We start from the raw sequence: 57,671 nt of genomic DNA on the forward strand, positions 1-57,671 counted from the left end.
CTAATTACCCCGAGGACAGGAAAGCCATTGAGGCATTAAACACACAGCAGGATAACTCACAGTATTTAAACGATGACTATATCGCAGTAGGACCTGAAGGCAAAGTATCCTATGGTTTCGAAGAATGGAAAAAAGGGTTTAATGATAATAATTTCACTTTTAAATCTGTAAAGCTTGTACCCGGCACCTATATTCTGCGCATATATAACGGCGATGCGGCGGTAAAGAGCCTGGTAGCCGATGTTGTATTCTCTACTCCCAAAGGCGATGTCGCAATCACCGTAATCCGCACAGAAACCTATATTAAGGAAAATGGGAAGTGGTATTTTGTAAGCGGCCAGGGAACTAAAAAAGCCACCGACGAAGAAAAGGAAAAATTGGGGACAAAAGTTTTAGAGAAAAACTAAAACATCAACCCCATGAGATACGGCAAAACGTTAGCAATTACTGGTTTGTACAGCAACCTGTTTTTCCTGTTCATTTTTACTTTAATGCATTTTATCCGCCCGGATAAAAGCATTGCTGGCAGCTTTGTGAGCGAATACGCGGTAGGTAACTATGGCTGGCTCATGACGCTTGGCTTCTTTTGTCTCGCAACAGGCTCGCTATGCCTGCTCATCGGTTTATTAAAAAGCATTAAAGCATCTAAAACCGCCATTGTTACTTTATGTATTTGGTGTACCGGCGCTTTCCTTTTTTCAATATTCACTACCGACCTGCCGGGCACGCCACCAACACCCCAGGGCTTAATTCATGGTTTTTCGGCACTAATTGCCTTAGTGAACCTGGGTATCTCTATGCTTGCCTGGGGTTTTATTTTTACCAGGAATGCTAACTGGTGTGCTGTGGCAAAAACATCATGGGTGTTCGGCGGGCTGGGCATTGCTATGTTCATTGTCTTCCTCTTCAGCCCGCCCTCATTAAGGGGGCTTACCGAAAGGATACTGATAGTTTGGGATGTAAGCTGGCTTGTGCTGGTTAACAGGCAACTTTATATTAATTCAATTTACAATCAAATATGATAACCCCAAAAAATTTCAGATTCAGAATCAGGCTTTTTGTTTTGGTGTTGCTACTCTCCATAACCGGCGGCAACGTATTCAGCCAAAGTCCCAATTATCAAATTTACGCTTTAAAATTCGCTTCACTTAATTTCAAAATGCCGCTTACCGCCGCCGCTGTTGGATCAACTAGTAAGGACAGCACCGATATATGCTATATCGTTTATTTACTTAAAGGGAATAATGGTAAAACAATATTGGTTGACGCCGGGTTTACCGAACCAATTAAACCCTATCCACGGCAGGCATTTACTTACACCCGGCCCGATTCCATGTTAAAGAAAATAAATGTCAACCCTGCTGACATCACCGACATCATTATAACCCACCCGCACTGGGACCATATTGGCGGTATCGATCTTTTTCCAAATGCTATGGTGTGGATGCAAAAAGGAGACTTTAACTATTTTGTAGGTACGGCCTGGCAAAAAGGCGAAAATCCTGATAATGGATTTAATACAATAGACGTCGCTAAAATAGTCCAGCGGAATTTGAACGGGAAACTCTCTTTGGTAAAAGGAGACAGTGTAGAAATTATACCGGGAATACGCGTATTTATAGGTTCAAAACACACTTTTGAATGTCAATATGTATTGGTAGGCACCGGGGCAGATAAAGTAATTATCGCATCTGATAATAGCTGGCTTTACTATAACCTTACCAATTTGTTGTCGATTCCGATAACGTTGGACCAAAAGGCGTATCTACAAAATCTAAAAAGAATGAGGGGCATGGTAAAAAATATCGACCTAATTCTTCCCGGTCACGACCCGCTGGTATTTTCAAAGTTTCCGAAAGTAACGGAAGGTGTGGTGAAAATAAAATAAAATATGCCGATTTTCTACCACCATAACTACCTGTTTTTAAGTCATTTTTGAAATAAAACACCAAACCAGTCATGGAAAAAACCTATCAAAATGTGAGCTACTTTGTAGTCGTAATTTTAGCCTTTGTTATCTGGGGCTTTTACCGAACTTATTTCGGCCTGTTTCCTTCTTTTAATGGTATAACCACCGTGCAGCACTTTCATGGGTTCATGATGTTAACCTGGTTTGCCATGCTCATTGTTCAGCCATTTTTAATCCGCTACAAAAAGTATCAACTGCACCGCAATTTGGGCAAGGTATCCTATGTGCTGGTGCCGTTGCTGTTACTCTCTATTTTTTTAGTTACCAAAGGCCAGTTTCAGCGTTTGGCGCCCACCATCCCGAAAGAACAGAACATTGCCGGCCTGGCATTGAACCTGCCCGATATTTTCGCTTTCGCCGCTTTGTACATATTGGCCCTGGTTTATAAAAAAAACAGCGCTTACCATATGCGCTATATGATAGCTACTGCATTTTTAATGCTTGGGCCCGGCGTAGGCAGGGCAATGATCATTTACGGCGGGGTACCGTTTCCGCTGGCGATTGAATACTCGCTGCTGTTAACAGATGCGTTGGCAATAGGATTTATTATTTATGACGCTATCAATAAAAGGCCATATAAACCTTATGTAATTACACTAGGCATTTTGGTTGCTATGCATTTGATCTGGCAGTTTCAGCTATCTGCACCATGGCAGGCATTTGCCGGCAAATTTTCGCAATTGTTTTTTTGACCAATTATTATCAGGGCCATGGCACAACCAGTTTTAAAGCACAAATCTTTTATATTAATGGGTATTGGAACGTTAATACTTTTTTACCTGCTTGGCTCTTACTATTTGCGCACCCGTATTGATGAGTATGCTATCAATAGTCCATTATTTATTAAAATACACGAACTGTATGGAATAGATATTACGGCAGTTATTACTACAGCAAGAGCTTTAATGATCTACCCGGCGGCAGCGCTTTTGCTGCTATCTGTTTTGCTGCTTTGTTTTCCTGCTTCATTTCCTCAACATATCAGATGGGGTACCATTGCATTGTGCACTGTTTCTGTTTGCGCAATCTTGTTTTTTATGCTGGGGCAATATTTTACCGGTCAAAATTCATAATAACCAAATCATTATAAAACCAATAATATGACACAATCAGACCCAAAACACAGCCCCCTTAGCCTGAAAATAATTGGTGTGATGACCGCTTATTACCTGGTTAGCCTTTACTACTTCAGCACCATTACGTCAAACTATTTTATCATCTATCCATCGTTCCCTAAAATTAGTGAACATTATGATGCTTATATGGGTGTGTTTAATGCCTCGGCAAGAATTTTGATGATTTATTCTTCTGTCGCGTTGGTGTTCATATCCGTTTTGATGCTTTGGTTTCGGCCCGGCGCATTTCCGCGGCAGGCCGTTTGGGTTACCATCGTGCTGGGTGCTGTTTCTGTTTGTGCAACCTTGTTTGTTATACTTCCAATTCAATTATCGTTATGGATAAAGGGTTTTGATGCAACGCTTTACCAGCACTTGCTGAGCGTTAGTTTAAACTTCCAGATCATACCTTCTTTAATGCAGGTTTTAATAGGGTTTTGGTTGCTGAACAGGTATTTAAGCGATATAAAATTACTGAGCCGCTGGGTGTTTATCTTGTTTTTTAATCTCACATTTTGGACGATAAATTATGATGCCTTAGTAAGTTTCTCATTGTACACTCCGGTTGGCGCCAAAGACTGGCTTGCTTTCAGGGAGGCTATCGTGCCAACAAAATTTATCTGGATGCTCATCCTGGCCTTCGTTCCTATGCTGTTAACAATTCCTATGCTTTGGTTGCGGCCAAAAAGCATCCCTAAATGGCTGGTCGGCATTTACGGGCTTACTATTTTTTGGATCTTCTTTATCAGCTTTATTTATATTGCAAAAAATTTGCAGGGCTATCTGACACACAATTATTCGCGCGCCAAAATTGAAGAACTCATTAACAGCGATTTTCAATACCGGGGATTGCCGGCAATGGTATTAACCTTAATTACCGTGTGGATGTTTATAAAAGTGGGGCAACAGAAAATTGCCGATAGTTTAAATTGATGAGAATGGCTTGTCGCTAATAATGAAATGTGTTAAATATCAATTATTTATATTGTACTTTTACTATTGAATTTGGTGTGGAATGACTTGCGGTTTTATTCTTTTCTAATTTGCCTCATGAAGTTTATCCTGATTCATTAATTAATAGTACATAAAATCAATGTCAAAAAAAGTGGTTTTGTTACCGGTTCATCTATGATAGCATTATTTCAGATACTTAATTTGGCTTGAACTAAGATGATCTATAGATTTTTTCAACCACAACCGGCGCTGAAAGCTTATGTGAAGGAATACCTTTTGCTGCATTTTAGGTTTGACGGACTTTCAATAGATCCAACGCGACTTTATATCCCGCAGCCTGAGCAATGCCTCACTTTTAATCCTAAAGGGCATCTTACCGCAATCAATCAGCATACCGGAAAAGTACAACGAAGGAATTATAGTTACATATCCGGGCAGCAAACCTCCTGTTTGGAATTGCATTTTGACCAAGATTATCTAATGCTGAAAGTTATTTTTCAACCCGGGGCGTTATACCGGTTATTAGGAATTCCGCTAAGCGAATTTGCCGACCTTTATGTAGATGCCGAAACGGTGCTTCATAGGGAAATGAGACAGGTTAATGAAATGTTAGCCAACGCTGTTGGGTACCAGGATATTATCGGAATCGTCGAAGGTTATCTACTGCAAAAAACGTCGGGAATAAAGGTTAACACTCAGCCAATAGATAAAATAAGCGATATTTTAAACAGGCAACCAACGCAATTTTCATTGAACTGGTTTGCGGAACAGGCCTGCTTAAGCCCACGGCAATTTGAACGCAAATTTTTGGAGCGCATGGGCATCAGCCCTAAATTATATTGCCGGATCGCCCGCTTTTACAAAGCCTTTCAGTTAAAGGATAAAACAAGTGATGTTAACTGGCTGGCTGTTGCGCTTGACTGTGGGTATGCAGATTTTCAACATTTGAGCAAAGATTTTAAGCAATTTGCCAATACTACCCCAACGGCCTTGCTTAAAGCAGAATCGGTAGCGGTAGAACGACAACTAAAACTACGGTAAAATGTCGTTTTCTTACACCTTAGTAACTGTAATACAGCCTTAGTTTTGTTGCAGACTAAAATCAGCAATTATGTTAACACAAATCATTATTTTCATTTCCTTATTCCTTACCGGCCTTGCGGCAGGTATCTATTTTTATCAATTTACAGGCGGCACACCGGCATACCGCGCGGTATCGGCCCGAACTTTTATTGAATATCATAAAAAGCTGGATAGCTTTATGACCGTTCGTATGCCGCCATTTTTTCTGGCAGGCCAGGCATCTATTCTTGTTTGGCTTTTTTTAGAAAAAAGCAACTACGCCGGTTTTACCTTTATGATGGTGGCAACCGCATTTATATCAACCCTTGTTGAGTTGATAGCTCTTTTCAGGGGCAACAGGCCTATCAATTTTAAAATACAAACCTGGGATTTGGAAAACTATCCGGAAGATTGGGCAACTTACAGAGATAAATGGCTCTCTTATTTTAACATCAGGATAGTTACGGGGATATTGACCTTTACTTGTTTATTAATAGCTGCCGTGTTTAAAAAATAATGACGTTATATAAGAGTTAAAGTGGCTGTATTATACTGATTCGGAGGGTAATACAACCAGCGGTGGGTGTAGTACTTCTGCAAGTTTGCAAGGGAATACGATGGTTTATACTTGTTATTGTGACACTCCTTCGCATTCAGGCCCCACGGATTTAGGTTCAAACCACGGCGTTAGTCGTTGCTCAAACACAACACCGTTCTAAAATTAAGAGGTTATCTGAGGGTCGCCCGTTCAACTTTTATAAGTTGTGCCCAAAAATTAGAATTTGTCTTGTTAATTCTTGCTGATAAAGGGACGTTAAAAAAAAACGGCAAATTGAATACTATTTTTTCGCCCTTTGAGAACCTATCCTTGAGATAACCTCTTTTATTAACTTAATATATTACAAACGAAAATAATCGTAATAACTGTATCATTACTTTGGGCGCTAACTGCAGCATCTCAAAATCGACTAGGAATCATTAGTGGTAACGTTAAAAATATTCCGGCAAAAAAACTATATTTAACAGATGCGTATCGTTGGAAAACACGTCTTGATTCAACTGATTATAAAGATGGTACATTCAAATTTGGAAATGATAAAATAAAAATACCGTTCATAGCAAGCATTTGTTTTATCAACGGGGATGGGAAAATTGAAAAACTGATTTTGAAAAACGATGTCCTTTCTACTTCCGCACAACCGCGCTCCCTGGATGCGTTCTTTTATTCGACTGAACCTGTAAATATCAGCGGTGACTACGATTCACCTAAGCACCATTTAACAGTAAAGGGGGGCGATGACAACATCCTTTTCAATCGGTTTGTTCTCGACGATATCGGTTTTATAGGTAACTCGTCGAATAAATCTACGCGGATGAAGGCATTTACCGATGTTATTGAAAAACAGCCGTCTTCGATATATTTATTATATAAATTGATAGATAACAGGAATGAATACACTAAAGAAGATTTAAAAAAGATACTCTCTTTATTTACAAAAAATATCCAAAATTCTGAACTTGCAAAAAAGCTTAAACAATATATTGCGAACAGACCTGATGCTAATACTACTATAACCAATTTTACTTTACGAAACAGCGAAGGGTCAAAGGGTACGATACTAGACCATAAATCTAAGTTGACTATGATTGTATTTTGGGCTGGATGGTGTAAACCATGTATAGATGAGATTCCCAATATTAGGAAACTTGATTCCTTATATCGAAATAAAGGATTGAGCATAGTAAGTATTTTTATTGATCAATCTGAAACAAATTGGAAAAGACTTATCAAAGAGAAAAGAATGACCTGGACACAACTTATCGTCGAAAAGTCAAAAATAGAAGAGATTCAGAACAAGTTTTTTTTCAATGCCATCCCCACCACAATATTTGTAGATCAAACAGGAAAAGAAATTGAACGCTTTACCGGGTTCGATGTTGAAGAGAATAAATCTTACGAAAGCTTAATTTCTTCACTACTAAAATAGAATCCCTTTTTACTAATAAATATGTCATACCTGCCCGTTAAACTATTCCGCTTAACTTTTGTGTGCCCAGACCACAACCTGGCGCTAGTATCCGGGCAGGCCAAAAAGGAGGGCTACTAGTGCCCCGCCAGCTAAGTAGCCAATGTGCATGTGGCGCTTTCGTCCCCAACAACATCCCCCAACCCGGCGCTAGTATCCGGGCAGGCCAAAGAGATGGGCTACTAGTGCCCCGCTGCTAAGTAGCCGATTTTTAAATTATATTCGATAGCTTTATTTAATAAATAGACACTTAAATATGCTTAGCAAATGGTTTCCTGACGATTTCAGCCAAAAATTAATTGAAATACTTTTTGAAAAAGGCTTACTTGCTATTGTATTAGTGATTTTTACTTATCAGGTTGGTAAATTATTAGAGAAATACAAGGCTAAATTAACCTATGGACAAGTTATTGCTCAAATTAAAATCAAGGTATATACCGATATTCGAACGGCTATTTTACAGTATTTGGACTTAAAAACAGACTATCGTAATTTATTGATTGAGATAAAACACGGCGTTTCTTTAGCCCCTCAGGAGATTGAAAATCGCAAGGCGAAATATTTTACTGCAAGGGATAAAATTACATTGATCACGAATGAAAATATGCCTTATATATCCAAGGATCTGAAAGATAAAATTCAGGATTATTTTTTAAATCCTGTTATGACTTTGGACGATATTGAATTAAAAATCGATTTGGTATCATTAGATAAATTACTTTATGATGAGTTGGCGATTATGAAGAACGAAATAATTGATGGGGGTATAATTTAGCGTTTGATTTCGCGCGCGACCGGCAGACCAAAAGAGGTGGTATGCTCTCGGACAAAGCTTAGTTATAACCCAAACACGGCGCTGAGTATCCGGGTAGGCTAAAGAGGTGGGCTAGCGCCCGCTTGCTAAGTAGCCAATATACACGCGGAGCTTTCGTCCCCAACAATATCCCACTCCATTGATTTGCACGCGTAGAGATTGCTTCGTTCCTCGCAACGACGCGGGAAGAGAGGCTCCGCCGTCCCAAGGTAACTTCGTAGTATTATTCCTGTAACCTCCGACTACATATACATGCTACATCTATCTAAACTTGCATTAATTTGAAAATCACATAAAATTAAAACACCTTATAATGAGCGTGTTTCACAGCGTTCCGGGTGTTCCGCGTGTAAAAACGGAACGCTTTGGGGGCAGCGGTATCACCTCATCTAATCAGAAACCGGTTAATACATTCCTCCATCCATTTCACCTGTTTTCGTCTGCACTATTGTACATAGCCAGACCCATGGCAAGCACTGCAGGTTTCAGGGACGCGGCGGCTGTTTGCAACCCTGTTATTGCCATAGTAGGTGTACTCTGTTACGTTATGATATGTTTTGCCGGTGCCACCGCAAGCACCGCACATACGCCTGATTGGCGATGCCTGGGTTTGCCCGCCCGATCTTCTTCCGGGGGTTGGTGACGGGTTGTTTGTATATTCCTGTTGGTTTGTACTTGCTTTCATTTTGTCGTACGCAGCCATATATTCCTTTGAAAGGTAAAACACAGCCGGGCCCAAATCAACATCTTTTGAATATATTTCATTATTCCATTTCGATGCGCTCTTGTTTTTGCCATCATAAGCCGGCCTAAATTCACAAACCACAAATTTTTGATAAGTTGGCAGTGCTTTGCCTATGCCACCATCTAAATAGCCGTTAAAGATACCTTCAACTTTTTCGTTAAAATCTTTCGGATAAAAAACGGCACTTGATTCCAGCGTATTATGCGTATAGCTTACCTTGAACTTTCCAAGCTCATAGGTGCCGTCAACAACCGGCCCCTCGCCATCTATCAGCATATCACCATCGCCCAAAAACACCTTGTTTTTAAACTTGCCTTCCATAATGCGTATGTGAGGAATGTTGTTGCTGATGGATGCCAAAACCTTACGGCCGTGCCCATCGGAACAGTTGCCGGATACGCAACTGTCTGTTGCCAGTTTGGTTACATCATAATCACCATCAAATTTTGGCCCCCAATTTTTCACCGTGATCATATTATTCGAAACTGTTAAATGCTGCGATTGCAGATAGGTATGCAATGGATGGGTAATTGGATCGTATGCCGGTTTTATGACGCTTGTTTTGTCGAACAGCCCTATTGAAAGCAGGAAGAAATATTCAGTTGGATCACCCCGTTCGCATTTGCGTAGTTGAGTAATTTTAACGCCGTCGTAATACAAATATACCAGGTTTACAAACATACTTACATCATCATATTTATCCTCCTTTTTTACCTGTTCAAATTTCCATTTACTGCCATAGTCGGGCATGTTTATAAATGCCGATAAAACAACATCTATCTCTTCCTTTGGCATCATATAATAGGCCACAAAATAGCTCCTGCCATTTGCTTTACAATAATTTATATAATTGGCCTGTGCGTTTAGTTTTGGTGCTGCAGGCACGTTGTACATGACTGAATAAAGGCTGCTTTCGTTTTCAGAACCTTTAATGGTTTCAAAATTGGAGGTTGCTTTTGATACGAGGTCGGCAATAGCACTCTGTATCTCTTTGATTTTCGTGGCTTCGGGACTTGTTGTTTTTACTGGTTCCGTTGCCGCAACGGTAGCTTTTGCCGGGGCATTCACCGTATTGTCAAATAAGCCAATTGAAAACGCAAAAGATTTTGCCGTCAAATCATCCCGAAGTTGACCTACCCTTGCCCCGTTATAATATAGATAGGAGATATTTACAGCGCTGTTGTTACTTTTCACCGCTTCTATTTTCCATTTATCTCCTAATTTTGGAATATCCGTTATTGCCGCTTTCGCGACAGCTATATCTTTAGGATCGGTGTAATAAGCCATGTAAAAACTCCGCTTGTTGTTATTTACATAAGTTATATAATAATTTTGGGCATACATTTTTGGTTGAGCTGTTGCCGCGTACATAACAAAAGATTCCTCTTTGGTGACCTCGGCGCCGCGCATTCCCTCAAAATTATTTTCTGCTTTTGTTAAAAGATAAACTACAGCGTTTTGTATTTCTTTTGCCTTTGCCGCATCGGCCACCGGAGCGTTCTGTGCAAAACCGGCGACGGGCAATATTGCCGCCAATAGTTGTAACAACATTTTTTTCATAGCTCTAAATTTATTAGGGTAAAAAATTTAAGCGGTTTTTAACCTGCGCACCTATATTAAACGGGAATAAAAATTTGAATGATCTTTATGTTAAAGATACCCGAACATTTTAAGGCTATCAATACCGGCGATTGGGTAGATATTTATAAGTAGTAGCCCGGCGGTTCAGCGGTACATTTATCCAAACTTACATTGATTTGGAAATCGCTTAAAATTAAAACACCTGAAAATAAGCATGTTTCACAGTGTTCCGGGTGTTCCGCGTGTAAAAATGGAACGCTTTGCGGGCAGATTATTTGGTAATGTCAGCGGGACGCTGACAGGTTGTTTAGGTTCAAGCGGAACGCGTGAACCGGCGTAGGGGGTGCCACAAGACGTGAGTCTTGCGGCAGCGAAAAAGCAGCCGCAGCGGGAAGCGTCGGCGAAAAAGACAATACTCCCGGACGGCGTAAAGCAGAAAAAAACCGATATACTATTTCTTGCTTTTGTTAATGATCTTATAAATGTCCAGTCTCCGGTCTTTCAGGTTTCTGACCGCTCCGAAGTTATGGAGCTCCTTTAGTAAATCCACATCAACATCGGCAATCAGTGTAGTTTCCGTATTAGGTGTAGCTTCGGCCTTTATACCATTAGTTGGGAAGGAAAAATCGGAAGGCGTAAAAACTGCCGACTGTGCATATTGTATATCCATGTTATGGACTTTGGGCAGGTTGCCTACGCTACCGGCTATGGCCACATAGCACTCATTTTCAATAGCCCTGGCCTGCGCGCAACTCCTAACCCGGGTATAGCCGTTTTGAGTGTCGGTCATGAAAGGCACAAACAGGATTTGCATACCTTGTTCTGCCAAAAGACGGGGCAGCTCCGGAAACTCCACATCGTAACAAATCAATATCCCAATTTTACCGCAGTCTGTGTCATAGGTGGCAATTTGATCGCCGCCAACCATTCCCCATGCGCTTTGTTCGGCCGGCGTTAAATGAATTTTCCGGTACATTTCGTACGAACCGTCCCTGCGGCAAAGGTAGCCCACATTTTGCAGCACCCCGTTTTCAAGGTACGGCATGCTGCCTGTTATAATATTAATATTATAACTAATGGCATACTCCATAAACTTGTCGCGCAATGGGATGGTAAAATTTGCTATTTCGCGCATTGCCCCGGCTCCGCTTAAGTGGTTATAGGCCGTCATCAGCGGCGCATTAAACAGCTCCGGGAATAACACAAAATCGCTTTGGTAGTCGCTGATTACATCAACGAAAAATTCGATCTGTTCGCATAACGACTCCATGTTCTCGAAAGGCCGCATTTGCCATTGAACCAGGCCCAACCGTACAATAGATTTTTTAGAGTTGATATGCGCAGCTTCTTCGTTATAATAAATATTGTTCCATTCGAGCAATGACGCATATTCAAGCGACTGCGTATCTCCCGGCAAATAGCCCTTTAATATCTTTCGTACGTGAAAATCATTGGCCAGTTGAAATGATAAGGTAGGATCGTGGATTTCTTTACCCTTTACTTTTTCGAGGTAGGCTTTAGGTGTAAGCTTATCAGCATAGTCCTTATATTTTGGGATACGGCCCCCTGCGATTATCGCCCGCAGGTTATGCCGTTCGCAAATTTCTTTACGGGCATCATATAACCTCCGCCCTATACGCATGCCCCGGTGGTCGGGATGCACAAAAAAATCAATGCCATATAATACGTCTCCATCTTCGTCATGCGTTGAAAAGGTATAGTTGCCCGTTATTTGAGCATAAGTATGGTTATCGCCAAACTTGTCGTAATCCACTATCAGTGAGAGGGCGCAGCCGGCAATTGCGCCGTTCACTAAAATACATATCTGGCCTTCAGGAAATATGCTGACAAGTTGGGTAATATGTTCTTCGCCCCAATAGGATGCGCCCTCCCATTCTGAGTAGGCTTGTATCATTGAAGCTTTCAGGCCCAAATAATCATCCTTGGTAAGGGTCCGTAATTCTATTTTAAGATCCTCGTTCTTAAGTTCTTTTTCCATTTTCATGATCAGTCCTTTCTGCAACAACAAAACATAAAATGTGCAGATTGGAATTTAAAAGTAAAAAAAAAGCATCTTCCCGTTAAGGAAGATGCCCACAATAATTTTTATAGGTATTAAGCTATTTGTACGTTTACTGCGTTAGGTCCCTTACGGCCCTCTTCAACATCAAAGTTAACAACGTTGTTCTCGCGAATGTTGTCAACCAGGCCGCTGGAATGAACAAAAATTTCGCTTCCGCCATTGCTGGGTGTAATAAATCCGAAACCTTTTGTCTCATTAAAAAATTTTACTGTTCCTTGTTGCATTATATAATATATTAATAAGCGTGCAAGGTACGAATAATATATGGGCTATTTTCTTTTTGGTGAAAGTATTTAACGGATATTTAATATACCTGACTGACTGTAATTGCAACTCCGGAATTTAAAACAAATAGTCGACATCAAAAATCTGATCCGATAATCAGAATGTTCCATAGTGTTCGGGGTGTTCCGCGTGTAAAAATGGAACGCTTTGCGGGTGTGTAAAAATCAGACCGGGCAGCAGGACTCACCCCTTTCCACATTTTCCATACCTTTTTCCCTATCTTTAATCAACACACGCGTACATCCCCAAACAACACGCCTATGCCAACAGATTCATTCAAAATAACTATCCATATGGTTTCAAGTCTTGACGGTTATATAGCCAAAAAAGACAATAGCATTTCGTGGTTTGAAACCACAGACAGCTACGAGCAGGGAGTTAGCGTTACTGAACAGGATGTGGCGGAATTTCTAAAAGCGATTGACTGCTACATAATGGGTTCCCGCACCTACGAACTTGCTTTGGAACTTTCAAAATCGTACGGCTGGGCCTACGGAGACACCCCTACTATTGTTTTAACTCACCGGACGCTGCCCGTTGAACGGCCGAACGTAGAAATTTATTCGGGCGACCTGGACAAACTGGTGAATGAACGGTTAAAACCAAACTACAAAAATGTTTGGGTTGTTGGAGGTGCTGCGCTTGTTAGGGATTTCGTCCGTTTAAATTTAGCCGACGAAATCAGGCAGTCAATACTGCCCATTATTTTAGGTGACGGAACGCCGTTTTTTGATCATTTAGGACAGGAACAAGCACTACACCTAAGAGACCTGAAGGCGTACAAGAACGGGATGGTGGAACTGTGCTACGAGGTAAGAAAATAATAGCACTGAACTGCATTGATCCTGCCCAATCCACAAATACCGGCGACAAGACTACAACCACGCTCTTGCTGCAGCAATTAAAAATAGTTGGATAGCTATTGCTTGTTTCGATTTTTTTTTGCGTAATTTTAGTATAGTCTATATCAACGGTTTAAATAACGGGATAAAGGCAAACTATTAACCCATTTGCAACGTTAGTTGTTATTATAATCCTAATTAAGATCAGTTTTTAACTTAAATAATTAGTCATGAGCCAAGTCAGTGAAATAAAATGTCCCGTTTGCGAAAAGTGGAGCAACTCGACAGGTAAAATGGATGAAAGATGCCCGAATTGCAACACACAATACAATGCGGGACGCCTGCAATATGAGGAAGAAAACAGAGTGAACGCAATCAGGATGAAAGAAAACAGTTACTTCGTTATAAAGGACACTGATGACCCTATTATGCAAATGTTTAAGCAGTTTGTAAACTGGCTGCGGTGGGCCACATTTTATGGAATATCAGTAATTTATGTTGCTATCGCCCTTATGATAATTGTGTTTGGCTTGGCTATGGTTTAAGATTATTTTTTCAACAGCCTTTGTGAGCGCTGTCGCGTGCAAGTATTAATAAACTAGATAATAAAACCCCTTAGCGATAAACTAAGGGGTTTCCTATTACACCTGCCTTTCCTCTTCTTAAAGCCTTGTTTTTTTGATTGCCTGCTATTCTTTAACGCTGATTGGAGGAACCTGTTTATCCAATATCATTTTATTAAGGGCAGGGATGTCGCTATTTATCACCTGGTTTAGTTTGGCAAATTGCACGTCGCACAAACCGGCCAGTTCGGTAAACGTTTCTTTTGCCTGCTTGCTTGGCGGGTTTTCTCCGCTGTTTGCCACACCGTACAACCCGGCAAGCTTATCGTTTAAGCGGATAGGATAATTGAGTACATCCTGGCCACTTTTGGCTTTTGTTTGATAAAGCGCTTCTTCAATAGCTGTTAGTTTTTTGTTGATCGTATCAGCTAAAGTTTTTATCTCTTTTGTAGCCGGCTTGTCTATCCTCGCTGCAAAATCACCTATCTGAGTTCTTAAAGTGCGAATATTTTTAATAGCCTTTTGCACTTCGTTGTACTTGTCCCTTACCTGTAATAAAAACCCAACCTTGTCATCGTAATCAGCAGTTGTAAGGTCGTATTGCGGGTTTGACTTAATAACAAACGGAACATCTACCGAATCTTTCTCCAGCCGGAAACGGGCTGAATAGGTGCCCGGTGCCGCCTTAACCTGCCCGACACCACCATTCCATAAAATCATCCCGTCTATCTTTTCGCCTGCCGGGTAAAGCATATCCCAAACAAACCGGTTTAGCCCCGGATTAAAGTCAAGTTTGTCTTTCTCTTCCTTCGCTTTGCGGCTAAAGGTTTTGATCGGCTTATTCTGTTTATCAAATATCGTCACTGATACATTTGACGAGTCGGTTACATGTTTTAAATAGTAATTAAATACTACGCCTTTTATAGGGTTTGCTCCAGCGTTATGTAACACTGTTTTACCGCGCACATACCCGTAATCATCCCCTCTTTGCCTGTAACTGTCATTAACCGCAAATACTTTTAAATCTGTGGCGGGCAATTCATCAGCCTTTTGCTGGATTAAGCTTAAGTCATCAATTACCCAAAAAGCCCGTCCTTGCGTAGCAACAATCAGGTCGTTGTTTTTTATAGTCAGGTCAGTTACAGGTACCTCAGGAAGGTTTAGCTGAAATTTCTTCCAGTTGTCGCCACCGTCATAGCTAATATACATCCCATATTCTGTGCCTGCATACAATAAGCCGGGCCGTTTCTTATCTGCTCGCAGTGCTCTTGTAAAATGCATACTGTTTATACCTTTTGTAATTAGTTTCCAGCTGCTGCCGTAGTCTTCGGTTTTAAAAATGTAAGGTGTAAAATCATCCAGTTTATATTTGGTGCCTACAAAATAAGCTGTTCCTTTATTAAACGGATCGGTTTCCACGGAATTCCACATCATCCATTTGCCGGCCGCCGGGGGGGTTACATTTTTCCAGTTTTTGCCACCATCCCGGCTAACGTTAATGAGGCCGTCATCGCTGCCCGTCCATAACAGGTCCTTTTCAAGAGCCGACTCGGCAGCAGTAAAAATGGTACAATAATATTCAACCGAAGTATTGTCTTTGGTAATTGGGCCACCGCTTGGTCCTTGCTTTGATTTGTCGTTGGTAGTTAAATCCGGGCTGATCATTTCCCAGCTTTGGCCCTGGTTTTCTGTTACGAACAGGTGATTTCCGGCCGTATACAACCTTTTAGGATTGTTGGGAGAAAAGAAGATTGGAAAATTCCATTGAAAACGATATTTCAGCACATCAGCGCCCGCACCCATTGGATTATCAGGCCAAACATTAATAGCCCGGTTCTCGCCGGTTTTATGATCAAGCCTCGAAATGTAGCCCCCATAGTTACCGCCATACACTATATCAGGATTCAAGGGATCGGCCACAACATAACCGCTCTCGGCGCCGGCAGTTGCCTCCCAGTCGTTGTCGGTAATACCGGCAGGACTTCCCGAGCTGCTCCTTATCCTTATGGTAGAGTTATCCTGTTGCGCACCAAGTATGCGGTAAGGAAAAGAATTGTCTGTTGTTACCCGGTAAATTTGCGCTGTAGGCTGGTTGTTGAGTGTGCTCCATGAGCTGGCTGCATCAAAACTCACCTGCGCACCACCATCATCTGCAACAATCATTCTCCGGCCGTCTTCGGGGTCTATCCATAAATCATGGTGGTCGCCATGCGGGGTGTCCATGCTTTTAAAAGTTTTACCGCCATCAGTACTGCGCATAAACTCCACATTGGGGCAATAAACAAGGTTTTCATTTGCAGGGTCAACAATAACTTTATTGTAATACCAGGCCCGCTGCCTTATGTTATTGTCGCTGCTGGTTAAAACCCAGCTTTCGCCGCCATCCTCACTCATAAACAAACCGCCTTTGGCGTTTTCTATAAGCGTATACAATTTATCGGTATTACTGGGTGCAACAGCAATGCTTACTATGCCCCAAACGCCTTTCGGCAATCCTTTTTTTGTCGATATATTTTTCCATGTCTCCCCGCCGTCGGTGCTTTTATACAAGCCGCTGCCCTCGCCCCCGCTTTCCATGCTATAGGGCGTGCGCCGAACCGTCCACGTACCGGCATATAAAATGGAGGGGTTACCGGGATCAAGTGTTAAGTCGGAACAGCCGGTATTATTGTTTACAAACAAAGTCCGCCGCCAGCTTTTTCCACCATCGGTTGTTTTGTAAACACCGCGTTCGTCGCTCGGCCCAAACAAGTGCCCCATTGATGCCACCCATACTTTATCTGGGTCGAGCGGATCGATTACAATTCTCACAATATGGCGGGCATCTTTAAGACCCAAATTGAACCAACTGCGGCCTCCATCATTACTTCGCCATAAACCGTGTAAGCCTTCCGATACGTTTCCTCTAAGCGTATTTTCTCCTTCACCCACATATACAATAGCCTCATTGCTTGGAGCTACGGCAACCGAACCGATTGTGCCGCCGAAATACTTATCCGAAATATTTTTCCAGTTAGCGCCGCCGTCTGTGGTTTTCCAGACTCCTCCCCCTGTTGCACCAAAGTAAAAAATATTTTTACTCTTATAACTCCCGGCTGCGGCACCGCTGCGCCCGCCACGGAAAGGGCCTATTTCACGATATTTGGTAGTTGAGTAATAAATAGAATCAGCGTTTTTTTGTTGCGAAGCTGCTTTGCTTTTTTGCTGCCCAAAAGACGCAATTACAACCAGAAGAACCGAGGCCGTAATTAGTATTGCTTTTTTAAACATAGTTGTTATGATTATTTTTTTGCTGATTAAAGGGTTAGTACCGAAAACGATAAATTAAAATTCAAGTCTGTAGTAAATCTGGATAAATGGCATTTGTATAAGTGCCAATAAAATCACCCTCAAATTAGGGTTATTTTTTAAAAATACCAGCTAAGTAATTTAAAAATCTCAAATCATAATCATCAATAAAAAAATTGCCCAACCGTTGGACGAAATGGCCAAACAGCTATTTAAAATGCTGCTTGATAAACTTGAAAACAGGGTGCGCCTTAAAGATTTAAGTAAGGTTATTATACAGCCTGAGTTAATTTTGAGAGGATCAACCAAATCTATATAATTCAAATTCGCTTAGCTTCAAATGGCACTAAAGGCCGCATTTTCAATTTGCTTAATATTATTATGGAACCTGTCCTCAGCTTCAAAATATCTTTTTAACAGCGTTAATTGATTTTGCGTCCTTACCAGGTTGTGGCCTTCGTATTGGGTATGGTAATAAATATCGCCATTCAAAAAATCGGCTAAAAAGCGGATGGCTTGCATATATATCATGAATTTACCTGAGTAAATGAACAGGTCTTTTTCCGCTGCAGTTAAAGTCCCTCCCATTTCTGCCATGTACCCTTTGTAAACAGCTATAAAGTAATCGTCGTTTATCTTCACTTTGCTCAAATCCCGCTCCTCTTCATTTGCAGGTGAAAGATAGGTGCGCATCATATCACCAACATCGCTAATAAAATAGCCGGGCATTACGGTGTCAAGGTCAATTACGCAAAGGCCGCAATTATTATCGTCAAATAGTATGTTATTGATTTTTGTATCGTGATGAATAACCCGCTTAGGTATCTTTTTTCCATCCACCAATTGCTTATACACGCCGGCAATATCAATATTAGCCTCAATCTGCAAAATTTCGGCAGCCGCGCTCTTCAGTCTTTCTTCACCCGCATTTGCCAATGCTGTTTTAAATTGTTCGACCCGTAGTGTCAGGTTATGGAAATCGGTTAGTGTATATTTTAATTTTTCCGGGTCAAAATCCTTCAGCAACCTGGTGAATTTTCCAAATTGCCTGGCGGCCTCATACGCTTGTTTATCCTCCTCAATAAAATCAACCGTATGCGAATTTTTAATAAACGGCGACAACCGGTAATAGTTACTCCCATCTTCGGTTAAATACGTACCACTTACGGTTGGCAACGGGGCTGCAAAAAGATATTCGGGGGCTGTTTGCCTCAGATAGTTTTCTAAGCTCACCAAATTATTGGCAATATCCTGCGGCGTCTTAAATACATTTTTATTTATCCGCTGCAATATGTATTGATGGCCATTGCCCGACACCTTCCAGGTATAATTAATTAAACCGGAACCAAAAGGTGTTGTATTGTAATTTGCGGGTGTTAAGCCGAAAGCGTTTAGGATATTATCCATCATAAGGGGTTACAAAAACTCAAATTTAGTCAATAGCTAATTTATAATGGTGCGCAAACGTTTGACCGTTTTTTATTTGCCTTTAAATCCGGTCATACTACTGTTTTCAACCAACTGCGATTCGATGATAATTTTATAATATGCTGTCTGCTCAGTAACCCCCTGGTGCTTTTGTGCTAGCAGGTCAAGTAATATATCGGCAGCTTTTTGGCCTTGCAGGTATGGAAATTGCTCAACAGACGCCGCAGGGATACTTTCCATATAATTAATAAGCGGCAAATTAGCATAACTCACAAATTCAAGATCCTCGTTTATTTTCAATTTCAAATTCGTTGCGTGTTTAATAGCAAAAAGTGCCACATAGTCGTTAAACGTAACAATTGCAGTGGGTTTCCTCTTACTGGCCAGTAGTTCATCCAGCGCGGCTTGCGTACTCGGCTCTGTCAGGTCGCACGATACAATCAGCGATGGGTCGAACTTCAGGCGGTTCTTGATCATAGCCTTAATATAGCCTTCTTTTCTTTCCCCGCTGGCAGAAAGCGTAGCCGGACCGTTTATCATCCCGATGGAACGATGCCCCTTTTTTAACAGGTAACTTACCGCGTCAATTGTGCCTATTTCCATATTGCATGCCACATAATGAATGTTTTGCATTGCAGGGATACGGTCAAAGAATACAATAGGGATATCGTATTGCCTTAGGTTATCGAAATGCTGGTACGACGATGTATTTTTACTAACTGAAACCAGGAGCCCATCGACCCGGTGATTTTTCATTTTTTCCACCAGTTGTTTTTCTTTTTGCTCATCGTCGTGCGACTGGGCCAGCAAAACGGTATAGTTTCGTTTATAGGCACAATCCTCTATAGCGCTAATAGCCGATGAAAAAAAAGCTTCGGAAAGCTCGGGTAATATAACACCAATAGTAAGGGTACGGCCCTGCTGTAAAAAAATCGCCGTCTGATTTGGTTCGTAATTCAGCTCACTGGCCAGTTTTTTTACCTTTTGGCGCGTGGTTAGCCCAATGCTCGGATGATCGTGCAGCGCCCTGGAAACCGTTGATATGGATATTTTTAATAACTGGGCAATTTCCTTTATGGTAGCTGGCTTTGATCGCATTGACTGAAGGGTTTAATAATTACCGGAAATAAATTTAAAATTACCGTTTTTTAATAACGACGGTAAATAAACGACATTTTTTTCAAACGTTTGCGCCAGTTAGTTTCTGTAAATCAATTAGCAGGTAAAAAAAAATAATCAAACGTTTGCGTGATAAAAAGTAAATTTCACCCAGTGATAATGCTTAATTTCAAAAATTAAATAGCGCTATTAACCATAAGCAACTAACTGATAATATTAAATATGAGTACCTTAAAACCCACTGCGGAACAGTGGGGAGTTCTAAATGGCCAGGATGTTTTCCTGTATCGTTTGCAAAATTCAAACGGTCTTAAGGTTGATATTACCAATTTCGGCGCAACCGTAACCGCAATTTCCACACCCGACAGGAAAGGCAATTTCGCTGATATTGCTTTTGGATTTGATGATTTAGATGGCTACGTAAATGATAGCCATTACGTTGGCGCTATTGTCGGCCGTTATGCAAACCGGATAAACGGAGGCCTGGTTGAGCTTGATGGAAAGTTTCACCAGCTAACCGTTAAACCGGGTGGCTACCACCATCACGGCGGCACCGTTGGGTTCAATAAAAAGGTGTGGAGATCGACCCCGATTATAAATGATGGTTGCCCGGCGGTCGAGATGGAATACATGAGCCCGGATGGCGAAGAGGGATTCCCAGGAAATTTACTCGCGAAAGTAACCTATACTTTAAATAACGAAAACCAGCTTATTGTTGATTTTTCAGCAAAAACCGATAGCACAACCCTGCTTAATTTAACGCAGCATACCTATTTCAACCTGGCGGGACATGCAAGCGGCAGCATACTTGGGCACGAGTTGATGATGCCCTTAAACAATTATTTACCTGTAAATAAAAACCAGGTGCCACACGGTGAAATAGCGCCTGTTGACGGCACCCCTTTTGATTTTAAAAGCCCCAAAACCATTGGTAAAGATATCAGCGCCGATGATGAGCAGCTAAATTTAAGCGACGGGTACGATCACAGCTGGGTAATTAAAACAAAAAACTCGGGCGAGCTGAAGCTGGCGGCACAGGCAACAGAACCAGTAAGCGGCCGTGTTTTGACAGTTTATACAACTGAACCGGCAGTTCACCTTTATCCGGGTAATGCTTTGGATGGCGCGGTTGGTAAAGGTGGTGCTGTATATACCCGTCGAAGCGGCTTTTGCCTCGAAACGCAGCAATATCCCGATTCGCCTAATCATCCTCATTTTCCAAACACCGTTTTACGGGAAGGTGAAGTATTTAAAAGCAAAACCATTTTTGAATTTGGAATAACCAGCAATTAAAAAACAACTAAAACTAATAACTTAACATATGGAAAGAAGAGAGTTTATAAGAGCGGGAGCAATAGCCGCCGCAGGATTTACAATTTTACCATCAGGCAGCCTCTTTGCAAATTCGGCCAGCGGCAAAGTACGTTTAGGCTACATAGGTGTGGGAGCACGCGGCATGAGCCACATAGCCGAAGGCCTATTACGCGATGATGTTGAAATTGTAGCCATTTGCGATATCCAGGAACGTTCGTTAAAAAGATGCCGCGAGTATATCGCAAAAAAAGGCAAACCTGCTGCAGTTGAATATACAGGTGGCCTGGATGCATATAAAAAATTGCTCGACCGGAAAGACATTGATGCCGTAATTATTGCCACGCCATGGCAGTTTCATCACCCGCAATCTATCGATGCTATGAAAGCAGGTAAATATGTTGGTTGTGAAGTAATAGCCGGCTTAACCGTTGAAGAGCACTGGGACATTGTACACACCTCGGAAAAAACAGGCATCCCTTACATGACGCTTGAAAACGTATGTTATCGCCGCGATGTGATGGCGGCTCTAAACATGTCGAGACAGGGTTTGTTTGGCGAACTGGTGCACGTTGAAGGCGGTTACCAGCATAACCTGCGCGACGTACTTTTTAACGGCCCGGACGGCGTTACGTTCGGCCCGGATGCTACCAGCGAAGCACAGTGGCGCACACAGTTCAATATCGACCTCGACGGCGACCTTTACCCAACCCACGGCGCCGGGCCATGCATGCATTACATTGATATTAACGCAGGCAACCGCTTTACCAGCCTGTCGTCATTCAGCTCAAAAGCAAGAGGATTGGCCGCATATGTGGAAGAAAAAGCGCCGGGAAATAAAAATGCAAAAATCAAATACAAAGAAGGCGATGTGGTGCAAACCATGATCAATTGCGCCAATGGCGAAACAGTATTATTAACGCATGACACCCATTTGCCCCGCCCCTATTCATTAGGTTTCAGGGTACAGGGAACAAAAGGCTTGTGGATGGATGTAAATCAAAGTATTTATATCGATCATAAATCGAAAGAGGACGATAGCTGGGATCCTGCGCAGCAATGGTTTGAAAAATATGACCACCCGCTTTGGAAAAAGTATGAAACGTTTGCCGCAGGCGCAGGTCATGGCGGTATGGATTGGTTTGTTTTTAACGCCTTTGTTGAATCGGTGAAACAAAAGAAACAAACACCTATTGATGTTTATGATTCCGTGACCATGAGTGTGATATCGCCGCTGTCCACAAAATCAATAAAAGAAGGAAATGCCGTACAGGAATTCCCTGATTTTACAAAAGGCAAATGGAAGGATCGCAAAAACACATTCGCGATTGATGACAGCGGTTTTTAATAGGCTACAGTAAAGAATTGAGTTCAGTTGATTGATAGTTTCCTTGCGTAACAACACCCGGAGGGGAAGCCCTCCGGGATTTTTTTTGCTTTAGATTTAAAAAAGTCCGTCTCATAGCATCTATGGGGCGGCTTTTTATGTAAGGATTTGATAGTGCAATTGCTTTTTTTTCTATAGAGATAGTGGCCACAATACACTAAGTGATTTTATATCACCTGCAACTCTTCTCCGGAATGCCCTAGCATCCACGAACAAACGTTTGCGTGAAATTTATTCCTTAGCCAGCTATCCAACTCCGGCTACTTGTCTGCAAACGTCCAACGACACACTCATTTATGCCATTTATAGCGTAAAAACGCAACTTTAATAATAACTGTCAAACAAACGTTTGCGCTTAGTTAGCGGGCGCATTTATTAGGCATTCACTTCACACCTTCCTACCTTGACATCGAATTAGCCCCCAGCTAGTTTATGTTAGTCAACAATTTTATAAACCAAATTAATACACTATGAACAAATTTTACAAGAGACAAGCTTTTTTAACCGGCTTGTTGTTAATGTTCTCAATAATGGCTTTTGCCCAGGCAAGGGTTACAGGCATTGTTAAGGACACCGAGGGGCAACTAATGCCCGGGGTTACGGTTGCCGTAACCGGTACAACAAATGCAGTAAGCACCACAGTCGACGGCAAATTCTCCATCGACGCACCGGCAAATGGCAACTTAAAGTTCTCATTTATAGGCTACGAAACTAAAAATGTGAATATTGACGGTAAAACCAACCTTGAAGTTGTTTTATCAGCATCGTCAAAAACGTTAAACGAAGTTGTTGTAGTAGGCTACGGCACACAGAAAAAAGTAAACCTTACAGGTGCCGTGTCAGTAGTTAACGCTGCCCAGTTAGAGAACAGGCCGGTTACAGGTGTTACCAATGCCCTGCAGGGTACTGTGCCGGGCGTTACTATCACTTCCAATAATGGCCAGCCGGGCTTTGATGCAGGCAGCATCAATATTAGGGGGCAATCGTTAAACAGTACCGCAGTGCTGATAGTTATTGACGGCGTTATCTCAAGCACAGGAGATATGAACGCTATAAATGCAGATGATATTGATAATATCTCTGTGTTAAAGGATGCAGCATCAGCATCAATTTACGGAAACCGGGCCGCCGGTGGTGTTATTGTAATTACCACCAAAAAAGGCAAGAAAAACACAGCGCAAATAACTTACAGTAATTATTTTGGCAAGAATAAGGCTGTAGCGTTGCCTGATTATCTTCCATCATGGCAAGCAGCGACTATGTATGACGAAGCGAGGATTAATGAAGGAAAGACCGCTGTTTATACTAATGCCCAGATCCAAAAGTTTAAAGATGCCTCAGACCCTTTTAACTATCCAAACACCGATTGGTTAAAGCTATTTTATAGCGGAAACGGTTTTCAGCAAAATCACTATGTAGGGGTAAACGGCGGCGGTGATAAAACAACTTATGCTATCTCTATAGGCTATTTTGATGAGAATGGTATTACACCGAAGACCAATACACAGCGTTATACCGCGCGAATGAACCTTAACACCCAGGTGAAAGATAATTTATCTGTTTTTGGTTACTTGTCTTATACTTACCAGCCACTTACGGAGCCACAAAGCTCATTATCTGCCGACCAGGGTTTTGGCCAGGTTATCCGCCAGTTTAACCGGATCTCCCCCATAATACCTGCCTATTATCAGAATGGTCAATATGGCCACATTGCTGATGGCAGCCCTTTAGCATGGCTCAATTCACCATCATTCGATGATCACAAAGCCTATAATTTCCAGGGTAGTTTTGGTGCCGATTGGGAAATACTTAAAGGCTTGCATTTCAAACCATCATTAAACTACAAGCTCAATTCAAGCCAAAACGATAATTTTGTATCGGCTATACAGTATTATAATCCTGATGGCTCAGTTAGCGGTCAGCCAAACATTAGTAACGCAACCGATAGCTATAGCAGGCATACCTATATTGCCCCACAAGCGCTGTTAGAATACGGCACCAAAATAGGCGACCATGCCATTAAAGCCTTAGCAGGTGTTTCGCAGGAATATCACGGTTATTATAACCTTTCGGGTTATAGACAAGGTTTTTTAAACAACTCTTTAAGTAACCTTAATGCAGCGCCTACAACCGGCCAAACAACATCAAACAATACTTACGATGTTGCGCAGCGGTCGCTGTTTGGCAGGGTTAACTATGATTATAAAGGCAAATACCTTTTAGAGGGTGATATTCGTTACGACGGATCATCACGTTTTGCTCCGGCCAATCGTTGGGGTGTGTTTCCGGGTGCTTCGGCCGGATGGCGTGTATCTGAAGAAGATTTCTTTAAAAATTTAAAATCTACCGTTTCAAATTTGAAATTGCGGGCATCATGGGGAAAATTAGGTAACCAGGATATTGCCGGTTACTATCCTACTATCGCCACCGTAAGTTCAGGTTTAAACTACCCGTTCGGCGGTATTGTTGTTGGCGGTGTAGGTCCTACCGCAGGGGTTGATCCTGCCATTGTATGGGAAAAAACCACGCAAACAGATATTGGTCTGGATGCCGACTTCTTAAATGTGTTCACCCTTAGCGCCGATTATTTTATTAAAAAAACAAGTGATGTTTTATACCAGGTAACATTGCCTGCAACGTATGGGCTTACTGCGCCCTATGTAAACGGCTCTACTTATCAAAATAAAGGCTGGGAAGTAGCTTTAACTTATCATGACAAGGCTGGTGACTTTAGCTGGAACGTTACAGGAAACGCCTCATTTATAAAAAACAAGGTAACCCAATTAGGAACCACTAATGCACCGCAAATAAGCGGCCCGTATATAACAGAAGTTGGCCAGCCACAGAGTTCTTTTTATGGGTACCAGGCCGAAGGCATATTTCAAAATGCCGGGCAGGTAAGCGCACATGCGAGCCAAACAGGAATAAGCCCGACCACTGCTCCCGGGGACATAATGTATAAAGACCAGAACGGCGACAATAAAATAGACGCTTCAGACAGGATCGTTTTAGGCTCGCATTTCCCAAAAGTGACGTTCGGTTTAAATTTAAATGTGAACTGGAAACAATTCGATCTTACCGGATTTTTCCAGGGAGCAGCCGGTGTTAAAAATTACATATCCGGTATCGCCCTTGGCACAAATGGAATTGCCACAGGAAAACCTACATCGGCTATGCTCGATAGCTGGTCAACAACTAATACCGGCGCTTCATTTCCACGCTTGTGGTTAAACTACAGGCAAAACGATCCTGCTTCAACCTATTCATCGTTCTGGATCAGAAATGCCAGTTACCTACGCTTAAAAAATATCCAGTTCGGATATTCGCTGCCAACTACATGGGCACAGAAGATCGGTGTAAAAAAACTTAGAGTGTACTATAGCGGGCAAAATATCCTGACGTTCACCAGCTTTTACAAATGGATAGATCCGGAAGCACCTGGAGGCGAAAGCGGATACAGCTTCCCGCAGGTAAAGATTAATTCTCTAGGCTTAAACGTAACTTTTTAAGACCCTCAAAATTTAAAAATCATGAAAAAGAACTTCGTTTTAAATATATTAGCAGTATCCCTGTTATTCACAGCCTGCAAAAAGGACTTTTTAAGCAGGGAGCCGCAGGATGCTTATAGCAACGCCAGCTTGTGGACATCGGCAAGCGATGCCAGTGCTGCACTGGCAGGTGTTTACAACGGTTCATCCGTTACTTATGCCAATGAGGCTGGCTGGGCGACCGCTACATGGATGATTTACCTTGATTGTACATCAGACAATGCTTACAACCAATACCCCTGGGAAGGTTTCCAGGCTTATGGCAACGGGTCCGTTAATCCCTCAACAGGCGATGCCTCTGCTTACAATTATAGCGGGATAACCAGGGCTAATTTCTTTTTGGCAAACATTGGTAAAACACCTATGGATGCAACATTGAAGGCAAATATGATAGCACAAGTGAGATTTATCCGCGCCTATCAATATTTTTTAATGAGCCAGTTATATGGCGATGTTCCATTGGTAACAACCATACTTACCCCCGCTCAGTCAATTACTTCAGTACGTACTCCAAAAGCAGAAGTAATTAAATTTATATTGAGTGAGCTTACTGCAGCCGCTGCCGATTTGCCGGCTACCAATAATTCCGGCGACGGCCACATAACCAAAGGCGCGGCTTTTGCCTTAAAAGCAAGAGTTGATTTATTTAACGGAAACTATGCAGACTGCGTTGCCGACTGCCAGGAAGTAACCAAATTGGGCTATTCATTGTATCCTAGTTATGCCGACCTATTCCGCATGACAGCCCAACTTAACAACCCTGAAATAATTGCATCGGTTCAGTATGTGGAAAACCCTTCTGCTAACGCGAATAACGTATTAGGAGTTATGCCGTCAAACTCGTCCGGGGGATGGTCATCTATTGATCCTACACAAAACCTGGTGGATGCATATGATATGGACAACGGCAAGCCCATAACCGATCCGGCGTCGGGTTATGATGCATCTAATCCTTATGCACATCGGGATCCACGTCTTGCGGCTACAATTTTATATCCGGGTGCGCCCTTTAAACAAGCCGGGGCCACAACAAATACGTACTTCGATCCAATGACCCCTTCGTCTCCCGACTATTACGCAAGTGGCAATAATACAACGCCAAGCGGCTATATAGTAAACAAATTCACATCAAATCTTAGTGACTTTGATAACCTGTTTCAAAGTGGTTTAAATATTACCGTTCTGCGTTATGCAGAAGTTTTATTGTCTGATGCGGAAGCCAAAATAGAGCTTGGTAAAATTGATGCCTCTGTTTATGCTGACATTAACATGGTTCGCAACAGGGCCGGGCTGCCGTCCGTCGACCAGTCTGTTTATAACAATCAAACTAGCTTACGGGCCCTGGTACGCAATGAACGAAGGGTTGAATTGGCGTTTGAAGGGTTACGCTTTTTTGACATCCAGCGTTGGAAAATTGGTTCGCAGGCAATGAACGGAACTGTTTATGGCGCTAAAGTAGGCACTGTTGATCCGGCTACGGGTAAGTATACCCCAACCGGCGCGCCGTTAGTACTTGAAACCAGGACGTTTGCAGATAAGAATTATTTATGGCCAATACCACAATCGGAAATTGACATTGATAAAAGTCTGAAGCAAAATCCGGGTTATTAAAAGGCCCTTTTATCGGAAACGACACAAAGGTGAGTATCACCAGGAAAATATTTCGGGGATGAGATCCTGAGATTTAGTTGATTACCTGCATCCCGGCCAGTCCGGGATGCTAAATTTGTTCCATGCTTTACCAATAAAATACAATATGAAGAAACTTTTTACAGCTATTGTTTATCTCATTTGTTGCTGTTCTGCAAACGCCCAGCAATTTGCGCGCAGCACTATTAACTTTAACAATAACTGGGAAATGTTCAGGGTTGATTCTTTGGTAAAATCTAAGACTACGCTTGTAGTTAGAAACAGCACTTCCTTTTCGTCTCAATTTAACCAGGAAAATATTAAAAAAAAGAATATATCTGCAGATAGTATTATTCTTGATGAGGTAAAAGAAGCTACAAATGGCTTTGAAGTCGAATATCCAAAAATCAAAGCTTTAAAATGGGAAAAAATATCCTTGCCACACCCTGTAAAATATGAAGAGGAATTAAATCCCGGTATCAACCAGTTTACCGGCATCTGTTATTACAGGAAGCGGTTTACAGTTCCTGCAAATTACAAAAACAAGCGCATTTCTCTCCGTTTTGAAGGGGCGATGCAAACGGCCACAGTATGGGTTAACGGAAAATTTGTGACTCAGCACCAAGGTGGGTATTTACCATTTATTGTATCGCTTGATAACTGCATAAACGGAATTGATAAAAATGAGATTGTAGTTCGGCTGGACAACAGGGACAATAAAAATGTTCCCCCGGGCAAGCCATTGGCTACTTTGGGGTTCCTTTATTGGAGCGGGATTTACCGGAATGTGCGGTTGATTGAAACTAACCCGGTTCATGTAACTGACCCTACTGACGCAAATACAGTTGCAGGTGGCGGTGTTTTTGCAAGGTCTGAAAATATATCTTCAAAAAGCGCAGATGTGATCATTAAGACACAGGTTAAAAACTCCTCGCCTTTTAAGGTATCTTCCTTAATCGTAAAACAGGTTCTTTTCAATTCAAGGACTAAGTCTCAATTACAGTCAAATACCTCTAAGTTTGAACTGACCGGCAATAATGTTAAGGAGTTGGAGCAGAAAATTACCGTGCCAATGCCTGACCTTTGGTCTCCTGATCAGCCTAATCTTTACCTGCTTAAAACAGAAATATGGAGCAATGGTCAGTTGGCCGATAATTTTTCGCAGAAAATTGGCATCCGAAAACTAGCGTACAGCAGGTCTGAAGGATTTAAGCTGAACGATAAACCGCTGCGGATAGTTGGTACCAACAGGCACCAGGATTGCCCGTTTATTGGTAATGCATTATCTGATGCGGCACAATACCGCGATCTGAAAAGAATAAAAGACGCCGGAATTAATTTCATAAGGCTGTCACACTATCCCCAGGATCCTTCTGTGTACAGCATTTGTGATTCTTTAGGCATAATGCTGGGCGATCCTATTCCCGGCTGGCAATTTTTCAACAACAATGACATCTTTAAGGACAGGGTTTTCTCAGATATCAGGCAGATGATAAGGAGGGACAGGAACCATCCTTCAGTTATTATGTGGGAAGTAAGTTTAAATGAAACTTATCCATCCGATGATTTTCGAATAAAGTCTTCAGAAATTGCTCATGAAGAATATCCCGGTGATAACTTTTTTACCTGCGGCGACACTTATGCCGCAAAACACACCCAATGGGACGTTCCCTTCAATAGCTGGATCGACCCGTTTGGTAGGCCACAGGACGTACAGCCCGAAAGCCCCGGTTTTGTAAGGGAATATGGCGATTATGAATTTGGCGGATCATCATCAACCACAAGGGAAAACCGGAGCAACGGAGAAAAAGCACTATTACAAAATGCCTGGAATTTACAATGGGAGCATAATCTTTTAAGAGGCCCTGCCTATTATCCATGGACGATCGGGGATGCTACCTGGGCGTTTTTTGACGGATTTGAAGCGTTCAGTAAAACCACTTCAGATTGGGGAATGATGGACGTGTACCGCTTACCGAAATTCAGCTATTATTTTTTTAAAAGTCAGCTAGACCCAAGCGGGGATAACAAACCTATGGTTTACATTGCCAACTGGTGGACCCCTGCCAATAAACCCGAAAACGTGATTATTTATTCAAATTGCGATGAATTAGCCTTGTATATAAATGGCAAATTCATAAAGAAACAACGCCCGGATTCAGGACCGGATACAGACTATGGCGACTTTGAAAAAGGTGGAAATGCTTTTGACGGTGGGAATTCCACCAACCTAACCCATCCCCCATTTACTTTTAAAAACATAAATTGGCAAAGCGGCGACGTAAAAGCTATTGGATTTATAAACGGTAAAAAAGTAACCGAACAAACTGTTAAAACTCCTCTTGCAAAAACCCAACTCAAATTAATTGCAGACACGCAAGGTCAGCCTTTGCAGGCTGACGGAGCAGACGCTATTTTTGTGCATGCACAAACAACAGATAAAAATGGTACCATTATGTGTTTGGATAATGAAACAAAAGTTCATTTTTCAATAAGTAATAATGGTAAAATAATAGGACCGGCCACGGTAACGGCACGCGGAGGGATTGCCTCAATTTTAGTAAGGGCGAACAATAAAACAAGTTTAATAACTATTACTGCCGATGTGCAAAATTTAAAGGGAGCAAAGCTTATTATTGCAGCCCTTGTAAAGAAGAATTAATGAAATGTTAGAAAAGGAAAAAAAACTGGCGGCTGAAGTAAATGGAAATAAGTACATAAAATGGATTGTTTTATTTTACTTATTACTATTTTGTACTGCCACGATATTTGCCCAGGTAAAAGACCGGCAAAAACAAGTTTGGACTCCCGACAATGGTAATGGCACTTTTACTAACCCTTTAATGTGGGGAGATTGGCCCGATCCGGATATTATACGCGTGGGCGATGATTTCTTTTTCATTTCTACCAGCATGCACTATGTGCCGGGTTCCCCTATTGCAAAATCAAAGGACCTGGTGAATTGGGAGATGGCCGGATATGCCGTACCACGCTACGACGAGGATCCTCGTTTCGACATGAAGGGCGGTACGCTCTACCTTAATGGCTCCTGGGCTAACACTCTGCGCTACCACAACGGCAAGTTCTACGTCGGGTTCGACACGCAGCACGCCGGCGGGGGGACGGGTCACTTCTCGATGTGTGTTGCCGATGATGTGAAAGGGCCATGGAAGCGTACAATCTTCCCCGAGCGGTTATACGACCCGGGCCTGTTCTTTGACGACGACGGGAAGGCCTATGTTGCTCATGGAAAGGGCACCATCTACATCACGCCGCTGGCCGACGATGCGCTTTCGGTCGCCGGAAAACCCGTGAAGGTAATAGAGAAGGAGCCGGTCGAAGGTTCACACATGTACAAAATCAATGGGAAATACTACATTTTTAGCCCGGCGGCGGGCATCGGTTCGCAGATGTGCTTTCGTTCCGACCATGTCTACGGCCCGTACGAAAAGAAAGTCGTAATGCACGACACGCGCAACACTCCCTATGGCGTCCACCAAGGCGGCTTGGTTCAACTCAAGAATGGTGACTGGTGGTGCCTCATTATGGACGACCGCGGCCCCATCGGCCGCACGACGCGCCTGGAGCCCGTAACTTGGGTTGACGGCTGGCCGATGATTGGCATGAAAAACGACAAAGGCGAGTGGGTGGGAGTAGATACCTTTAAAAAGCCAGATGTGGGGGGTACTTGCCCTATCATAGTCCCTCCTACCGCTGATGAATTTAATTCACCGAAACTTGGGTTACAGTGGCAATGGAATCATAATCCTGATCCGGAAAAATGGTCGCTTACTGAACACAAGGGGTATATGCGATTGAAAGCTGGCAAAGCTAATAATTTGGCTGGTGCGCGCAATACCCTTACGCAGCGGGTGCAGGGCCCTTATTCAAATGGGATAGTTGAAATGCATGTATCTGGAATGAAAGATGGCGATATTGCCGGCTTCGGCATCTTCCAGTTTCCTTATGCCTTTGTTTCTGTACAGCAGAAAGGAACAAAAAGAGAAATAGTAATGGTCAACAATGATACTACCATCACAACTTTAAATTTTAGCGGCACTACCGTTTGGTTTAAAGCCAATGTTACCCATGTGGGGTTTAAAGCATCATTTGCATATAGCACCGATGGGAAAAACTATCACCCCATCGGTAATGAATTGAAAATGGGCCTGGGATTAGATTGGACGGCTAATCGTTTCGCATTGTTTAATTACAGTACCAATGAAACCGGAGCGGGCGGTTATGCCGATTTCAACTGGCTTCACTTTTCCGCAATAAATCATTCAAAAGAAAAAAACAATTAACAGTATATTAATCCATCAGTACTTTTATAGCAAACACCTTAATACATTACAATGAAAAAAATATTCCTTTCGTTCCTGCTGATTGCTTTTTGTGCCCTGCAGGGCATTTGCCAATCAAAACACACATTTGCCATAACTGACGGCGCTTTTCAGTATGACGGAAAGCCTGTTCAGATTCACTCGGGCGAGATGCATTTTGCCCGTATACCCAAAGAATATTGGCGTCACCGCTTAAAAATGCTTAGAGCTATGGGAATGAACACTGTTGCCACCTACGTATTTTGGAACCATCATGAAACCAGCCCCGGTGTTTGGGATTTTAAAACCGGTAACCGCGATATCCGTGAGTTTGTAAAAACTGCACAGCAGGAAGGCCTGATGGTTATATTAAGGCCAGGTCCCTATGCGTGTGCCGAATGGGAGTTTGGCGGCTACCCCTGGTGGCTGCAAAACGACAAAAATATGGTTATCCGCAGCAAGAACCAGAATTTTTTAGATTCGTGCAAAACTTACATTAATCAGCTGGTTAACCAGGTTAAGGACCTTCAAATTACCCACGGCGGCCCTATCATAATGATACAGGCCGAAAATGAGTTTGGATCGTATGTTGCGCAGCGGAAAGATGTACCGCTTGCCGACCATAAAATTTACAGCGCTGCGATAAAGGACATGCTGTTAAATGCTGGAGTTGATGTTCCGTTGTTTACATCAGACGGCGACTGGCTTTTTGAGGGCGGCACCATAAAAGGCGCAATGCCAACTGCTAATGGTGAAACCAATATCAAAAATCTTAAAAAGCTGATAAACCAGTATAACAACGGCAAAGGCCCCTACATGGTTGCCGAATATTACCCCGGCTGGCTTGACCACTGGGGCGAAAAGTTTGAAAAGGTGCCCGAGGATTCAGTAATTAAAGATTTGGAAGCATTTTTAAAGGATACTGTTTCATTCAATATTTATATGGTGCATGGTGGCACCAACTTTGGGTTTACCAGCGGCGCCAATTACGATAAAGAGCATCCAATTCAGCCTGACATAACAAGTTATGATTATGATGCGCCAATTAGTGAAGCCGGTTGGGCGACATCAAAATTTATGGCAATCCGTAATTTGATGAAGAAAAACGTTTCTTATTCAATCCCCGAGGTGCCCGCGCAAATTCCGGTTGTACAGCTCCCTTTAATCAAACTAACAGCATCGGCCAACGTGTTGGAGATTGCAAAGAAGCAGCAACCAGTACTAAGCGATACCCCGCAAACGTTCGAAAACCTTACCCAGGGGCATGGTTATGTTTTGTACAGTCGCAAATTTACGCAGCCAATAAGCGGCACATTACACCTGGACGGGTTAAGGGATTATGCTACTATATACGTAAACGGCCAACGGGTTGGCGAGCTAAACAGGCAGGGCAACAACTTTAGCTGCGCAATTGACGTACCATTTAATGGCCGGTTAGATATTTTAGTTGAGAACCTCGGCCGGATAAATTACGGCAGCGAGATTATTCATAACCTGAAAGGCATTATCAGCCCGGTTAAAATTGATGATCATGAAATAACCGGGAGTTGGCAAATGTACAAGCTCCCAATGGATAAAGTACCGGCTTTAAACTCTGGAAACGATAATACGGCAGGCAGCCCTACACTATACCAGGGAACATTTAATGTAAACACAGTTGGCGATACCTTTTTAGATATGAAAACCTGGGGCAAGGGTATTGTATTTATTAATGGCATTAACATTGGCCGTTATTGGAAAATTGGCCCGCAACAAACATTGTATCTTCCAGGCTGCTGGTTGAAAAAAGGCAAGAACAGCATTGTTGTTTTAGACCAGCTAAATGATAAAAAACAAACAGAGGTTACATCTGTAACAAAGCCGGTGCTGGATGCACCTGTAGGCAAGTAGCATTAGTAACTATTTTACACGTAAAAAAGGTGATTGGTTTATTCAATCACCTTTTTTGTTAAATAACGCTCAGTTTATGGGGCACGCAAAAAGCGAACACATTTTTTAAAGATATTTTTTGTCCTGCCAATTGTTAACAATTCCATTAAGGCAAAAACCTCTTCTTCATGTACTACATATTTAACTTTTCAACAAGGTATTGACAGTTGTTGTTTTTTACTTATATTTATTTCTTATTAATAAAACCTACTACTAAACCTGTCATCAATGAAAAGAACCAAACACCCTATTTTCGGCAATATTTGCTTTCCCACTGGTATTCTAATTCGAACGCCACTTAATATTTCGTAATTGCCCGTTCCTTTACCGCAATTGAGGTAACTGATAAAATGCGCTAAAAATTTTTGTTTAACAGAACTCTGCTGTTATAATACAGCCAATACACTCAAACTTAACCTAGTACCTATTAATCTTAAATCACTAAACAAATCATGAAAAAAGCCAGGATTCTGATGGTTGTTTTATTCCTTTTGGGAATATGCGCCTTATTGAAATGCACAACTAACAACCAACTACCAGCCGCAGACGGCGACGAAAAAACAACAAGAGAAAGGGGCGAATTCCCTGACTTTGGTGCCATGATACCCGTGGCCCAGTTTCTTAAACAATACCCGGGTCACAAAATATTTAAGCTTAGCCAGGACTATCCAAAACAATTGCCAGGCGAAGATAAAATCCCGGCGTTTTTTAAGATGCCGTTTGACGATAAAAGCAAATGGATGGACTGGCTGCTGGCAGCAAGAGATTACTGCTTTGAGGGAATGATTGATGCCGACTTTGTTGCCCAGGATAACAAAAAGCGCGATTGGTACCATATGCCGTGGTTACACTACGGCCCGCTTGCATCCGAAGGGTTTAGTGGACTTGCCAAAGAAGCGCCTATAAGCCCTTACCAATTGGCACCGGAGCAAAAACACCCTGGCCAGGTATACGCTTTGGGTTTTTACAATGATTTTGCCGGTCACACTTTATATAAAATGTGGAACACATCGACCGACCCTGACCCGTTTGTAACCCAGGGGCCAAAAGGCGGCTTCCCTGAAGGAACTGTAATATTCAAGTTTCTTTATACTGAACTGGATTCGCTCGATGTGCCTTATCTTAAAAACCCATACACCAGGCTTGCCTACATAACTCCAACTTTTAAAGACAGCACCAACCGTATAGTAAAAACCATGAACCTTATCCAAATGGATATTATGGTTAAGGATAAAAGGGCCGACAAATACGGTACCGGGTGGATTTTTGGAAACTTTTGCTACAACGGCAACCTGAACAAAGGCAAGACCATGAAAGACAGGGTGGCGAATCTTGTACCGGTTGGTATTCAGTTTGGCAACGACCCCGGGTATAAAACCAACTGGATAAATCCCTACCCGGTTGTTAAAACCATGATCAATGATACACTGAAAGAAACCTTTATTAATGCATCGGCAGATTTGCCTCCGCAGCACCTTGGCTGGGGCGGCAGGCTTGACGGCCCGGTTGACCTGAACACCGCTTCGTGTATGTCGTGCCATGCAACCGGCGAATTTCCGCAGATAGCTGCGCTGGTACCTGCACAGGCGTTTATCGGCGATACTTTGGCTAACGGCTCTATGAAGTACCTTACCCAAACTGATGCCCCTGCTTGGAAAAAATATTATTACAACTTCAAATGCGGCACCGCCTACGATCCTAAAAAGGCCACATCAACCGATTTTTCATTACAGGTTTCGCTGGCGCTGGAATATTACTGGCAATGGAAAAACACGCTGATGGGCGGCTACTACTCGCATCAATATGCCGGTATACAGCACATGGCCATACGTGGTGGTATACCATTTAAACAAGTTAAAATGATTAAAAAGCGGGGCAAGAAACAGAAAGTGGATACGCTGACCCAAACACAGGACGGCTTTTAGTACCAACCATTTATCTTGATGAATTTATAAAAAGAAAACATTATGCAAAACTCCATATCATTTTTCCTGAACGGCGAAAATGTGGTTATCAAAGATCCAAATGTCGACACCCTGCTGATTGATTACCTGCGCTCGCCCGATGTGCATTTAGCCGGACCCAAAAAGCCATGCGGGCAGGGCGGTTGCGGCGGCTGTACAGTTATTCTATCGCATTGGAACAGCAAGGATAAAAAAGCAGAGCACCGGGCCATCAACTCATGCCTTCGCCCTTTGGCATCGCTCGATGGTATGGTGGTTACAACGGTTGAAGGTACCGGTGCTGCCCGGCACCCCAACCCCGAATACCTTACACACACCCAAACATCCAGTCGGGGTGGCGGTTCGGCTGAATTGCCCTTACCGGATGCTGTAGTCGAGGCTTTCGAGCAGGCACAGGACAAACGTGAACAGGTGCTTGCCGAAGTACAAAAAGCATTAAAGCGCACCGCCGTACCAAAACTGTTGTTACAAACAGACGTACCGGAGCACCCGTCGGAACTAACGCACATGGGCATGAACCCTGTTGCTCACCGCCTGGCCATAAACAATGGCACTCAGTGCGGATACTGCACGGTTGGTTTTGTAATGAATATGTCGGAATTTATTGCCAATAACCCTAAAGCAACACAGAAGGAAATTGAGGATATTTTTGACGGCAATATTTGCCGCTGTACCGGCTATCGTCCTATTTTAACGGGGATGAAAACCTTCGCGTCTGACTGGACAAAAAAGGATGAAGAAGAGCGCATGAAATGCCTGGGAGATGATGCCGTCCGATCGCAATTGCCAGCATCCTCGATAGTAATCCCGTTCCCAAATGCAGCAAAAAACGATATGCGCGGGGCATCAATCCAAACGCCTGGCCGTACATGGACAACTCCCACAACGCTTGCCGAACTATTGACGGTGTTAAGCAAACACAAGGGCAATAAACATTACATTGTACACGCAAACACCGGGTATGGCATATACAAAAATGAGTTTTTGGATGCCGAGCATATCATCGATATCCGGCTGATACCTGAGCTAAACGCTCCGCCTTTAATAACGGAGCAAGGCCTCAAAATATCGTCGGGTACCACCTATAGCGATGTTATAGCAATTTATGAAAAGGCTATAATAAAATATCGCGAAAACATCGCGGCAGGCCGCGATATCGAAACTACCCCCTGGGGTGCTGCCCAATTTATGGCAAAACGCACCGCGGGCCGTATTGTGCGCAACGCCGGCTCCATAGGCGGTAATACCATGTTGGTTTTAAAACATATTGCGGCTGGAACCGGAGAACCTTTCCCGTCGGATATGCTTACGGCGCTCGCAGCTATCGATACCGTGATTGACTATATCGATCCGGAAGAGAGCAATAACATCAAAAGCAATACAGTCGACGAGCTGTCAGCTATGGTGATCAAGCAGCCAGAACTAGCCGATCGCATAATTTTGGTCTCGTATTCGATACCATTTGGCGACAAAAACGATGTGGTGCTTGCCCAAAAAGTTGCCCTGCGCGATGTTAATGCCCACAGTATTGTAAACTCCACCAGTTTGATACAGCTTGGCCGTTCGTTAAAAGTAACCGCCGTTCATTTAACGTTCGGAGGTTTAGCGCCATACCCGTGGCGGGCCGTTGAAACCGAAAAAATGATACTCGGCAGCGTATTGTCGCTGGATATGGTTCCTGCCGTTATCAGCAGGCTAACTGAAGAGGTTAAGGCCGTAATAGCCCACTGGGCGAAGCGGATGAAAGGGCTGCCGGATGAAGGCTTTACAGAATCTTACAGGGTTCAGCTGGCAACTTCTTTCCTTTATAAAGCAATTGTTAAAGCATTGCTTGAGCAAGGTGCATTTATACCACCGAATATCCGTTCAGTTGGCAAGATTACCTGGGGCCATTGGCCGGTTAGCAACGGACTGCAATACTATGAGCCTTTAAATTTCAGGGCGCCGCTATCCAAACCGTACGTTAAATTTACTGCCGTTGAGCAGGCACAGGGCCAACTGCATTATACCCACGAATTATCTGTACCGGTAAATACCATAAACGGGGCATTAGTTCAAAGCAAAAGGGCGCTTGCTAATTATCATTTTACCATACCCGGCGATAAGGCCCCGGTAACCTCAGACCAGTTGCGGAAACATCTTTCTGAGAAGTTCCTGGACTTTATCGATTTGGTTACCAGCGAGGTATTCAAAAACGGCAGCATGAACATGCAGGGCATGGGCTCTGACCAGCCGATATTTGCACCTGAACAAGTCGAATATGTAGGGCAGTCAATTGCCCTTGTTGGCGCAAATAACGAGCAAAACGCAGCCACCATTGCCGATTATGTTACCAATAACTGCGTAGGCTACACGCCTGTAAAAATTGCCGAAGCAGCCAAAAGCTGGTGGAACAAACCTGTGATAGGTCTTGACGATGCTATTAAACACAACAGCATTTTTCCTGACTACCCAACAACGGCCAGCTTTAACTCCCATATTTGGCAAATTACCAGGCCGGGCAGCAATTTAACCTGGGTGATTAACAAAAACCCACTGGATAAAACTATTACTAACACCCCAGTGGTAGTTAATGGCAATTTGTGCCAGGTTGTAGGCTCAACGCAGGCAACGGGAGGGCAAGTACATTTTTATATGGAAACCCAGGCAGCCATTGCCGAACCTGCCGACGGCGGCAGGATGATTATTAAAGCATCAACCCAAAGTCCATCGACCATTCATGGCACCATTGCGCAGGTATTGGGCGTGCAATACAACAGCATAGACGTGCAGGTACCACCCGTAGGAGGTGGCTTTGGCGGGAAAACGGAGCCGGCAAGGTTTGTCGCTGCCGCAGCTGCAGTCGCCGCAAAAGCCTTAAAACGTCCCGTGAGGTTAGTGCTTACCCGCGAACAAGATACCGGCATGATTGGAAAACGCCACGCCTATTATGCACAATACCAAATTGCAATTGATAAAGGCGAAACCACACCGGGCAACAAAGGCATAATACAGGGGCTTGTAAATAAAATGTATGGCGATGGCGGTGCGTTTTATGATTGCTCGTTCATTGTATCAAATTGCATTATTACCCGTGGGGACAATGCTTATCAAATCCCAAATTTCCAGGCGCAAATTGATGTTTGCCGGACCAACACGGCACCCAGCACTGCAATGCGTGCTTTTGGTGATGTGCAGGGCAAAGTAATGCTGGAAAACGCCATTGACGATGGCGCATACTCCGTAGGTATGACTGCCGAAGAAGTGCGGGAGAAAAACCTGTATGTACGCGGAGATGTTACGCCTTTTGGCCAACCCCTCACCTATTGCTATATGAAAGAGGTTTGGGCTTACCTGAAAAAGGTAAGTAACTACGATGTTAAAGTGGCAGAAGTTGCGCGGTTTAACGCCGAAAATAAATGGCGTAAACGCGGCATAAGCATGGTGCCTGTTAAATACGGCTCAGGATATAACCTTACCATGCTGGAGCAGGCAGGTGCATTTCTGTCGATATTCCAGGGTGATGGCAGTATACTGGTGCACCAGGGCGGCGTTGAAATGGGCCAGGGTCTGTTAACAACAGTACGGCAAGTTGCATCGTACATTTTAAACGTGCCGATGACGCTGATTGAGGTAGAAAGCCCTAAAACCAGTATTATCCCTAACCCTACCAGTACAGGTGCATCAACTGGTACCACCTACAGCGCCGAGGCGGTTAAGCGCGTTTGCGAAATAATGCGATCCCGTATAACCGAGTTTGGCTATGATATGCTAAAAACCCATGGCAACGACTGGTGTGTAGACCAGGGTATTGATTTTTGGAACCACGGCGTACTTGGCTGGAAAGCAAAACCAACCAGCAAAAAGGCGAGATCCCCGCTTATTTGGCAAAATTTAATTGCCATGGCTTACCAAAACCGGGTAAACCTGATAGCCAGCCTGTCCATACCAATATCTGGTGGCGAAACGCCTGTACCTAACCTTACCTACAAACCCATTGACCAGCAGCCCGATATACCGGGTTATACCTGTGATAAAAACGGGAGGCCCGGCGCTTTTGATTCGTTCAGCGGGTTTACCTACTCTGCTGCCTGTACGGTGGCCGAAGTGGATATTTTAACCGGGGAATCGAAAATACTAAGCACCGATATTATGTATGACGCCGGCTGGAGCATGAATCCTGCAATAGACATAGGCCAGGTTGAAGGTGCCTTTATCCAGGGATTGGGCTATGTAATGTCGGAAAAGCTGGTGTTTGAGCCTGAAGGCGTCGATGAGGGGCGTTTAAATACATTAAACACATGGACCTACAAACCACCCGCAACAACCAGCATACCGCTTGAACTGAACGTCCATCTTTTCCCTAGGGATTTGGCTGCGAATGTTCCGGAAAGCCCGAATGACATTCTATCGGCAAAAGAAATCGGGGAGCCGCCACTGGTGCTTGGCGTAACTGCATTCTTTGCTGTTAAAGCGGCCGTGCGGGCATCAAGGGTTGAACGCGGGCTGTCAGGTCTGTTCCGGCTGGACGCCCCGGCTACGGTGCAGGAAGTACGGTCGGCCTGCGAAGTTGATGAAGCAAGTTTTTTATTACCAAACATGCCCTAATTGTCACCATCTATATAACAATGAGCCAGGTTCGCCTGGCTTTTTTGTTATATTATAATTCCCGGTTGTACCATATCACAATGTTCGTAAAAGTTTACAAACCGAATAACCCAAATATTTCTTACCACTTCCTCAATCCCAACAACTTCTCCCCTAACTCGCTTAATTCTGCTACCGGGTTTTGTTTTTCACGTTTCATCGGGTCGCCGGGGAAAGCATAGCCTTCCATAGCATCGCGGCTTTGCCAGCTATTGATGCGCCATTGCCTAAGTTCTTCATTGTCTTCCTGTGCTGGCATCATAGCGATATATTGCGCAATCCTCACTTTATTACCGCTGGTATTGGGGCGTATGCCATGTGGTTCCAGGCTGTTAAATATCAGCAGGTCGCCGGCTTCCAGTTTTACCTTTACAATTTCAAAACCGGTGGTGTCGGGCTTATAGTGGTCGCGGTCTTCGGGTTGGGTTAGTTTCCAGGTATCGTAGGTGCGGTATAACTCAGGTATGCATTGAAAACCACCCATATTTTCGTCAGTTTGGTCGGCAAGGGCCAGTACGCCCTGTACATTCTGGGGCTTAGTTTCCGGATCGTAATCCCAATGAATAAACCCTTTATACTCAAAACCCGGGCGTAGCGGGAAATTCAGATTTGCCCTGTCTATCGTCGCCCATAACTTTTCCGTTCCCCAAACATCGGCAAAAGCGGCATGAACTTTTGGGTGCTGACGGTTATCCCACATGTATTGGTGATTATATATCTCCACCATGCCGGTATTATTAAGTTCCTTCATCTGCATCTCTACATTCGGGCGTTTGTACCAGCTTTCTACATCATCAGGGTTTTTACCTTCGTATTCCCAAAGGTAGTCGGCCATTCTTTTGGCTTGCTCCTTTGGCACTGCGTTTTTTATTACCACATAGCCGTTATCAACCCAAAATTTCCAGTCTTCTTCGCTCAACACCCGGAGTGGTTCCCCATTGCTGCGGTCGTTTAATTTTATTTGGCTCGATTTTGCGGTTGAAGGGTTACCCGGTATCTCCTTGTGCGCATTCATTGTTTCTACCTGCATGGTTCTAATTGGTTTGATAATCCAAAGGTACAGTGCTGTTTATGGCTTATTGATCTATACATTAACCAAAATTTGCTCTGCATTAACATTTTTATTAAGTTTGATTAAGCCGTAACAACAATATAGCATGAATGAGATACAGCTGGAAAAAGTAGATTTTGAGCCCGGCAAATCATTTAAGCTGTTTTCGCCACGGCTGCGCAATACTTTTTTATGGCACTATCACCCGGAGTTTGAGCTGGTATATGTTGAGGCCGATGCGGGTATACGCCATGTAGGCACTCATATTTCAACCTATACCCAAAGTGACCTGGTATTTATTGGCGGCAACCTGCCCCACCTTAATTTTGATTACCGGTTGCGGAGCGATTACCACCAGATAGTTATACAACTGCGCACAGATTTTTTGGGAACAGCAGTTGGCCTCGCACCTGAGTTTTCGCTAATCAGCAAATTATTTAAGGCCGCCGAATATGGAATAGCATTTAGCGGCGAAACAAAAAGAATCGTGGCGCAAAAGTTAAAGGAGTTAAGCAGCCTAAGTTCGCTGGACCAACTATTACAACTCATTAATATATTCCAACGGCTGGCCTGCTCAACCGAAACTGAGACGTTAAATGATAACTTGAACAGCAAGAACTTTATTTTAAAAGATAAGATAAGAATGGGCGCCATTTATGAATATATAGACGCCAATTACCACAAAAAGCCCGATGTTAACGTGGTGGCGCAAAAAGTAAACTTAACCACACCTGCGTTTTGCCGTTATTTTAAACGGCAGAATAACATGACGTTTACCGAATTTGTAAACCAATACCGCGTTGAGCGGGCAAAAAACCTGCTGATGCAAAACCATAACGTAAGCGAAACTTGCTATGCCATAGGTTTCGACAGCATTTCATACTTTAATAAACTGTTTAAGCAAATTACCGGCGAAAACCCTTCAGATTTCAGGCGCAGTCGTTATGCCGGCATTTCACAGTCTTAACTTGTTTAGTCCTCTTTTACTTTGTTGTCTTGACTCATATAAACCAGCTGTATTACAGCGTGTTTTGGGGAAATAAATCTCATTTTGAGAATATTTTCCAAATTAACTATAATAAAAATCACATTAACCACCATTCAACTTCATAGTAAATGGGGCAATACTATGCTATTTGCGCCAATCGGTATAAGTTTTGTGTAAGAATACTTATAACGCAACAACTATTATCAATTAAGCAAACAATTGATTAAAACATAAACCAGTTAAAATCAAGGCAAACATTTAGCAATCATGAAAAAATCAAAACTATTAACTGTGGGCATATTCGCTGCATCTTTGTTCGTGGTAACAAGCTTAATTGTAAACCCTAATGTGTGGTTTATGGTTGCAGCCAGTGCGGTAATAGGCTACAGTATAATTGTTAAAAACGGCAAACAAGTGCAGCTTCAAAAAAGCTTAACGCTAAAATCGTAATTTATCCTAATAACTGTAACTTTTGGTTAATCAAACCTGTTAAGATTAGTTAACAGGTTTTTTATTTTTCTTGTAACATTTGCTTACCAAAATCCGTTGAACAACGTTTAGCGGGCTTTTCTTGTCGCGAGTTTAAATTGACATAGTACTAAAATAACCTATTCACAACAAAAACATGAAGAGAATTAAGCAACTCTTTTTTGCCTGCCTTACCGTGGGCTTGTTCACATTTCAGTCGCCTGCGAAAGCCGATGGGCATAGTGGCCCCGCTGATGACAGTAAAACCAGCAACAAAACATCAAGCAATAACAATACGGGTACCGCGCCCCCAGTCAACAATAATATAGCATTTTTAATTGTAGTTGGCGTGGCTATCGGCGGTAAAATAATTTCCGACAAAATAAAATCGGTAAGGCAGTAATTTTTTAATATAAATTGGTTGCCCGGCTAAAGGCTCGCAAAGCCTGTTGTGCACGTTATGTTAATCCTGGAAATTCACACCCGAATCGACATTTAGACTTTTTGAACTTCCTAATCCAGCTATTGCACCGTGTACCTAAAAACCTGCCGCCCTAAATTGCCTTTTTCATCGATGCCCTCAATTACCAGCCGGTAGGTTCCGGGTTTATCTGCATTGTAAAAATCAACAGACGCGTTGCCGTCTTTAGCAGTGATTACCTCTGGATTCCAGTAAATGGTAGATCGTAAATCTGGCCTTTTAAGATTAACCTCCGAATTATCATACCGTGGTGAATAAAACACCCGTGATAAATAATAGCCCCGCGGGGTTATCGGCAATATGCCGAATGATGGGATGTCCTTAAGATCACGCGGCTTGCCGATTTTGGTTGTAAAAACCAATACGCCATGGCCGGCACCATTGCCATATAAGCCAGCAGAACTTGCCGTTTTTAAAACCTCAACCGTTTCAACGTCGTTGCTCAAACTGTTAAAGTCAAAGTTTCCCGGCATTAGTACTCCGTCCACAACAATTAACATTGCATCGCCCATAAAATAAGCAGCCGAACGCCCGGGCCTGTTTTCTATTTTAATTCCGCGTAGTCTTCCCTTCAGACGTTCTGAAAGTTCTCCGCCCATTGGTATATCGTCCATGTGCACAACCTGGTCGGCATGGCCAGGGCCACCCAATGCAGATGAACGGTAATTGTCTTTAGCTTTTTGTTCCTTTACTTTTACTTCCCTAAGCATAATACCTTTAGGCGAGCCATATTTGGCGTACTCATTTAGTTGTTCTTTCCGGCTTTTAATATAGGCTGTTATTTGTTGGTTAACATCTGCGTTAAAATTAAGCAATGACGTCGGTGTTGGTATTGTATCTGTTTTATAAATCAATTGTGTTTTGTTGCTTCCTTCTTTGGTAACTGCTTGCAGCATAAAACGGGTGGAGTCGAGGAACGCCAGGTTTTTAAACTTAAAATTCCCCTTATCATCGGTGGTATCGCTAAATATATTGCCGCCTGCCGTGCGAATGAGCGACACCATCCCATTTTTAAGCGGTTTGCCGCCCATACTGTTAGCAATGCCGCTTATTTCCAGGCCTGTTTCGGGCTGGTATGCGGGTGGCTTCCTGTTACTATTAATCACTTCCTTCCATTCAAAACGGCGGTAGCCGTGGGTGAGCATCACCAAATCAAGATTTTTAAGCGTTTCGTTGGAGATGTTGCTGAAATAATAGCCGGGCTGTTCAACATTGCCCTTTAAATCGTCGGTTAACAATAAGCTGTTCAATATGTTCTTCTCCGTATTTTCGTCAACCGGTACTTTGGTCTCGTCGGTAATCGACACCGAAAAGTGCCCGGCAACGGTTGAATCGGCCCGATTTTTTGCGTTTATTTTGATATTTACCTTTTCGCGGGCAGCATAAATTGTTTTGTCGCTGCTTACCGCCAGGTTAAGCTTATCATAATTCTGCACAAAAAATAACCTTTCGGCTAAGGGCGCTCCTGCCGCAGAAAATAGCGTAACGGTATTGACACCCGTATGTAACCTGCGTTTGGCCAAATCGAACTTTAGGGTTGCGCTATCAAGCCTGCAGTTAACCGATGTGATTATCCCGCCCGAGTAAATAACCAGTTGATAAGCCTTATCGCGATTTTGCTCAAAATAAGGTTTATCAGCATTAATAAATACCGTAGTTTTCTGCAGCGAATCGTTGTTAACTGATAAGGCAATGCCCTGCTGTAAAGGCGGCGGCAAGTCGATGGTATTTTGCGAGCCATCAGCAAACGTTACATTGGCTTTGTAGCTTTTACCTGTTTCCGGCGTTATATCGACGGAGCCCATCCCCAAATGAACTGATGCAAACGTGGTAACGGTATTCCCGGTATTGTCGGTTATCGTTCCCTTCACATCCAACCCAAGCCCGTTAAAGCCAATAGCCTTAAAACCTATTTTTGATTTCACACCACTTACAAGCGCACCACCTTCCGGGAAAAACTGCAGATCGGGCTTACTTGCTGCCGGCTGCCTTGTTGCACTTTCGGCTATTTTAGTTTGCAGGGCAGAGCCCACCGGTATGGTTTGACTAAAAAAGCCAGCATCACCATCATTACGCATCCATTTGGTATATGCCCTTACCCGGTATTCACCTTTCGGTAATGTGTCAGGCAGCGCAAAGTCGCCCCAGCATACGCCACCATTTATTTTCAGAAAAAGCGACTGGTCAACTTTGTTTTGAGTATTTACCATGTCAACATGCAATACACCGCTCAAGGCCGATAGCTCGTGGCGCTCGCCAACGGTTACGTATGCTTTAAAATAAATCGTATCCCCGGCGGCGTAGTAAGGCTTATCAAAATACAGGTAAGCTTGCTCGGTAATATGGGTACTTTTATAATCCTCCAACTTATCATCAGGCCCTTTTGCCAATGAAGCTTCTCTACCCACCATGTTAGGCGGCTCATAGTCTGACGGCAATAGTTCTGCAATCCTCCGTTTCGTCCAGGCGCCTGAATATACAATAGCATTAGGGTTAAGGTAAACGCCATTATCGTCAAAGTATCCTGAAGGTTCATTAAAAGTTAATAAAGTCACATCATTGTTATAGGGGCTGTTTAACCGTGCTATCGGAGTAGCTGTAGAAAACCGGCGGTTTTTACTATAGGTGATGTGCAAGGCATCATTCTCACAACTAAGGGCGTAGGTGCCTTTATCGTTAAGTTTAACCAGGTCGTTTTTATTTAGCTGGTATTTCATTAACGCGGTAAGTGTTTTCTTAAGGCGCTTTTTCTTTTCCCAGGATAAAAGGGAGTCGCTGGTTTTCGTCGTTTGGATTTTTAGCTCTTTAAAATATTTAATTTTCGAATCGATAATTTCATCAGACGGCCGTTGGGGATTTTGGTAAATGGCATATTGCAGCACCCGGAAACCCTCTTCCTCGAGGTGATTGTTCAGAACGGCCTGTAAAAAGTGTTTTGGAGAACCTTCGTACACCTCTTGCCTGCGTTTTTGCCACTCGCGCTTTTGGGGTGCCGTACCTTCAAGATTTTCAAATAGCGAAGAACCTTCATAGTGTATCATTTGCCGTTCCTCGTCTTTACTTTCCGCAGTAAAATTGGCAAGCAGGTATTTTATACGATAGCCCAGCGCCTGGTTTTCTATCACCAAAAAGTCGGCAGACGATGCTGTTAGATTACTTTCCTTATCATCATAAGCAAAATCGAGCATCTCGGGGTTTAATATCCGGCAGTCTTTGGCGAAGTCAGATTGTCCCAGGAATTCTTTCTTGAAAATGTCATAGTAAAACGCCCGGCTGGGGTCGGTTTTAGGCACAATTTTTACCTCCCTTAAGGCAAAGGTTTTAGGGAATATCAATATATCCGGGATAGTAATATTAGCGCTTCCCACAATAATCGACTGTTTGTACGTGTCGAAACCTACTATAGAAACCACAAGGTCATATTTCCCCGGCTTTACACTACTAAGCCTAAAAGTGCCATTGCTTGTCGTTTTATCGCCAACGGTCGCATTGCTTAAAAACACATTTACGTTTGCAAGCGGTTTAGTATCGGCCTGGTTTAAAACACGCCCGGTAATTGTTACCTGCGCCAATCCTGTAAAAGGCAGTGCCAAAGCACCTAATACAACGGTTATCCAAAAAAATTTAAGCATCATTCGGTTTGAGGTTAATAGAGCGGATATAAGCAAAAATCCGTATAGGGCAAACAATCAGTTATGATAAAGGTAGCGCATTACAAACTATAAACCAAATTTTTAGTTGTAGCCTGATTCCACTTTTTCGACCCGAAATCCCCCTAAAAAAATAAAGCCATCTTTACAGATGGCTTTATCAAAAATTTATTCTACCTTATTAATTATGGTACTTATTTGGTTAGCTCTGTTTCATATAAAACATCGCCTTTGTAATTAATGGCTTTCACATTCAGCCGTTTTGCATCTATTGAAAAATACATAAAGCCGTGTTCAGAAGCCTGGAACTTGCTGTAAGGGATACCGGAGGTTACAGGGGTTAGCTCAGAACCCGCTCCCGAAATAAACTGATGGGTAACGCCCGCAGGTTTTAAGTGTTGTAACGAATGTTCGTGACCCGACAGATAAGCGTCAACCTTGTAATCTTCAAATGTTTTTGTTAATGCCTTGCGCATTGTTAATGTATCTGAGTTATTTATACGCGGACCAACTGTATAATACGGATGATGGCCTATTACTATTTTCCATTTAACATCGGCCGATGCATTGCCTAGCGTTTCGTGCAGCCATTTCATTTGCGTTTCAACCTGTGCGGCTTTTGCTTCGTGCAGAAAGGGGTCGGTATCAATCATTATCAAAAGCGCTTTTTCGGGGCCTTTTTGTTTTTGGCTGCCTGTTTCCTTGTCCTTGCCTCCTTTGCTTATCGAAATCTCTTTTGAATAATATAACGACTGCAAATTCCACCGCCGGCTTATTTTACTGTAACGGATTTGTGCGTCGACATCTGAATGGTAGTCATGGTTGCCCATCACCGGGTACCAGTCACATTGCAGGGAATGGGCGGTATAAATATTTTCGAAGGAGTAATGCCACAACGGGTCGAACTCGCTTACCACACCTTTGGGGTAAAAGTTATCCCCTACCGAAACCACAAAATCATTGGGATGAGTGGCTCCCCACAAACCCATTTGTTTGGCAACCTCTACCTGGTCGTACTCGCCGTTGCGGCCCCAGTCGCCAAGTGCCATAAAGTGCAGGGCGTAGTCGTCTTTTATTGCCGGTAAAAGGGTAAGGTCTTCACTTTCAAAATGAGTTACCCGGTCCTCTGCAAATGCTGCAAGCGGGGTTATTAACGATGCGCCAATAGCAGTTAGGGCTGTGTTGCGTACAAAGTCTCTGCGTTTCATATCAAAACTTTTTTAATATTTAAACCTATTGAAGGCTGTATACCAATAATTTGAAACTGCCTGCAATAGCTGTCCTTGTGCCTTTCTGAAAGTCGGCAACCGGGAAGTATAGTTTATGGGTGCTCATATCCATAGCCATAGTTTTTGCCCGGTTTTGGGTGGTTAAAGTTTGCAATGCGCTGTAGCTGTCGGCGCTGTCCTGCTTAAAAATACTGGCGGTGCCGTCGCCGTTTGATGCTATTACCAATTTATTGGCCGCATCGTATATTACAGCGTCGACACCTGCGCCAATTGGAAGGGTTTGTATTACTTCGCCTGTACTTGCGTCAAGCACGCTCATGCCTTTATTTTCGCGGCAAACGGTAAACAGGCGGTTATTTGCCTGGTCGAATGCAAGCCCGGTCGGGCCGCCGCATGGTGTTAGCGGGTAAGTTTTTATCACTTTCATCACCTTTGAGTCTATCACATTCAGGCTGCTTTTGTCTTCGAGGTTATTATAAACCAGCCCCATTCCGTCTGATACGGCAAATTCGGGGCCGCCACCTAAATCAATTTTGCCCACTTGTTTTAATTCCACCGGGTCAACAATAACAACGGCGTGGGCGTCGCCTTCAAAAGCAAATATTTTTTTCGAGAAGGGGTCGTAAATTATCCCATCGGCATCTGTGCCGGTAATAGGGATGGCTTTAATTGTTTTTAATGTTTTGGTGTCGAACGCTACCACAGCATTTCCTTTGCCATCGCTAATGAACCCACGGTTTAATTCGTTTACCACGGCAATACCGTGTACGCCTTTCATATCGCTTATGGTGCCGATAACGGTCTCGGTTTTTAAATCAACTACATTAACTGCAGTGCCGTGTGACGCATAAAGCACATGGTTTGTTTGGTCGATGAACGCGTAATCGTAGCCGCCCTCGCCGGGCAATGCTATGGTTTTTTCAAGCTTATATGTTTGGGCCGATGCACTTAACGCGGCAAAAACAAGTATGCCGGTGCAGGTAATAATTGATGCGATTTTTTTCATAATAACTAGGTTTATATGTTTAAATATATTAGTGCTGGTTTCCTTTGCCATCGGTTGTATAAGCGCCCAAATCCTGGTTGCCTAAGCCGTTGTGGAAGTTTAAATTGCCCGCTCCAAATGCCGGCGAACCGTTTTGCAGCCTGAAATCGTTGGTGTTGGGGAAACCATTAGGCGCCGCCACCGTGCCATCAAACTTTACAAACATAGGGTTAAGTTCACCAACTTTTGTCGAAATCAAATCAGTAGGTTGCGGCGTGCCTGCTGCACCTGCGGGATAAAAACCAGCGCGGATATCAATTTGAAGGGTTGGGTCAACCAGGTCGGTATAATGGTCGACTGTGGCGTAAAAAAGGTTATTGCCGTAGGTGGTGTGTACGATGTCGCCATCGGTAAACAGCTCAAGACCGTGGTAACAATTCACATAGATATTATTGTAAATATGGCCAATTGCGTTAACACCCACTGATGTTCCGCGCCCTGGTTCGGCTGATCCGCGCCTCCAACCAACAGCAACTACTGTATTATTATAAACATCAACTTCAGTTTGCGGAAATGGTTTCGACGAGCTCGTTTCGAGCTTAATACCCGACCCCGCCTGGCTAAAAACAACATTGTACGCAACAATACCGGTAACGCCGGTCTTCAGGTTTATCCCTTCGCCGTCTGTACTGCCCGATGAACTGATGGTATTGCGTAACAGTTTTATTTTAGCACCATTACTTATCGCCATCAAATCGTCCTGACCGTTGGTAAACCACGAATCTTCGATATCAACATTAATAGCTTTCTTAACCTTTAGCGTCCCCCTGGCACTGCCCGATGCATCCGGCCCGCCTGTATTGTCAATATGTGTCCATAAAATAGTTATTGCCTGCGCGGTATCGCATTGCAGGCCGCCCCAGGTACCCGGTTGATTGGTATCCGAGTTAAAAAATATGGGCTGGTCTTTAGTGCCCAATAGCTGCAGCACGCCCTGTATGTTTATCTGTGCATTATTTTTAACCACAACTGTGGCCCCCGGCTGCGATGCAAGGGTATCTCCCTTTTTTACCGTGATGTCGGAAGTTATGGTGTAGGTTTGGCCTGTTAACAACGTTCCTTTTAAAAACCCGCTGATGTTGCCCGGCTGTATTGGGCTTGATGATGGTATTTTAATTTTGGTAAATGTTGTCAGTTCTGCTTTTTTGCACGAGGCGGCAAACACAACCAATATAAAACCTGCAATTACCTTATAAATATATTTTGCTTTCATTTTTGTTTGAATTAAAGTGAGTAACGGAAGCCAACATTAAAGCTCGCGTTGTAAACATCTTTTGATTGTACCAGGTTATTAATTTTTATAGTGGTAGGCGTATTTAACAGGTTGTTCACTTTAGCAGTAAGTGTAAAGTGCTTGCTCACCTGTTTCTCGCCCGAAAGCGCTAAAAACGATTGTGGCTGCTGATAATAATCGTAACCATAATTGCTGTAAACCAGTGCTAAGGTTTTGCTGGTGTAAGTATATGCTAACTGCGCAAACACCTTTTGCTTATCATTTTTGTATAATAAACTAAGGTTTACCACATCGCCTGTTTGCCCTTGCAGTGGCCTGTCCTGCAGTTTGGGTACCGAGGTGGTAACACCGCTGGCATCGGTCGAGGTGTATATTTTTGTAGTTTTTATGTTTGAATAGGTATAGGTATAATTTCCTGATACGCCTATATTGCCAAAGTAACGGCTGTACACAATCTCGGCGCCTGCAACCTTGGCTGTACCAAAGTTTTGCGGCGATGTATTAAGCTGACCACCACTTAAATCGTTAAGCGCAAATTCAATTGGGTTGATGATGTTTTTGTAAAAACCACCTACAAACAGCTGCTCTTCTTTACCGGGGTAAAGTTCGTAGCGCAAATCGTAATTATCGGCAACGGTGTGCTGCACCAGCGGGTTACCGGTAACATCGGTAGCCTGGCCCAGCGTTGGTGTTGGCACCAATTCAAATAACGCCGGCCTCGAAATTGATTTAAAGTACGATGCCCTAACGTTTGAATTATCGGTCAGCTTATATTTTAACTGCAAGCTTGGTAAAAGGTCGGTGTATGTTTTTTTAGCGTTGCTCCGTACGTCAAGTACTACCGGGTGCGTGTCATAACCCTGCACCGTGCCTTCGGTGCGTATACCGCCTACGATGTCAAGCTTATCAAGGGTTAGCTTTACCTCGCCGTAGCCGGCTGTTATGTTTTCGTAAGCGGTATAGTTTGCCTTGTCGCTGGCTAATGAGCCGGTTACATCATATACTATCCAGTCGGCGTTGTAAATATCGGTAAAGGGGCGTTTTACACCATTAGCTGTAGCTGTTGGCCGCAGCGTATATTCGTTTTGTGTGTTAAAACGTGTGCTGTGCCTGTACAAGCCGCCGACTTTAATTTCGAGCGAGCTTTTTTCGCCGAGGCCGGTTTTGTAACCGAGGTTTGCGATTGCGCTCAAATCCTTATCCGAGTTCCGTTGCCAGATGCGCGAAATGTTGTCGAAAAAGTTAGGCGTGCTGCTAAAATCAGGGTTTATTAGGTGATTGATAGAAATATCGGCCCTATCCGGCGATTTTTGGGTGGCATTTGAATAAACACCGGCCCAATCAAACTGGAAGTGATTAGCTATTACATGCTTGCCGGTTAACTTAAGGTTCTCAACAAACTGGTTTTGAATGGTTGAACGGTTATCATTAAAAACAGTTCCGGTACCCGGCCCAACACGACCGCCGTTACCGCCAAGTATCGAGGTATCAATACTAAGGCGAGTTTGCGCTAAGTGGGTGTAAAGGAAAACGTTATCGAGGCTGATTTTATTTTTCTCGTCAAACTTATAATCCAAATGCCCTGACAAACCATTGTTTAGCTGCTGGGTTGAATAGGTGCGGTTGGCCACATCCGAAATAACCGGTTGAAAGCCTTTGCCCGGCCGTGTATCAAGCTGCGCATTGTTAAACTGCGAGTTTGTGCCGTAATATTGGTTTTGATAGCTATCGGCAATTATAAAACCTAGCTTATTATTAAAAAATCTGCGCCCGTAAGTAAAGCCAAACAGCGAGGTTACCGGTGCGTTCTTTTTTGTAAAGTCGAGATTTGCCCTTGAAAAATATCCTGGGGGCGCTTTGTATGATGCGCCAAACCTATCGGCAGGGCTTTGGGTCTGAACCGCGCCGCGATTAAAATCATCGAACTTGCGGTTAAAAAATATACCGCTGTAGCCTATCGATCCGTTCGCTTTAAAGTATTCGTATTCCGGCGCATCTTTAAAAACAAGGTTCACCGTGCCGCCTATTGCATCACCTTCCATCTCGGGGGTTAGGGTTTTACTCACCTCTACCCTGTCCAACAAATCAGAGGGAACAATGCTAAGGGATATAAACCTCGAAACAGGATCGGGGCTGGTTACTTTAACGCCGTTTACTAAGGTGTTGTTATAACGTGGTTCGAGGCCGCGGATAATGGCATAAGCCTCATCTGAGCCGCTGTTACGCTGGATAGTAATTGCCGAAACGCGTTGCAGTGCGTTAGCCGCATTAATATCGGGCGAGCGCTGCATGGCCTGGGCCGAGAGTATGTTGGTAATATTGTCAGCATTTTTCTCCGACTTGCGCGAAGACGCTTCAGATTCGGGGTTTGCCGAACCATACACCTTTACAGCCTTCAGCGATTCGGTTTTTTCAGAAAGGCTAACATTCAAGGTAGCAGCCTGGCCCGCAGTAAACGTTACCTTTTCCTCGTATTCGGTAAAACCTACGTATTTCACCTTAAGCTTGTAGGAGCCGGGGGCGATACCGCTTATGGAGTACCGGCCAAATGCATCGGTTACAGAGCCTCCGTTTTTGCCATCGAAATGAACGAAAGCACCGGTTAAAGGCTCTTTTGTTTGCGCATCGGTTACTTGCCCTTTAAGGCTTGCTGTTTGTGCCGAAGCCATTGATGCAAAGAAGATAAATAATATAAATAAGTAATTTCTACCAATCATATAAATGTGATTTTTTACAAATCATCGGGTCAATATTGGAGAAATACTGAATTTGGGGGCCATAAAAACTTTGTTAACCCAGTGATAATCAGAAGTTAACAATCAATCCGGTTTGAGCCAAAAAGCATATATTAATTATAGCTGAATTCAATAATTATTTAACATCTAACCCAGGGTTTTCCACTGAGATTTGCCGCGGCTTGGGCCGCTTCGTCAGCTGTTTCCCCCTGTTATAAATTAAAGCTTTAAACCTCTCCCACTACAAACCCACTACAAATGCGTATCAGACCAACCGGCATGCGTTAACGGCCGTTTTTGTTTTTAATTTTACCCTAACCAATTACCACTAATTACTATGTTGATATTAACGCGGTTAGCCAAAGCCACCAATTTATTTTTTATTTGCCTGTTGTTAACAGCAGCTTCAACAGTCAGCGCACAAAACAAAAAGCCTAAGTTTAAGGTGATAGCCTTTTATACCGCTCAGGAGGACAAGGCTCACATCAGCTTTGTGCACGAGGCTAACCCCTGGTTCGCGAAAATGGCAACCAAATACAATTTTGTTTACGACTCCACCAAAAACTGGGATAACCTTAACCCGGAGTTTTTAAAAAATTACCAGGTGGTTTTATTTTTAGATACCCGGCCCGATGTGCCCGCTCAGCGCGAAGCCTTTGAAAAGTACATGAAAAACGGAGGCGCCTGGATGGGCTTCCACTTCGCGGCATTTGCGCTTACCCCATCAAAGTTCAACCAGGACTGGGACTGGTACCACAACGAGTTCCTTGGCTCAGGGCAATACGTGAGCAATATCTGGCGACCATCACCGGCGGTGATGGATATCGATAACAAATTCGGCGCAACCAAACATCTGCCCAAAACCTTCCACACCGCACCCAACGAATGGTACCGCTGGGAACACGACCTGCGCCAAAACCCCGACATCAGGATACTGGCTTCTATAGATTCGGCTAGTTTCCCGCTTGGAACGGGGCCCAAGCAATCCGAAATATGGCACAGCGGCTTTTACCCCGCAGTGTGGACCAACACCAAATACCGCATGATATACATGAACATGGGCCACAACGATATGGACTATGAGCATAAATATGATAACACTGATAAAACATTATCGTACACCTTTGCCAATGAAATGGAATCGAAGATGATTTTGGATGCGCTGATGTGGTTGGGGGGTAGAGATTAGTTAATTGAAGGTTAGAGATTAGTTGATTGGAGATTAACAATAAATCACGTCATTGCGAGGAACGAAGCAACCTCTACATAGGACATTCATGAACCGTTATGTTTGTGTCGACCTAAATGCGGCTGATAGGTCAACACGAAGCTTTTGCTTCATTGATTTGCATGCGTAGAGGTTGCTTCGTTCCTCGCAATGACGCGCGTAGAGTCCTAATCTCTAATCTCTAACCTCTAATTAACCAATCTCTAATTAACCAACCTCTGATCACTAATTGTTTGTCCGTCCGGTTTTGAGTTAGGGTCTGATGGAGAAAAAGCGGACAGTATTATAAATAATCGCCTAAATCCCAGCCTGCCTTGCGCTGTTCGGGGGTGGCAATCTTCTCTATTATATCTGATACGGTGAACACCGCACCGGGAATCCAGGATTGCAATTGCTTGCTTTTAAGGCTCCACTCGCTGTGGCTGCCCAGGTCGGGATAGAGGGTAACGTGCCGGTTTTTGAGGGGCAGGCTTATTTGCTGATTAAGGTTGCTTTTACCACCGGTAGCCAGCCAAATGGCTTCCGGATTATGCAAGCTGGCTATAATTGCGGTTTTCTCGCTTTCCACAATAGCAACGGGCTTTTGCGGTTCCTCGCTAAGCTGGTGTTCGCCGAAGAGGCATTGCCGTGGAGAAAAGTCTTGAGTCTTAAGTCGGGAGTCCTGAGTCTCAAAGCCGGAATCAGTGTTTTCTTCTGACTGCCGACTTACGACTTCAGACTTAAGACTCTTCAAACAATGCACCCACGTTACATGGTTAAAGGGCTGCTTAACGCGGCGACCGGTTTCGGCATTGTAGAGCATTATTTTGCCGGTACGTACGCGGCCTGTGGTGTCTATCTGCCAAAATACCGTTGCTCCGGGCCAGTATTTTGAGGTGCCTATCCTGAACCTCCCGATAACATTGCTTGCCAACTGCCTGCCGAAGCGGTTGATAAGATATTGCACAAAGTGGTTTTGCTGGTAATTATTAAAGCTTGCATTTACAATCTCCGGGTTTACACTGTAACCGTTCAGTTGTTCAGTTTGTACTGTTGCTGCCACAGTTGCGTAACTGGGGCCGGTATGCCGTTTGGCATAACCCAGTGGTTTGCTGTATGGGTAAGCGCCATTGCCGGGCTGCCAGGTGCGCTTGCTTTTGTGGGGGTTATCGTTAAAATACTCGCGGGGCTTATAGTGATAACCGCATTTATCCTCGCGGCCGCAGCGGCCCACGTTATCAGCAAGATGTTCGCCGGTTTCAGTATGTATGTAGCGCACAAAGGTACGTTGGCGGCTGTTGCATGCAGGGCAATGATAGCGCGATGAAGGTGTGGTATAGGGTTGTAATGTATATTGGCTCATGGATTTAAGCTTTGCAGTTGATAGTATGAAGAGGTTGTTTGTCCGTCCGGTTTTGAGTTAAGAGTATGGTTGTGAAAAAACGGACAATCCTCGCTCGTCATTGCGAGGAACGAAGCAACCTCTACACAGGACATTCATGAACCGTAATATTTGTGACGACCTAAAGCGGCTGATAGGTCGACACAAAGCTTTTGCTTCATTGATTTGCATATGTAAAGGTTGCTTCGTTCCTCAATGACGCGCGGCGAGATAGTTTTGTCCACTTATTCCTTACTTACCCTCTACTCAAAATCGGACGGACAAAACACTATTGCGCCTGTATGCGGGCTTTAATGTTGGCATTCTTTAATAGCCGGTCAACCTTTTGGAATGATATGCCCAGTTCGTTGCCTATCTCGCGCAGGTTGAGGCCCTGTGCCTTTAGTTCAAGGGCTTTTTCGGTGTGGTCTTCGGTCTGCTGGGTTTTCACATCTTTAAGGTGCACGTTTTCGTGACCGAAGCCTGCAAAAGTATATTGAAGAAAGTTATGCGGCTTGCTGATGTCGAACAGGCAAACAGCATCCTCGCCATAAACCTGCTTGGTATTGCGTTGCTTTACCTGCTTAAGGTAGCGCCTGTCGGCATGTTGGGTGCTGCTGCCTATGGCAAACGAGCTGTCGCAAAAGTTCATCAGCATACGGCTTCCCTGTAAATCGGTACTGGTAATGGGCTTGCTTTTATCGCGCTTGGGCGTATGCGCCAGTGCAAGTATGCTCAGGTTGTGCTTTACCTTCAGCGCTTTAAGGTATTTCATTAAGGGGAGGGCAAATTTAGCCTGCTCGTTTTCATTGCCTATGTAAGTGATGTTATCAAATATAACAACCTTTGCGCCTGTGCTTATTATAGCGCTTTCAATGCCGCTGTTCAGGTACTCTTCGTATTCCCCAAAGCCTGATGGTGCTTCGCCTTCGGGGTTAAGGTCGGCACGGTACAGGTTGTTCTCAAAAACATAGTGCTGCCCGTAATTTTCGGTGTAACGTGCTTCCAGCTGCTTTGGGCTCAACTCAAAATCGCAGTAAAGCACCGGCTGACCAGGCACATCAAGCCCAAAAGGTTCAATACTTTTGCCACTGCTTATACTATTGGCAATTTGAACGGCAAGGATGGATTTGCCGGCGTTACTGTCGCTGAATAAGATACACAGCTCGCCCTGGTGCCAAAATTCACCGAATAGCATTTCGGGGATAGGCTCGGCTTTGGCAAGCTCCATAACCTCGTTCATGTTACGTACCCGCAGTGAATTGTCGTGCGCCTGCGGAGTGTTGGCAAAGGCTGCCCATTTTGCGGTGTCGGCTTGTAAATCGCCCGCAGTTAGTTTGGTGGTGGGTGTGGTTTGTTGGTTTTCCATTGTTTTAATTGAAATATTATCCCGGTAGTACCCGGGAGTTTGAAAAGATATTTGATTACATTTTTGGCGAAAAAATAAATACATTTCCCCTATAGCCCATCTATACCAGATTGAACCTTGACCTTGCCGTAATCAGCAATGCCCGAGTAATATTATTTTTTTGTGTTGATTGCCCCTACGGTTTAAATAAGGGCGTTGCTTTTGCTTAAAATGTTTGTCCGTCCGATTTTGAGTAGAGATAA

39 protein-coding genes (1 of these 39 only partly in view) are annotated in these 57,671 nt (G+C 43.4%); 25 read left to right on the forward strand and 14 right to left on the reverse strand.

The window, feature by feature from the left end; translation table 11 throughout:
* From NAF19_RS23680 to NAF19_RS23725, 10 genes are all read left to right on the forward strand, one after another.
* Nucleotides 1–407 carry the 3' portion of a nuclear transport factor 2 family protein gene (locus tag NAF19_RS23680; protein WP_252792830.1) on the forward strand. The gene continues 103 nt to the left of window position 1, outside the view, so only the last 407 of its 510 coding nucleotides appear in the window; its start codon lies beyond the left edge, outside the window; it ends in the stop codon at nt 405–407.
* Nucleotides 408–419: 12 nt separating this feature from the next.
* Nucleotides 420–1,022, forward strand: coding sequence for a DUF998 domain-containing protein (locus tag NAF19_RS23685; protein ID WP_252792831.1), 603 nt, complete (start codon nt 420–422; stop codon nt 1,020–1,022).
* Nucleotides 1,019–1,888 (forward strand): N-acyl homoserine lactonase family protein, encoded by an 870-nt coding sequence (locus NAF19_RS23690; protein WP_252792832.1) that lies wholly within the window; start codon nt 1,019–1,021, stop codon nt 1,886–1,888. The genes NAF19_RS23685 and NAF19_RS23690 overlap by 4 nt, the downstream gene beginning before the upstream one ends.
* A 71-nt stretch (nt 1,889–1,959) precedes the next feature.
* Nucleotides 1,960–2,661, forward strand: coding sequence for a hypothetical protein (locus NAF19_RS23695; protein WP_252792833.1), 702 nt, complete (start codon nt 1,960–1,962; stop codon nt 2,659–2,661).
* 18 nt (nt 2,662–2,679) lie between these two features.
* Nucleotides 2,680–3,042 carry a hypothetical protein gene (locus NAF19_RS23700; protein WP_252792834.1) on the forward strand — a complete coding sequence of 121 codons (363 nt, stop codon included), beginning with the start codon at nt 2,680–2,682 and terminating at the stop codon, nt 3,040–3,042.
* Nucleotides 3,043–3,069: 27 nt separating this feature from the next.
* Nucleotides 3,070–4,017: a hypothetical protein gene (locus tag NAF19_RS23705; RefSeq protein ID WP_252792835.1), complete on the forward strand. Its 948-nt coding sequence runs from the start codon at nt 3,070–3,072 to the stop codon at nt 4,015–4,017.
* A 237-nt stretch (nt 4,018–4,254) separates the two neighbouring features.
* A complete protein-coding gene (locus tag NAF19_RS23710) occupies nt 4,255–5,079 on the forward strand; it encodes a helix-turn-helix domain-containing protein (RefSeq protein ID WP_252792836.1) in 825 nt (274 codons plus the stop codon).
* 70 nt (nt 5,080–5,149) lie between these two features.
* On the forward strand, nt 5,150–5,617 hold the full coding sequence (locus tag NAF19_RS23715; RefSeq protein WP_252792837.1) for a DUF1772 domain-containing protein: 468 nt from the start codon (nt 5,150–5,152) through the stop codon (nt 5,615–5,617).
* A gap of 649 nt (nt 5,618–6,266) precedes the next feature.
* On the forward strand, nt 6,267–7,088 hold the full coding sequence (locus tag NAF19_RS23720; RefSeq protein ID WP_252792838.1) for a TlpA disulfide reductase family protein: 822 nt from the start codon (nt 6,267–6,269) through the stop codon (nt 7,086–7,088).
* A gap of 295 nt (nt 7,089–7,383) precedes the next feature.
* Complete coding sequence (locus NAF19_RS23725) at nt 7,384–7,902, forward strand: hypothetical protein (RefSeq protein WP_252792839.1); 519 nt, start codon at nt 7,384–7,386, stop codon at nt 7,900–7,902.
* Nucleotides 7,903–8,386: 484 nt separating this feature from the next.
* Here NAF19_RS23725 and NAF19_RS23730 read toward each other — a convergent pair whose 3' ends face one another.
* The 3 genes from NAF19_RS23730 to NAF19_RS23740 form a co-directional block, all read right to left on the reverse strand.
* Entirely contained in the window at nt 8,387–10,246 is a 1,860-nt protein-coding gene (locus NAF19_RS23730; protein WP_252792840.1) for a zinc finger-like domain-containing protein, read from the reverse strand.
* 472 nt (nt 10,247–10,718) lie between these two features.
* Nucleotides 10,719–12,266: a bifunctional GNAT family N-acetyltransferase/carbon-nitrogen hydrolase family protein gene (locus NAF19_RS23735; RefSeq protein ID WP_252792841.1), complete on the reverse strand. Its 1,548-nt coding sequence runs from the start codon at nt 12,264–12,266 to the stop codon at nt 10,719–10,721.
* Between the two features lie 116 nt (nt 12,267–12,382).
* Nucleotides 12,383–12,574, reverse strand: coding sequence for a cold-shock protein (locus tag NAF19_RS23740; RefSeq protein WP_252792842.1), 192 nt, complete (start codon nt 12,572–12,574; stop codon nt 12,383–12,385).
* A 321-nt stretch (nt 12,575–12,895) separates the two neighbouring features.
* On the opposite strand from NAF19_RS23740, the gene NAF19_RS23745 reads away from it, so the two are divergent.
* On the forward strand, nt 12,896–13,459 hold the full coding sequence (locus tag NAF19_RS23745) for a dihydrofolate reductase family protein (protein ID WP_252792843.1): 564 nt from the start codon (nt 12,896–12,898) through the stop codon (nt 13,457–13,459).
* Nucleotides 13,460–13,707: 248 nt separating this feature from the next.
* Nucleotides 13,708–14,022: a hypothetical protein gene (locus tag NAF19_RS23750; protein ID WP_252792844.1), complete on the forward strand. Its 315-nt coding sequence runs from the start codon at nt 13,708–13,710 to the stop codon at nt 14,020–14,022.
* Nucleotides 14,023–14,166: 144 nt separating this feature from the next.
* Here NAF19_RS23750 and NAF19_RS23755 read toward each other — a convergent pair whose 3' ends face one another.
* From NAF19_RS23755 to NAF19_RS23765, 3 genes are all read right to left on the reverse strand, one after another.
* Nucleotides 14,167–17,310, reverse strand: a complete 3,144-nt coding sequence (locus tag NAF19_RS23755; RefSeq protein WP_252792845.1) for a WD40/YVTN/BNR-like repeat-containing protein — start codon at nt 17,308–17,310, stop codon at nt 14,167–14,169.
* Between the two features lie 354 nt (nt 17,311–17,664).
* On the reverse strand, nt 17,665–18,738 hold the full coding sequence (locus NAF19_RS23760) for a phosphotransferase enzyme family protein (protein ID WP_252792846.1): 1,074 nt from the start codon (nt 18,736–18,738) through the stop codon (nt 17,665–17,667).
* A gap of 69 nt (nt 18,739–18,807) precedes the next feature.
* Nucleotides 18,808–19,854 (reverse strand): LacI family DNA-binding transcriptional regulator, encoded by a 1,047-nt coding sequence (locus tag NAF19_RS23765; protein ID WP_252792847.1) that lies wholly within the window; start codon nt 19,852–19,854, stop codon nt 18,808–18,810.
* A 243-nt stretch (nt 19,855–20,097) separates the two neighbouring features.
* On the opposite strand from NAF19_RS23765, the gene NAF19_RS23770 reads away from it, so the two are divergent.
* The 9 genes from NAF19_RS23770 (at nt 20,098) to NAF19_RS23810 (ending at nt 40,552) form a co-directional block, all read left to right on the forward strand.
* The gene (locus NAF19_RS23770) at nt 20,098–21,168 is read left to right on the forward strand and encodes an aldose epimerase family protein (RefSeq protein ID WP_252792848.1); all 1,071 of its coding nucleotides are present in this window, start codon (nt 20,098–20,100) and stop codon (nt 21,166–21,168) included.
* 28 nt (nt 21,169–21,196) lie between these two features.
* The gene (locus NAF19_RS23775; RefSeq protein WP_252792849.1) at nt 21,197–22,534 is read left to right on the forward strand and encodes a Gfo/Idh/MocA family protein; all 1,338 of its coding nucleotides are present in this window, start codon (nt 21,197–21,199) and stop codon (nt 22,532–22,534) included.
* Between the two features lie 509 nt (nt 22,535–23,043).
* Nucleotides 23,044–26,082 (forward strand): SusC/RagA family TonB-linked outer membrane protein, encoded by a 3,039-nt coding sequence (locus tag NAF19_RS23780; RefSeq protein WP_252792850.1) that lies wholly within the window; start codon nt 23,044–23,046, stop codon nt 26,080–26,082.
* A 21-nt stretch (nt 26,083–26,103) separates the two neighbouring features.
* Nucleotides 26,104–27,732, forward strand: a complete 1,629-nt coding sequence (locus tag NAF19_RS23785) for a RagB/SusD family nutrient uptake outer membrane protein (RefSeq protein ID WP_252792851.1) — start codon at nt 26,104–26,106, stop codon at nt 27,730–27,732.
* A gap of 145 nt (nt 27,733–27,877) precedes the next feature.
* On the forward strand, nt 27,878–30,412 hold the full coding sequence (locus NAF19_RS23790; protein ID WP_252792852.1) for a glycoside hydrolase family 2 TIM barrel-domain containing protein: 2,535 nt from the start codon (nt 27,878–27,880) through the stop codon (nt 30,410–30,412).
* Between the two features lie 4 nt (nt 30,413–30,416).
* Nucleotides 30,417–32,054, forward strand: a complete 1,638-nt coding sequence (locus tag NAF19_RS23795) for a glycoside hydrolase family 43 protein (RefSeq protein ID WP_252792853.1) — start codon at nt 30,417–30,419, stop codon at nt 32,052–32,054.
* A gap of 51 nt (nt 32,055–32,105) precedes the next feature.
* Nucleotides 32,106–33,962, forward strand: coding sequence for a glycoside hydrolase family 35 protein (locus tag NAF19_RS23800; RefSeq protein ID WP_252792854.1), 1,857 nt, complete (start codon nt 32,106–32,108; stop codon nt 33,960–33,962).
* A 491-nt stretch (nt 33,963–34,453) separates the two neighbouring features.
* Nucleotides 34,454–35,926 carry a cytochrome P460 family protein gene (locus NAF19_RS23805; RefSeq protein WP_252792855.1) on the forward strand — a complete coding sequence of 491 codons (1,473 nt, stop codon included), beginning with the start codon at nt 34,454–34,456 and terminating at the stop codon, nt 35,924–35,926.
* A 42-nt stretch (nt 35,927–35,968) separates the two neighbouring features.
* Nucleotides 35,969–40,552, forward strand: coding sequence for a molybdopterin cofactor-binding domain-containing protein (locus tag NAF19_RS23810; protein WP_252792856.1), 4,584 nt, complete (start codon nt 35,969–35,971; stop codon nt 40,550–40,552).
* Between the two features lie 121 nt (nt 40,553–40,673).
* Here the strand turns inward: NAF19_RS23810 and NAF19_RS23815 are convergent, their stop codons facing one another.
* Nucleotides 40,674–41,621 carry a phytanoyl-CoA dioxygenase family protein gene (locus NAF19_RS23815; protein ID WP_252792857.1) on the reverse strand — a complete coding sequence of 316 codons (948 nt, stop codon included), beginning with the start codon at nt 41,619–41,621 and terminating at the stop codon, nt 40,674–40,676.
* 127 nt (nt 41,622–41,748) lie between these two features.
* Here NAF19_RS23815 and NAF19_RS23820 point away from each other — a divergent pair, with 127 nt between their 5' ends.
* The 3 genes from NAF19_RS23820 to NAF19_RS23830 all read left to right on the forward strand — a co-directional run bounded on the left by NAF19_RS23820 (nt 41,749) and on the right by NAF19_RS23830 (nt 43,501).
* Nucleotides 41,749–42,609 carry a helix-turn-helix domain-containing protein gene (locus tag NAF19_RS23820; protein WP_252792858.1) on the forward strand — a complete coding sequence of 287 codons (861 nt, stop codon included), beginning with the start codon at nt 41,749–41,751 and terminating at the stop codon, nt 42,607–42,609.
* Between the two features lie 288 nt (nt 42,610–42,897).
* On the forward strand, nt 42,898–43,080 hold the full coding sequence (locus tag NAF19_RS23825) for a hypothetical protein (RefSeq protein ID WP_252792859.1): 183 nt from the start codon (nt 42,898–42,900) through the stop codon (nt 43,078–43,080).
* A gap of 175 nt (nt 43,081–43,255) precedes the next feature.
* Nucleotides 43,256–43,501, forward strand: coding sequence for a hypothetical protein (locus tag NAF19_RS23830; protein WP_252792860.1), 246 nt, complete (start codon nt 43,256–43,258; stop codon nt 43,499–43,501).
* Nucleotides 43,502–43,620: 119 nt separating this feature from the next.
* On the opposite strand, the gene NAF19_RS23835 is transcribed toward NAF19_RS23830, so the two are convergent.
* From NAF19_RS23835 to NAF19_RS23855, 5 genes are all read right to left on the reverse strand, one after another.
* Nucleotides 43,621–47,214, reverse strand: coding sequence for a TonB-dependent receptor (locus tag NAF19_RS23835; protein WP_252792861.1), 3,594 nt, complete (start codon nt 47,212–47,214; stop codon nt 43,621–43,623).
* A 209-nt stretch (nt 47,215–47,423) separates the two neighbouring features.
* Complete coding sequence (locus NAF19_RS23840) at nt 47,424–48,437, reverse strand: metallophosphoesterase (protein ID WP_252792862.1); 1,014 nt, start codon at nt 48,435–48,437, stop codon at nt 47,424–47,426.
* A gap of 25 nt (nt 48,438–48,462) precedes the next feature.
* Entirely contained in the window at nt 48,463–49,464 is a 1,002-nt protein-coding gene (locus NAF19_RS23845; protein ID WP_252792863.1) for a YncE family protein, read from the reverse strand.
* A gap of 28 nt (nt 49,465–49,492) precedes the next feature.
* Nucleotides 49,493–50,716 carry a beta-helix domain-containing protein gene (locus NAF19_RS23850; RefSeq protein ID WP_252792864.1) on the reverse strand — a complete coding sequence of 408 codons (1,224 nt, stop codon included), beginning with the start codon at nt 50,714–50,716 and terminating at the stop codon, nt 49,493–49,495.
* A gap of 11 nt (nt 50,717–50,727) precedes the next feature.
* Nucleotides 50,728–53,454, reverse strand: coding sequence for a TonB-dependent receptor (locus NAF19_RS23855; RefSeq protein ID WP_252792865.1), 2,727 nt, complete (start codon nt 53,452–53,454; stop codon nt 50,728–50,730).
* Nucleotides 53,455–53,809: 355 nt separating this feature from the next.
* On the opposite strand from NAF19_RS23855, the gene NAF19_RS23860 reads away from it, so the two are divergent.
* Nucleotides 53,810–54,661, forward strand: a complete 852-nt coding sequence (locus tag NAF19_RS23860) for a ThuA domain-containing protein (protein ID WP_252792866.1) — start codon at nt 53,810–53,812, stop codon at nt 54,659–54,661.
* A gap of 322 nt (nt 54,662–54,983) precedes the next feature.
* Here NAF19_RS23860 and NAF19_RS23865 read toward each other — a convergent pair whose 3' ends face one another.
* Both NAF19_RS23865 and NAF19_RS23870 read right to left on the reverse strand, forming a co-directional pair.
* Complete coding sequence (locus NAF19_RS23865) at nt 54,984–56,042, reverse strand: DUF6371 domain-containing protein (protein WP_252792867.1); 1,059 nt, start codon at nt 56,040–56,042, stop codon at nt 54,984–54,986.
* A 307-nt stretch (nt 56,043–56,349) separates the two neighbouring features.
* Nucleotides 56,350–57,429, reverse strand: coding sequence for an AAA family ATPase (locus tag NAF19_RS23870; protein WP_252792868.1), 1,080 nt, complete (start codon nt 57,427–57,429; stop codon nt 56,350–56,352).
* Between the last annotated feature and the right edge of the window lie 242 nt (nt 57,430–57,671).

Origin of the sequence: Mucilaginibacter flavidus (assembly GCF_024055575.1) — a bacterium.
GTDB lineage: Bacteria > Bacteroidota > Bacteroidia > Sphingobacteriales > Sphingobacteriaceae > Mucilaginibacter > Mucilaginibacter flavidus.

Excerpts from the sequence above, each read along its gene's own strand:
- NAF19_RS23685 (WP_252792831.1), top strand. The coding sequence starts at position 420 with ATGAGATACGGCAAAACGTTAGCAATTACTGGTTTGTACAGCAACCTG.
- NAF19_RS23690 (WP_252792832.1), top strand. The coding sequence starts at position 1,019 with ATGATAACCCCAAAAAATTTCAGATTCAGAATCAGGCTTTTTGTTTTG.
- NAF19_RS23695 (WP_252792833.1), top strand. The coding sequence starts at position 1,960 with ATGGAAAAAACCTATCAAAATGTGAGCTACTTTGTAGTCGTAATTTTA.
- NAF19_RS23700 (WP_252792834.1), top strand. The coding sequence starts at position 2,680 with ATGGCACAACCAGTTTTAAAGCACAAATCTTTTATATTAATGGGTATT.
- NAF19_RS23705 (WP_252792835.1), top strand. The coding sequence starts at position 3,070 with ATGACACAATCAGACCCAAAACACAGCCCCCTTAGCCTGAAAATAATT.
- NAF19_RS23710 (WP_252792836.1), top strand. The coding sequence starts at position 4,255 with ATGATCTATAGATTTTTTCAACCACAACCGGCGCTGAAAGCTTATGTG.
- NAF19_RS23715 (WP_252792837.1), top strand. The coding sequence starts at position 5,150 with ATGTTAACACAAATCATTATTTTCATTTCCTTATTCCTTACCGGCCTT.
- NAF19_RS23725 (WP_252792839.1), top strand. The coding sequence starts at position 7,384 with ATGCTTAGCAAATGGTTTCCTGACGATTTCAGCCAAAAATTAATTGAA.
- NAF19_RS23730 (WP_252792840.1), bottom strand. The coding sequence starts at position 10,246 with ATGAAAAAAATGTTGTTACAACTATTGGCGGCAATATTGCCCGTCGCC.
- NAF19_RS23735 (WP_252792841.1), bottom strand. The coding sequence starts at position 12,266 with ATGGAAAAAGAACTTAAGAACGAGGATCTTAAAATAGAATTACGGACC.
- NAF19_RS23740 (WP_252792842.1), bottom strand. The coding sequence starts at position 12,574 with ATGCAACAAGGAACAGTAAAATTTTTTAATGAGACAAAAGGTTTCGGA.
- NAF19_RS23745 (WP_252792843.1), top strand. The coding sequence starts at position 12,896 with ATGCCAACAGATTCATTCAAAATAACTATCCATATGGTTTCAAGTCTT.
- NAF19_RS23750 (WP_252792844.1), top strand. The coding sequence starts at position 13,708 with ATGAGCCAAGTCAGTGAAATAAAATGTCCCGTTTGCGAAAAGTGGAGC.
- NAF19_RS23755 (WP_252792845.1), bottom strand. The coding sequence starts at position 17,310 with ATGTTTAAAAAAGCAATACTAATTACGGCCTCGGTTCTTCTGGTTGTA.
- NAF19_RS23760 (WP_252792846.1), bottom strand. The coding sequence starts at position 18,738 with ATGATGGATAATATCCTAAACGCTTTCGGCTTAACACCCGCAAATTAC.
- NAF19_RS23765 (WP_252792847.1), bottom strand. The coding sequence starts at position 19,854 with ATGCGATCAAAGCCAGCTACCATAAAGGAAATTGCCCAGTTATTAAAA.
- NAF19_RS23770 (WP_252792848.1), top strand. The coding sequence starts at position 20,098 with ATGAGTACCTTAAAACCCACTGCGGAACAGTGGGGAGTTCTAAATGGC.
- NAF19_RS23775 (WP_252792849.1), top strand. The coding sequence starts at position 21,197 with ATGGAAAGAAGAGAGTTTATAAGAGCGGGAGCAATAGCCGCCGCAGGA.
- NAF19_RS23780 (WP_252792850.1), top strand. The coding sequence starts at position 23,044 with ATGAACAAATTTTACAAGAGACAAGCTTTTTTAACCGGCTTGTTGTTA.
- NAF19_RS23785 (WP_252792851.1), top strand. The coding sequence starts at position 26,104 with ATGAAAAAGAACTTCGTTTTAAATATATTAGCAGTATCCCTGTTATTC.
- NAF19_RS23790 (WP_252792852.1), top strand. The coding sequence starts at position 27,878 with ATGAAGAAACTTTTTACAGCTATTGTTTATCTCATTTGTTGCTGTTCT.
- NAF19_RS23795 (WP_252792853.1), top strand. The coding sequence starts at position 30,417 with ATGTTAGAAAAGGAAAAAAAACTGGCGGCTGAAGTAAATGGAAATAAG.
- NAF19_RS23800 (WP_252792854.1), top strand. The coding sequence starts at position 32,106 with ATGAAAAAAATATTCCTTTCGTTCCTGCTGATTGCTTTTTGTGCCCTG.
- NAF19_RS23805 (WP_252792855.1), top strand. The coding sequence starts at position 34,454 with ATGAAAAAAGCCAGGATTCTGATGGTTGTTTTATTCCTTTTGGGAATA.
- NAF19_RS23810 (WP_252792856.1), top strand. The coding sequence starts at position 35,969 with ATGCAAAACTCCATATCATTTTTCCTGAACGGCGAAAATGTGGTTATC.
- NAF19_RS23815 (WP_252792857.1), bottom strand. The coding sequence starts at position 41,621 with ATGCAGGTAGAAACAATGAATGCGCACAAGGAGATACCGGGTAACCCT.
- NAF19_RS23820 (WP_252792858.1), top strand. The coding sequence starts at position 41,749 with ATGAATGAGATACAGCTGGAAAAAGTAGATTTTGAGCCCGGCAAATCA.
- NAF19_RS23825 (WP_252792859.1), top strand. The coding sequence starts at position 42,898 with ATGAAAAAATCAAAACTATTAACTGTGGGCATATTCGCTGCATCTTTG.
- NAF19_RS23830 (WP_252792860.1), top strand. The coding sequence starts at position 43,256 with ATGAAGAGAATTAAGCAACTCTTTTTTGCCTGCCTTACCGTGGGCTTG.
- NAF19_RS23835 (WP_252792861.1), bottom strand. The coding sequence starts at position 47,214 with ATGATGCTTAAATTTTTTTGGATAACCGTTGTATTAGGTGCTTTGGCA.
- NAF19_RS23840 (WP_252792862.1), bottom strand. The coding sequence starts at position 48,437 with ATGAAACGCAGAGACTTTGTACGCAACACAGCCCTAACTGCTATTGGC.
- NAF19_RS23845 (WP_252792863.1), bottom strand. The coding sequence starts at position 49,464 with ATGAAAAAAATCGCATCAATTATTACCTGCACCGGCATACTTGTTTTT.
- NAF19_RS23850 (WP_252792864.1), bottom strand. The coding sequence starts at position 50,716 with ATGAAAGCAAAATATATTTATAAGGTAATTGCAGGTTTTATATTGGTT.
- NAF19_RS23855 (WP_252792865.1), bottom strand. The coding sequence starts at position 53,454 with ATGATTGGTAGAAATTACTTATTTATATTATTTATCTTCTTTGCATCA.
- NAF19_RS23860 (WP_252792866.1), top strand. The coding sequence starts at position 53,810 with ATGTTGATATTAACGCGGTTAGCCAAAGCCACCAATTTATTTTTTATT.
- NAF19_RS23865 (WP_252792867.1), bottom strand. The coding sequence starts at position 56,042 with ATGAGCCAATATACATTACAACCCTATACCACACCTTCATCGCGCTAT.
- NAF19_RS23870 (WP_252792868.1), bottom strand. The coding sequence starts at position 57,429 with ATGGAAAACCAACAAACCACACCCACCACCAAACTAACTGCGGGCGAT.